This is a genomic window from Paenibacillus alba (genome assembly GCF_013204855.1).
GTDB classification, from domain to species: domain Bacteria; phylum Bacillota; class Bacilli; order Paenibacillales; family NBRC-103111; genus Paenibacillus_E; species Paenibacillus_E alba.
Genome location: NZ_JABMKZ010000052.1, coordinates 1 through 45,003, shown reverse-complemented (window position 1 = coordinate 45,003; position 45,003 = coordinate 1). Strand labels below are relative to the sequence as shown.

Here is a 45,003-nt window from a genome sequence, read left to right as displayed (position 1 = left end):
CACCATAGTTGATCGACCTTCCTCACCCAGCCGTAGTAGAAGTATTGACGGATTTTATCCATTTTCATCCTCTGTGGTGCAGCGCTGGTCTTGCGCTGCATGAACGGCTAACGGGCAGGATTGTTCAATTGTTCCACGAATACCTCCGCTTTCCTAAACAAAAAACCGTCCTTTAGAGGAACGGATTATTTTGTGTTTTTTACCTTCCAACAAGTAATCCCTGACTTATGTCCAATCAATCACTATGTACCGAGCATATGATTATACCGTAATGAAAATTTACTTGAGGGGAATGAGTAAACATGGCCTTAGGTTATGGTGGAGTAGGCGGAGTAGGCGGAGTAGGTTATGGTGGAAGTTGTGCAGGTTACGGTTCAAGCGCAGCAGCTATTTTGGTTCTTTTTATTCTTTTGGTTATCATCACATCTGCTTTTGTATGGTAATTCCTTAAACCAACTTATCGAGAAAAACAAAAACGGTCTTATCGCGAAATAGATGCGAATACAGACCGTTTTTTTCTCGTTGTTGGGGTGACGAGTGAGTTGCGTGTGCTGGCAATATCAATATACGGTCAAGTGGATGGTTTCGCACTAGGTCTATATCCCCATTTCAACTATTCCTTCCAACAAGCGGCTGTGTACATTAACTGCAAGCGATTTCTGAAACACAAGTTTGTTACGTTAACGGGAACGTTTGTTCAATACACAGCAATGGGAGGCTGCCGGCACGATCGGCAGCCTTTCGCTCACCTAACGGGACAGAATAGCATGGTGAATGATGAAATAGGTGGGGCTCGAGACTTCGTTTTTATAACAGTTTATTACCAATCTTTAATGGTATGATAATGGGGGGATTTCCCATTATTGAAGGGAGTGATGTGGTATGAAGAATATCTTTGCTGTGGTGATTGTAATGGAGGAAGGTCAATTATAGTCACAGAGGAATGAGTTCCTCTGTGATATCAAACTCGGGAGGAATTTCTGTGGTTATTGAATTAATGCCAGTATCAATTGAAAATTGGTATAGTTGTACCAAGTTAAAAGTTAAGCAAGAACAAATTAGTGTTTTTCCAGCCCCTGTAGTTTATTGGATTGCAGAATCTAAATACGTTGATGGTTTTGAGTTGCGTGCAATATATTCGGAGAGGTTACTAGTCGGATTTATTGTCTTTTGTAAAAACCCAGATGAAGACGGTAATCATTGGATACCTGCGCTAATGATTGATGAGAATCATCAAGGAAATGGGTATGGCAAAACAGCAATGAAAATGCTGATTGAGCTTATGGGACAAAATGGTTGTAAAAGATTAATGATCGGACACAGACCCAATAACTTGATTGCTGGGAGCCTATATGAATCCTTAGGGTTTCAAAAGGCTAGCGAAGAAATAATTGATGGAGAACTCATACGTTTACTACGACTTAATTAAAAGATACCCTTAGTAAAAAAATGGCTGTCAGTGAATTACTGACAGCCATCTTTCGGAAGTCCTTCAAAGAGAATTTCTAGAGGAAGTAGGATGTCTTATAGAAGTAATTAGGGAGTACATTGGTAAAAATCATCATGGGAATAATTTGATTGACCCAAAAACTCATGTGGTAGACCACGTTTTTATTTGTGAAATAATGGATGAGAATAACTTGGGAAATGGAATAGCTCCAGATGAGGACTACATTGGAATTGAGTGGATTCCAATAACAAGTCTTAATGAATATAGGTTTTTCCCAAAAGGATTGATCAATCACATAATTGGAATTGCAAATGGTGAAATACCACAGGGAGTGTATACAGGAGATATAAATTAAATCTTCAACTAATTATTCCGTTAACGAGGAACAATAAGGAAAGAAGTTCTATTGAGTTGCTTGGGGGACAGAACTAATGGGTATTTTTGATTTCAACATGGATTTTGAGCAGAGAGACAGATTGCTAGATATTTCTGGAGAGTGGATTGCAAAAAGAGGTTCTGGAAGTATTAGGCGCTTTGAATTTATTGATTTTAATACTTTAAAAGAACTAATTGAGAACAAATACATTAATCCACTAGAGAGTCATAACACTTCTCCTACAATAGCAAAAATATATAATGAAGGAAGATTTTGTTGCATTCTGTGTTAAGAGCGATGAGCTTGTAACAGAAGAACACTTATACGCGTGGTGGGATTAAATCTAATAACGTAGAAGAGAACTGAATGGTTTTTATAAGCTATCGGAGAACTATAGCTCAACAAGTTACTGAGGGTGTTGACCGAAAGAGGATTCCATTACTTATAAGGTGGGATGTTAGTGAAAGCTAAGGTTTTGTTCTCAATACTTGGGATTATTATTATTGTTCTTTCGAGTACATATATTTACAATCACTCATCACCAGAAAAGGCAATTATGAGCCATTTAAATAGTGCTAATTTTAATTACTATATTGTTAAAGATGATTACTTTGACACTTCTTACGGTCAAAGGTATTACGTTAAAGAGAAGGATGGGAATTTTCGCAATAACTTTCCACATATTCTCTACTTGAAATTCACTGTTTTTGGGTGGCAAATTGTATCTGGTGGTAATGCTCCTTAATATACTCTGTTTTAGTGGAAGTCTGGGGCTCCCAACAGTTACATATCGGGATTAGCGCAATGATTTTCGGCAGCTTCGTTTGGTTAACGGGGGTAGTTTAAGTAAATGTTAATATTTACTAGCGAACTAATGTTCGGTATAATGAACTTGATTCCATTACAAAAAGGAGATGTTGGATATGTATAAACACATTAAAGATTTTGCCGCAACTTGGCAGAATGAAACGGAAGCAACAATGCGGATACTGGAGATGCTGACCGACGAGTCTCTTGGCCAACAGATAACAAGCGATCATAGAACGCTTGGACGTGTTGCATGGCACCTTGTACAGACGTTGCACGAAATGCCATCTCGGACGGGACTGTCTTTCGAAGGACCGGGCGAAGATATGCCGGTGCCAGCTTCGGCAGCAGACATCGCGTCAGTCTATAAGAGGACCTCACAAGCGCTCCTTGATGCTATACAGTCCAGTTGGAAAGATGAGAATCTGCTTATCATGAGCGATATGTATGGTGATCAATGGCCAAACGGCTTAATGCTGGATATTCTCGTAAAGCATGAGATTCATCATCGTGGTCAGATGACAGTCCTGATGCGTCAGGCAGGCCTTCGTGTGCCGGATCTTTACGGCCCGACAAAAGAGCAGTGGGCCGAGTACGGAGCGCTACCTCCAGTAATTTAGAGTAAGATTATACTAACGGGTACGATAGTGGAATACTAACACATTGGAGCAGCCGGCCAGATCGGCTGCTTTTTCATTGTAAGAGCAGGTTAGTGACTGAAGGAGAAGGGGACGGACAGAATTGCTCCATCTTCACGGGAAATTGTTCACTTTTCCATTGGCTTTCCATATCTCACTAAAACATGCCAGAGTAATTTTAATTCTTGCAGAACTTCTTTGTAGGTTCCTCTATCGCTCCAATTACTTGGATTTCGTTTCAAGTCCATAGCTGCGGAGCCAATCATATTTACATCAATAAAATCACTTTGCGCAATTCTTTTGGCTAGTGAAGGCATCGAAGGACTTCTAAAATTCATAGGAACCTCATCAACCAAAAGTGTAAAGCCCATGTGCCAGTTAAGATCGACTGAATATTTTAAACATATCTGTTCTAAGATTCGTCCAGTATGGGTGCCCTTAAATGATGGATCGGCAACAAGCATCTTTACGTCTTCTTTAAGAGAAATATCACCATGAACCTGAGCTTAGATATAGTGGTTAAGATTTCGGTTTGGCTCTTTGTTTGATGGATTTTGGAATGGTTTCTCAAGATTGACGAGCATATGATCGATTAACTTTTGAACCGTTAGATTTCTTTCACCAATGGCAAAATCACTATAGAACGCATCCCTCATGAGAGCAGCCAAAATGAGGTCAAATTCCTCATACGTCCCCTTATAAATTCCCTGCTCAAGTAGTGCTTCAGCAATGCTTTTCATGTTCGGATCTAATCTATCTGGGTGAAAGTGTAGCGCAATACTTGCGTGAGATTTTAGTTTAGTGATAGCATTTTCAAATCGATGAAAAAAAACAAAGTGAATCGAGATAACTTACCTTCCAAGAGTGACCCGCAGAATGCTCTAGTCATCGCAGATTTGTAAGCCGTGGTTATTACTATGGATTCATACTGCTTACATTTAAATAAATCCAATTTGGTTCCAATAGTAACTTACTCCATCCCATGACTTCATTATCAGTTACGTTATTATGAATTAGAGCTTTGCACGACAACCGATAAATCTGATATTAAGTTGAACTTAAACTTTTCAAATTGAGTAATGAGTCTATTCCAGTCAACGTTTATCCTCATACTTTATTTGTATGGAGGTGACAGTGTTGACTCTTTTCTGTTCAGTAGAAAAAAAGAAATCGTTACCCAAATATCTAAAATCCAAACATCAAAAAAAAAAAAAGCCGGGCAAAAGAAAGTCAACCGATTATCATAAGCAGAAAAAAAAGCAAAAAACATGTATCAAGTTGTGTTTTGAATGCCGTGAAGTAAATTGTAAATGCAAAAGAAAAAAAAAGATGGTCAGGAATACAAGTTGTAAAAGAGGTCCAAGAGGTCCAAGAGGTGTACGAGGGCCTCATGGGTTTAAAGGAAGTGCAGGCGAACAAGGGCCGATCGGGGCAATTGGTGCTACAGGGGGAACTGGCACTACTGGCGTAACAGGGGCTACTGGCGTAACGGGTGCAATTGGCGTAACAGGAGCTATGGGTGAAACTGGGGCAACTGGAGTAACTGGGGCTACTGGCGTAACGGGGGCAATTGGTGCAACTGGAATAACAGGAGTAACAGGGGCTACAGGGGGAACTGGCACTACTGGAGTAACTGGAATAACAGGAGTAACAGGGGCTACTGGTGTAACGGGGGCAATTGGTGCTACAGGGGGAACGGGCGCTACAGGGACTACTGGCGAAACTGGAGCTATGGGTGAAACTGGAGCAACTGGTGCAACTGGAATAACAGGAGTAACAGGAGTAACAGGGGCTACTGGTGTAACGGGGGCAATTGGTGCTACAGGTGTAACGGGCGCTACAGGGGCTACTGGAGTAACAGGGGCAGATGGCGCTACGGGGGCAATTGGTGCTACAGGTGTAACGGGCGCTACGGGTGCTACTGGCGTAACAGGAGCTATGGGTGAAACTGGAGCAACGGGTGAAACTGGAATAACAGGAGTAACAGGGGCTACTGGAGTAACTGGAGCTACAGGGGGAACTGGGGCAATAGGGGCTACTGGAGCAACGGGAGCTACGGGTGAAACTGGCGTAACGGGGGCAATTGGTGCTACAGGAGCAACGGGCGCTACGGGTGCTACTGGCGTAACAGGAGCTATGGGTGAAACTGGAGCAACTGGTGCAACTGGAATAACAGGAGTAACAGGAGTAACAGGGGCTACTGGTGTAACGGGGGCAATTGGTGCTACAGGTGTAACGGGGGCAATTGGTGCTACAGGTGTAACGGGCGCTACGGGCGTAACAGGAGCTATGGGTGAAACTGGAGCAACTGGTGCAACTGGAATAACAGGAGTAACAGGAGTAACAGGAGTAACAGGAGTAACAGGAGTAACAGGGGCTACTGGTGTAACGGGGGCAATTGGTGCTACTGGTGTAACGGGCGCTACAGGGACTACTGGCGAAACTGGAGCTATGGGTGAAACTGGGGCAATTGGAGTAACTGGAATAACAGGAGTAACAGGAGTAACAGGGGCTACTGGTGTAACGGGGGCAATTGGTGCTACAGGTGTAACGAGCGCTACAGGGACTACTGGCGAAACTGGAGCTATGGGTGAAACTGGAGCAACTGGTGCAACTGGAATAACAGGAGTAACAGGGGCAGATGGCGCTACGGGGGCAATTGGTGCTACAGGTGTAACGGGCGCTACGGGTGCTACTGGCGTAACAGGAGCTATGGGTGAAACTGGAGTAACAGGAGTAACAGGGGCTACAGGTGTAACGGGCGCTACGGGCGCTACTGGCGTAACAGGAGCTATGGGTGAAACTGGAGCAACGGGTGAAACTGGAATAACAGGAGTAACAGGGGCTACTGGAGTAACTGGAGCTACAGGGGGAACTGGGGCAATAGGGGCTACTGGAGCAACGGGCGCTACGGGTGCTACTGGCGTAACAGGAGCTATGGGTGAAACTGGAGCAACTGGTGCAACTGGAATAACAGGAGCAACAGGAGTAACTGGGACTACTGGCGTAACGGGGGCAATTGGTGCTACAGGTGTAACGGGCGCTACGGGTGCTACGGGCGTAACAGGAGCTATGGGTGAAACTGGAGCTACTGGTGCAACTGGAATAACAGGAGTAACAGGGGCTACTGGAGCAACAGGAGTAACAGGAGTAACAGGGACTACTGGCGTAACGGGGGCAATTGGTGCTACAGGGGTAACAGGAGCTACGGGTGAAACTGGGGCAATTGGAGTAACTGGAGTAACTGGAGCTACTGGCGTAACGGGGGCAATTGGTGCTACAGGGGTAACGGGCGCTACGGGCGTAACAGGAGCTATGGGTGAAACTGGGGCAATTGGAGTAACTGGAGTAACTGGCGTAACGGGGGCAATTGGTGCTACAGGGGTAACAGGAGCTACGGGTGAAACTGGGGCAACAGGAGCTACTGGAGCAACTGGAGTAACAGGGGCAGATGGCGCTACGGGGGCTACGGGCGTAACAGGAGCTATGGGTGAAACTGGAGCAACTGGAGCAACTGGTGCAAGTGGAATAACAGGAGTAACAGGGGCTACTGGAGTAACTGGAGCTACAGGGGGAACTGGGGCAATTGGTGCTACAGGGGTAACGGGCGCTACGGGTGCTACTGGAGTAACAGGAGCTACGGGTGAAACTGGGGCAATTGGAGTAACTGGAGCTACTGGCGTAACAGGGGCAATTGGTGCTACAGGTGTAACGGGCGCTACGGGCGCTACGGGCGTAACAGGAGCTATGGGTGAAACTGGAGTAACAGGAGTAACAGGGGCTACAGGTGTAACGGGCGCTACGGGGACTACTGGCGTAACAGGAGCTACGGGTGAAACTGGGGCAATTGGAGTAACTGGAGCTACTGGCGTAACGGGGGCAATTGGTGCTACAGGTGTAATGGGCGTTACGGGCGTAACAGGAGCTACAGGGGGAACTGGGGCAATAGGGGCTACTGGAGCAACAGGAGTAACTGGGACTACTGGCGTAACGGGGGCAATTGGTGCTACAGGGGTAACGGGCGCTACGGGTGCTACGGGCGTAACAGGAGCTATGGGTGAAACTGGAATAACAGGAGTAACAGGGGCTACTGGAGTAACAGGAGCTACAGGGGGAACTGGGGCAATAGGGACTACTGGCGTATCGGGGGCAATTGGTGCTACAGGGGTAACGGGCGCTACGGGTGCTACGGGCGTAACAGGAGTAACAGGAGTAACTGGAGTAACTGGAGTAACTGGAGTAACTGGTGCAAATGGTACAACAGGCGCTACGGGAGTAACAGGAGCAACAGGAGTAACAGGAGTAACAGGAGTAACTGGTGCAAATGGTACAACTGGAGCTACTGGCGCTACGGGAGTAACAGGAGCAACAGGAGTAACAGGAGTAACAGGAGTAACTGGTGCAAATGGTACAACAGGAGCAACGGGAGCAACGGGAGCAACTGGCGCTACGGGAGTAACAGGAGCAACAGGAGTAACTGGTGCAAATGGTACAACAGGAGCTACTGGAGCAACGGGGTTAGGTGTAACAGGAGCAACCGGCCCCACTGGCCCACCTCCTACGTTTGTAGATGCATACTTTAACGGTAATATTCAACCTCAGACAATTGCTTCGGGATCAAATATTTTAAATATTACTCCAAACCAATTTACTGCACTTACTTATAACGCAGTAACAAGTGTTTTCACAATACAAACTGCGGGTTTGTACAACATTAGTGTTGTTGTAAATCTTGCAGCTGCCACACTACCAGAATCAACAATTGGGTTATCACTAAATAATTCTACTGCATATCTCGCTCCTGCTGTAACCTCAGCAACAAGTGGTCAATTGGTTTTAGTTCAAGTTGAGGCCTTTGCTGTTGGAGATACAATTCAGTTTAGAAATATATCTGGGTTTCCTATTACTATTGCTAATTCACCAGTAATAGCAAACAGCGCAGGTCATGTCACTATTTCAAGATTCTCAGCATTCTTCTAAACTGTACTCTATAGAGTCGTTTCGTAAAGTTAACAAACATCATTAAATGTTTTATTCTAAACAATCTCAAACAGAGGTTGTTTTTTTGTATGGAAGCGCCGGTGTCTGGTGACTGGGGGAATACCGGTTATCTGTTGTAGCGCTTCACTATAAAAATGGTGCTTCTCTCCGTAACGTCCTCCTGTTGGAGAACGTGGAAAATAAGAGGGTAAACGGCAAGGTTGTTCAAACCGTGAGAGCCAACCTCGGCCCTGTAACTGAAGAACAAATCCCCTATCTTAAGGCTGCCTATGCTAAAGTGAAGCCACGATTGGTATATGATGATTGAAACGGGGTGAGTGTAGTAAGAAATTCAGAATCTCGTATCTCTGAAGACATGATTTACGCAAAAACGTCTGCCTTTGTTAATTTGTGTAGAGCATTGAAAGAAACTCACTTCACTTGTATTAGAAAAATGTCATTGGATAACTTGATGCTCAGCGTACTATTCAGAAAAGGAAGAACACTTCACATGGAATTGCAAAGTCTCAAAAAATTGCTGGCTTTAAAAGAGACTATATCTAAAGTTGGCTATTTAAAGCAGCGGCTAAAATTGAATCCTGTTTGGGAATGCTTCAAAAACAAATGTAAAGCCACAGGCTCAGTTGGGCATTTCCTGTTTGTACGATACGATCAACAAAATGATCGTTGACTGTAGCATTAATCGTTGGAAGTTTAGTGAGCGGGAGCAGGCACTCCTACATATTGAAAATATGGCCAAAGTGATTGGCATCCATCCTTGTGTGATTATTTTCGATCGAGGTTACCCGTCTGCTGAATTTTTTATCGATCTGATGGATCGGCGACAAAAATTTCTGGTCAGATTGTAAGCTACCACCTTCAAGCGAGAACAAAAACAAATGGAAAGTGATGATTGCCTAGTTGAGATTGTATTTGACAAGACTAGAATTCATCCACATAGAGACACTTCTACCGCAGATAAACTGATGAAAGCAGGTAGCATACATCTTAGGTTGTGCGTGTATTGCTGCAAAGTGGTGAATACGAATATCTGGCAACGAACATCATTCCTGAAGAATTCTCAACAAAAGAAATTGGTGAGCTCTACAGCATGCGTTTGGATCTAGAAACCGCCTATGATGACCTTAAAAACAAACTTGGCATTGAGAATTTCATAGGTACAAAGCCGATCTTGTTAGAACAGGATATTTATGCCACGATCTATCTCTGCAACATTATGAATGACATCATGCTCGAAGCACAAATGGAACTGGAACAAGAAAAAGGACATGACGGTAAACACGTTATGGCCATAAACAAAAATATTGCTATAGGCATTATGAAAAAGGATCTCATTCATTTCATTCTAGAGAAGAGTGACCAGGAGCGAAAGGCACGAATGGTTGCAATTGTTGATGAAATCAAACGCAATCTACTTCCCGTCCGTAAAGACCGGCACTATCCAAGAACGAAAGGACTACTCGCAGGAAAATACGCCAACTCAAGAAAGAAGAGCTATTAGTCAGCCGACATGAAATGATGACGGCTACAATAATTAACTGGATTTACTATGTTCAAATATCAGAATTCCAAAACTATCACTAACTACATAAAAGCAAATATCTTTAATAAACAGCGATTGCCCCCTTTGCAAATCGTGTAGGCGACAAGAAAGTCCCTATAATTAAAACGGATAAAAAGAAAATCCCTTATATTATCAATTTCGAAACGATATTGAGCTATTAACGAATCTCCATTTAGGTATTCTCGTGAGTAATCTTCATTAAATCGAACATTTCATCATGACCGAAAACCTGTAATAGATTGTCAAGTTGAGCTTTTGAAGTAATCTAGGATAACCCCGTTGTCAGGGATTATCCATAGAAAAACACACAAACATATAAGATTATGCCATTTGCTTGCACGATCTTTGTTTGTATCATTTTAAATGTATCCAAATACTTTTGTGTGGGGGGGATGATTCTTATGTTGTAAACGCTTACAGTTATATCTGAAACGCACTCATGACTCCGGCAACGTCCTCAAACGGCATGACAGACTCGATTTTTAGACGTTTTCGTGACTCAGCAATTACAAAAGGAGGAAGTTATCTATGGCGGGAATCAGGAAAAGTAAAATCAGCCTATTTGCAGCGGGTATTGCGGCAAGTTTATTGTGCGCGTTGGTCTCCCCATTATTTGGAACAGCGGGAAAAGCGCACGCCGCCACAGCCGGGATTATCTCCGGAGAGACCTACACCATTACAGCGAAACAAAGCGGCTTAGCCATCGGCGTATCGGGGACATCCGATACCCAAGAAGGCACGCCGGTTATTCAAGGGTCGGATGCCAGCATGGACGAAGCGAAGTGGGAAATTACGAATCTGGACGGCAACTACTATAAAGTCATCAACAAGAATAGCGGCAAAGCGTTAAGTGTTATGGATGCTTCCACCTCCAACAATGCCAGCGTTGTTCAAACTACGTATGCCCCCGGGGGTGTTGCAAATGATGAATGGCTGATAACGGACGCAGAATCGGGATATTATCAACTGATTAACCGAAACAGCGGCAAAGCGCTCAATATTCCAGACGAAAGTCAAATGGCCGGGACTCCGTTGACTCAATTGAGTAAAACAAACATAGATAATCAGAAATTTCTGATCAAACAAGTATCTCCACCGGCTTACAAATTTGTTGTCGTCCACTCAGGCATGGCGCTTGATGTGGAGGGAAACAGTTCGAGCGATCTCGCTCGGGTTATTCAAAAACCGTATAATGGCTCGTCTAGTCAGCTTTGGAACGTAGTTAAATTAGACGGAGGATATGTCAAGATTATTAACCAAAACAGCGGCAAAGCGCTTGCGGTTTGGGGCTATTCTACTTCCGATGGAGCCAAAATTATCCAAAGGTCTTACACGGCAGGGATTGCGGCTGATGATGAATGGAAATTGGATGACCTCGGCGGAGGTCATTATCAGCTGCTGAACAGCAATAGCGGCAAGGAGATCAGTATACCCGGTGCATCCCAAACGAGTGCAACCCAATTTATTCAGTCAACCGTAGATAACGGAGATAACTCGAAGTTTGAAGTTGTTTTGGTTCCGAATGGAGAAACAGGGATCACACTGCCTAATTTCTTCACGACAAATATGGTGCTGCAGCGCAACAAAAACCATGTCATTTGGGGAAAAGGAGTTGCTGGGGTACAACTTAACGTTAGCTTAAGCAATGGAAGTTCCATGTCACAACAGAACGCAGTAGTTGATGCCAACGGGAATTGGGATGCCTCATTATCCCCACTGCCTGCAGGAGGGCCATACAAGCTTACAATTGCAGGCGGCGGCAATACGAAGACGATTGAAGGCGTGTATGTGGGCGACGTATTCGTACTTGCAGGACAGTCCAACATGGCTTGGAGATATTCCAATTCGGCGAGTAACCCGACATACTACCCCTCCCTTCCCACGAACCCAATGATTAAACACTTCACTCTAGCTAGCATCGCTGCGAGCGAAGCTCGTTTCAATGTTCCGTTTAGAGACAGCAGCAACTCGTGGTTGAGCTTATCTGAAAATAATAACAAGGAGCTGTCTCTGATCGGCCTATTTTTTGCAGACCAACTGTTGCAAGAAAATCCGAATGTCCCCATCGGCCTTATATCGACTGCCTGGGGCGGCACTGATATTACGAAATGGATTCGCAGCACATCGGAAAACGACTCGCCGAATTACACGGCAAATGATGGAGTCATTTATAATAATCATATAGCCCCGATAACTAAGTATAAAATAGCCGGGGTATTATGGTTTCAAGGGGAGAATGACTACCAGCGAGGAACCATGTATACGGAAGCCTTTCCTACCTTAATCAATGATTGGCGGAAGCAATGGGCGGAAGCCGATCTGCCCTTTTTCTATGCGCAGTTGGCGCGTTACACGGTCTCCGATTTCACGGCTGTGCGTGAAGCTCAACGACTTGCGTTGAAGAATGTAACCAATCCATCACAAATCGGTATGGTCGTTACATTAGACACCGACCATCAAACATCTACGAACATTCATCCGCCCGGCAAAGATACGGTCGGCAAGCGTATGTCTTTGATGGCAAAGAATATGATTCTGGGTCAGTCCTCGGTCGTGTTCACAGGTCCGTTATTCAAGAACGCAACCATAAACGGTAACAAAATGATTGTTGAGTTTGAAGCGAACTCACTCGGCGGCGGCCTCATGATCAAAGACGTATACGGACAGACGAGCGGCGGCACCCTGAAAGAGTTTGAGATTGCGGGTGCGAATGGGATCTTCACATCGGCTGCGGCGACGATCAATCAGTCAAACAACACCATCGAGGTAACATCCGCTTCTGTTCCATCCCCGGTGTACGTGCGTTATGCGTACAGTAAGGCACCTCAAAATCCTAATTTGTTCAATCAGGCGGGTCTTCCGGCCAGTCCGTTTACAACGAAGCATTAACGAAGCCGCTAACCGCTTGCAGGCAGCACTGTACTGCCTATATTTGCATGACCTTGATTCGATGGTCCTACTGTAATTCCGCTATGACCCTAGTATCCCTGCTATTTGACAATATAGCGTCCTACAGTTCTCTTAACAGGATTTGTCGCTTTGAAGAAGCTCATCTCTCAGGGCGGCGAAGCTGTTTTTGTTATGAGCATAAAGTAAGATCAAAGGATTTCACTGTTTTTACACGGTTTTACCCATTTATGCTGGTACACTTATCCATTAAAGTGAAGGTACACGGAAGTTAAGCGAGGTGAACAAACAAATGATCATTTAAGCTGATTCTTCATTATTTGGGAGGAGAGATGAAAAAGAAGCCATAAAAGTGGAAGCGCTTACGTAAAAGATGGGAAAGTTCAAAGGAGGAACATGTATGCTCAAAAATAGAAAGATGCTATTTGCCGCTTTATTGGTAGGAACATTGCTTGTAAGCGGCGCTATTCCACAGAAGTCTAATGCGATTTCCGGATCCACGTTCCTGCCTGAACAAAAAGCTGGAAATTGGGATCAGTTAAAATATACATGGGCAACAGAAGCGAGCGGAAACGATGTTACTGGCACAGTCGTCGGCAATGGCCGTATCGGAGCAAGAGTAGCTGGTGGAGTCGCATCGGACACGTTGCAGCTTAACGATAAAACCTTCTGGTCCGGCGAGCCTGTTAACGATTCTAACCCTAACCGACGTACGGCTCTGGAGCAGACTCGCAGTTTGCTGGCGGAAGCGGATACGGCGACTAGCGTCACTTATAGGGAAGCGAAGTTGAAGGCGGCAGAAACCGCGGCAAAAGGCATGTGGGGGAAATTTGAAGGCGGTGCCGTATACCTTCCACTTGGCAAGATGGTGCTCGACGTGCCGGGCACGGCAGGATTTACGGGCTATTCCCGTGTGCTTGATCTGGATCGGGCTACGGTCACCACGAAATATAAGGTCGGCACGACGACGTATACCCGAGAAGTATTTGCCAATTATCCGGATAACGTCGTTATGATGCGGATTTCAAATGACGAGAACAAACCGATGAGCATGACAGCCAAGTTGACGTATCCAACCGAGATGACGGGTCATGCTGCCGTTCAGTCTTCCGGGAATGAGATTACCATGACGGGAACGGCGCCCTATAATTTTGGATATGATTCCCTCTGGGCGCCAGGAAGAGGCATAACATTCGACGCTCGGCTGAGGGCGAAAACCACCGGTGGAAGCATTACTCCGGTTAACGGTAATTTGAACATCCAGGGCGCCAATGAAATTATTCTTACTTACTCCAGCGCAACTAGTTACAAGGATCCATTCACGCTTCCGAATCCGAGTCAAGGCGGGAATGACCCCGCACCAATTGTAAGCGCTACGATGAATGCGGCGTTCGCGAAATCGTACAATGATCTCCTGAACGCACATTTGAACGACTACAGGGAACTATTCCGTAGACTTTGGGTGGAGGTAAACGGAAACACGGGTGTCGGGTTAGAAAATATCAAAACCTATCAATACTCCCGCTATGAATTGATCTCGTCATCCCGCGGGAACGATGTACCCCGTAATGGTTATGGCATGTGGAACCCTGAGTGGAAGCCCGTGACGTTTTCCAACCATTTTCTAAATGAAAATGTGGAAAAGTTTTATGCCAATATTGAAACCTCTAACTTGCCTGAAGTAGGCGACCCGCTATGGAAGTGGATAAAAAACATGTCGATCAAAGGCACGCAAACCGCACAGGTGGATTTCGGCTTTAACGGCTGGTTGTCCTCACACTACTCCGATATATGGACGACAGCAACGCTCGGCAACGGAGATAACGAATATGCGTTATGGCCAGTCAGCGGCATATGGCTGATGAATGCGGTTTACGAGCATTATCTGTTTACGCAAGATAAAACGTTCCTTCAGAACACCGCTTATCCGCTGATGAAGGGAGCGGCGGAATTCGCGCTTGATCTGCTCGTGACCAATAAGGATGGTTATCTCGTCACTTCGCCGTCCACTTCGCCGGAAAATAAATACAAGCTGTCGGATCTGACTCAGATTGCGGTGAGTCAAGGCAGCACGATGGATATGTCGCTCATCCGCCAACTCTTCCATGATGTGCTTGAAGCCGCAAGCGTCTTGCAACCAAACAGTGCGGCAGACTTGGATTTGATTAACCGGATTAATGTGGCAATCCCTCATCTTCTTCCATTCGCTATTGGAAGTCAGGGAGAGTTGAAAGAATGGAGTAACGATTACCCTGGCAAGGATCCTTCGCATCGTCACGCTTCGCATCTGGTTGGCCTAATGTTGCGCGATGTGCTTACGAAACGGGGAACCCCGGACTTATTCGCAGCAGCCAATAAATCTTTGGAATTGCGCGGGACTGGAGGTTACCTTCCGGATAATTCGTATATGTGGGCCCGTCTTGGAAAACCAGACAAAGCTGTTGCGGCCCATAAATTATTCGCCATAGATCCGAACAGAAATAAGTATCAGACGATTAGCGCTTATGTTCCCGAGTTGTTCGTTCAGAGCCATGCCGGTGAAATTGAACTACTTCCTTCTTTACCAACTGGATGGACAAGCGGGAAAATCGTAGGGGTCAAGGCGAGAGGTGGATACGAGCTCAGCATCGAATGGGCGAACGGGCAACTGGTCTCTGCGCAAATCGATTCTCCTTTCGGAACGAAGCCGATTGTGCGTTATCAGAATCAATTGCTCAATGTGGACACGGACCCGAGAATCAAATACGTGAGTAATAGCTCGGAAGTCATTGTAGATAATACAGCCGCCGAACTCACGGGTTCATGGATCTCATCCACGAGTTTACCGAATTTTCATGGTTCTAACTATGTGTATGCAGGATCTGGAACTGGAACGAAAAAGGTAAAATGGACGCCAAACTTGCCAAGTACCGGTACCTATAAAGTGTACTACAAGTTACCGAATGGCTCCACCAATCGGGCTACCAATGCTCCGTTCAACGTGCACGATACCACAGGTAACCATATAACTTACGTTAATGAACAGGTTGCACCGAGTCCAGGGTGGGTTTCTTTGGGGAATTTCACATTCACCTCGGGAACGAATGGCTATGTAGAGTTGACGAATAATGCGAACAATAGCTACGTTAATGCAGATGCAGTTAAATTCGAGTTTGTAAGTCCGTAACCTTCTCGACAATTCGAAAATAAAAATTGTTATGAGATTTCATGAGTGCAAGTTCGGTGAGGGTTCCTTCAGACTTGCACTTCTTTTTGGGAGAAGTGGTGATGAGATGGCGGAAGCCCCCGCGACGCGAGAATGTTGGAAGCTGACAGATGGGGAGATCACGAACCTTCGAATCATTCATGGAAATCAATATCATCATATTATGGGAGGTTATTTTAATGAGGATTGGCAATAAACTTTTTGTCTGTCTGAGTCTTGGCCTTACGTTGCTAGTTGGTACAGTAATTCCCGCCTTCGCCGACACGTACACGAACCAAAAGAACTATGTTGATTTACGGTTCGGCATGTTTATCCACTACAATATGGGTACTTACACAGATCAGGAATGGGCACTTCCAGGACAAAACCCGCTTATCTTCAACCCCACGTCAGTGAATACGGATCAGTGGGCTGATGCCGCTCAATCCGCAGGCATGAAATATGCGGTGTTAACGACCAAACACCATGACGGGTTTGCCTTGTGGCCAACGAAATACGGTACTTACAACGTGATGAGCAGCTCATATCCGCATGATATCGTCAAACAATATGTCGATTCTATGCGTTCCAAAGGGATTTTGCCAGGTTTATACTACTCGATTTGGGACCGTCAGCAAGGGATTGATAAAAATATTATTAGCAGAGCGGATCTCGATTTTATGAAGGGGCAATTAACAGAACTGCTTACCAATTACGGGGAAATTCCTGTATTGTTCTTTGACGGTTGGGCATGGCAAGTGGGCAACCAGGTAGCTTACCAAGAAATTCGCGAACTCGTGAAGCGCCTTCAGCCTAATATTATGATTACCACCGTTAAAGCTGAGAGTGAGCAATTTGATACGGATATCGTAAGTTTTGAAGAACCATTAGGACCAACGCATTGGGCTCCTGCCAATAATACGTATGCAGCCAGCCAAGCTACCACCCTACTTCCCGGCGGCTGGTTCTGGCATTCGTCTATGACCACCTCTGAGCCGAGAAGCGTGTCGGACGTCGTCTATGACCATTTAAATGTTTTGGAGTCTAGATACTCAAATTTCATTTTAAACGTATCCCCGAACCGGCAAGGAGCGCTGGATCCCAATGTCGTGAATCGGTTGGCGCAGATTGGCGCGGCTTGGACGCCGAATGCCTCACGTGCCCCTTTGCCCCCACAGCCAATCATGATGGAGCATCCGATTACAGCAAACTCAGCCAAAAGCAGCAGCGGTGTAGCGAATAATGCCATTGATGGATTTGCCAGTCTTAATGGAACGGTATGGCAATCCGCCGCCTCCATACCGCAAAGCATTACATTAGATTTAGGCTATACGTATAACAATATTAATATGTTGAACTATTTACCTTCTATTAAATTAACTGGCGGACAAATTACATCTTATTCCCTCTCTGCCAGCCAAGACGGAACGAACTTTAGCACGGTTGCCAGCGGAACGTGGAACGGTGATTACAAGATGAAACAGGTTACGTTCCCGTCCCAAACAGCTCGCTATTTCAAATTGCAAGCTAATACGGGGACAGGCGGTTATGCCGCTGCAAAAGAATTGGAAGTCGGCTCTTCTACCAGCAATGTTCCTACCCCGACAGGAATCGATACGTTTGATCCGAATGCGGTGTATCGAATCGTTAATAAAGGAAGCGGTAAGGCGCTCGGAGTTGGAAGCGCTTTAACCGATGGAGCAGCCGTAGCTCAGCGAACAAGCGTCGATGCGGCAGACCAGCAATGGATCATAGAGGATTTAGGTTTGGGCAATTTTAAGTTTGTCAATAAACTTAGCGGTAAAACGATAAATGTATCGGGCGGAAGTACTACAAATGGTGCTTCTATCATACAATCGGCCGATACGGAAACGAGTGCAGCCCCCCCAGGCAAAAGCCAGCAATGGACGATATCCGGCGTAGGTAATGGTTATTTCAAGATCGCAAATGTAAATAGTGGGAAGGTTTTAGAAAATTTGAACGGTTCTTCTAGCGACGGCAACCCCGCTGATCAACGTGATTATAACGGAAACGACAGCCAACTTTGGCAAGTTCAAAAGATTGCGGATAACTACATTCCTGCGTCTTACTACAAAATTGTGAACTTGAAGAGCAACAAAGTGCTAGATATCACAGGAGGGTCGCCGAGTTCAGGTGCAGATACTAATCTAGCGCCGTATACGGGAGCGAACAGTCAATTATGGAAAGTTGAAAGCGTAGGCAACGGGCAATACAAAATATTGAACAAGAATAGCGATGACGCACTTAGTGCGAAAGGAGGATCAATTGCAGACGGGGCTTTAATTAACCAATGGCCTTATCATGAATGGACGAACCAACAATGGAACATTCAATTTATCGGAAAGGGCTTGTATCGTCTTTCCAATGTAAGAAGCGGCAAAGCGCTGGAAGTAAAAGACGGCAGTGTGCTCGACGGTAGTGCACTTGTTCAAAACCCTTATACCAGTTCGCCTGAAGAACAATGGGCCATTGTGAAAGTACAGTAAGTATGCTAGTTATCCTTCTGGGAAAATTCACAAGAAGGATGAAAATATGATCAAAATTTTTGTGATCATGCCAAGCGTCAATGTGTTGGCAAATCAAAGAGTGGCCACATCTATATGTGTCAGATTCACCAGAACATCTAAGGAGGAGAAAAGATGAGAAAAAGTTTGATCAGTTTGCTTGTTAGTTCTCTACTCGTAACAAGCTTGATTTCAGTTGGAACATCGAATCAAGCTCATGCAAATGTAGGGGGTACAGCACTGCCTGTTCAAAAAACAGGCAATTGGGATGATTTGAAATTTAATTGGACAACGCCTGCCAGTGGGACAGATTTTAATGGAGCCCCCGTTGGAAATGGTTACTTCGGCGCTAAAGTGTCAGGTGGCGTAGCTACCGAAATTCTTCAACTTAACGATAAAACGTTTCATTCCGGTGAACCTTTCAATGATTATAATCCAAGTCGTAAAACAGCTCTGGATGCTACAAGAAGCTTGCTTGCTGGGGCTGATACGGCAACAACAGTCACATATCGCGAGAGTAAATTGAAGTTAGCTGATACGGCAGCAGCGGGTATGTGGGGAGCAACGAAATTGGCTAATTTCTTGCCGATTGGCAATATCATTCTGGATGTCCCGAATACGACGGGATATACGAACTATAATCGTGAGCTTCATCTGGACAAGTCGGTTGTTACAACCAAGTATAAAGTGGGAAACACAACGTATACGCGTGAAGTATTTGCCAGTAACCCGGACCGCGTTATGGTCATACGAATGACCAATGACGGCGGCCAGCCGATGAGTATGACGGCTAAGATGGCTCTACCGCCGGAAATGAACACACACGGTACAGTATCTTCATCTGGCAGCGAGATCCAGATGAAAGGAACTGCCCCTTACGATAATGACGCAAGTCAGTGGGGGAACGGGAGAGGGATGACGTTTGACGCTCGTCTTCGTGCTAGAACGACGGGAGGAACCATCACAGCAACGGGAGGTAATTTGAACATTTCTGGCGCTACGGTCATCGAACTCCTATATGCTGACGCGACAAGTTACAAGGATCCGTTTACGAATCCGAATCCAAGTCAAGGCGGCATTAATCCTACCCCAATCGTAACGGGAATTATAAACGCCGCTTTTGCCAAAACCTATACACAACTCCTGGATGCACATCAGACCGATTATCGGAGTTTGTTTCGCAGGTTATGGGCGGAAGTAAATGGTAATTCAGATGCTTCGAGACCCTACACGCTTACCTACCAGTACGCTCGTTATATTATGATTGCTGCTTCCAGGGCGAATACATTCGACCGTCCCCAAAATGGGAATGGCATGTGGGAATTCAATTGGAAGCCTGCCTTTAACGGTGGGCATTTCCTAAATGAAAACGTAGAAAAAACGTATGGGTTAATTGAGACGGGGAATCTGACTGAGAATGGCGATCCGCTCTGGAAGTATATTAAAAATTTAGCCGTCAACGGAGCGAAAACTGCACAAATCGATTACGGCTTTGACGGGTGGATGGTGCCGCACGCAACAGATGTTTGGGCGAAAACCTCCTTTTCAGACGGGGGGAATCAATACGCGCTTTGGCCTACGGGCGGCATATGGCTCATGTTTAATGCTTACGATAAATATCGGTTTACGCAGGATAAGGTATTTCTTCGTGACACCGCATTCCCTCTTATGAAGGGCTCCGCGGAATTTGCATTGGATTATCTCGTTACCAATAAGGACGGCTATCTCGTGACATCGCCTTCTACTTCTCCTGAGGCGTTGTATAAGCTTTCGGATGGAACAAAGGCTGCAGTCAGTCAAGGTTCAACAGTCGATATGACCGTAATTCGAGAGTTGTTTGAAAATGTTCTCGAAGCAGGCAGTATATTGGAAGCCGATTCTCCAGCAGATGTTGATTTGCTGAATCGTGTTAGAACGGCCTTACCCAAGCTGCTTCCTTATAAGATTGGAAACAGTGGTGAAATCAAGGAATGGAACAATGACTACGCGATCTCTGACCCCAGCCACCGCCATGCCTCCCATTTAATTGGCGTTGGTTTTCTTGACCAGATTACGAAGAGGGGGACACCCGCTCTATTTAATGCAGCTAAAGTTTCGCTGACTATGCGCGGAGCGGGTGCGACTCTTCCAGATCCCGCGTACATGTGGGCGCGTCTTAATGATGGGAATAAAGCTGTTTCCCTTGCATCCGTTTACCCGACAGGTAGTTCGAACCAATGGCAAGTGAGAGGCGCTTATTATCCAGAATTGTTTGTGCAAAGTCAATCCGGAGAAATTGAACTGCTCCCTTCGCTCCCAACAGCATGGACAAGCGGGAAAATCGTAGGCGTCAAGGCGAGAGGCGGATACGAGCTCAGCATCGAGTGGGCGAACGGGCAATTGGTATCGGCGCAGATCGATTCTCCTTTCGGAACGAAGCCGATTGTGCGTTATCAGGATCAATTGCTCAATGTGGACACGGATCCAAGAATCAAATACGTGAGTAATAGCTCGGAAATCATTGTAGATAATACAGCCGCCGAACTCACAGGTTCATGGATCTCATCCACGAGTTTACCGAATTTTCAGGGGTCTAACTATGTGTATGCAGGATCTGGAACTGGAACGAAAAAGGTGAAATGGACGCCAAACTTGCCAAGTGCCGGTACCTATAAGGTGTCCTACAAGTTACCGGATGGCTCTACCTATCGGGCCACCAATGCTCCGTTCAACGTGCACGATACCACAGGTAACCATATAACTTACGTTAATGAACAGGTTGCACCGAGTCCAGGGTGGGTCTCTTTGGGGAATTTCACATTCACCGCGGGAACGAATGGCTATGTAGAGTTGACGAATAATGCGAACAATACCTACGTCAATGCAGATGCAGTTAAGTTTGAGTTTGTAAGTCCGTAACCTTCTCGACAATTCGAAAATAAAAATTGTTATTAGATTTCATGAGTGCAAGTTCTGCGAGGGTATCCTCCTGACTTGCACTTCTTTTTGGGAGAAGTGGTGATGAGATGGCGGAAGACCCCGCGACGCGGGAATGGTGAAAGCTGACAGATGGGGGAGATCACGAACCTTCGATTCATGGAAATTAATATCATCATATTATGGGAGGTTATTTCAATGAGGATTCGCCATAAACTTTTTGTCTGTCTGAGTCTTGGCTTTACGTTGTTTGTTGGTACAGTAATTCCCGCCTTCGCCGACACGTACACGAATCAAAAGAATTACGCTGATTTGCGGTTCGGCATGTTTATTCATTACAATATGGCTACTTATACGAATGAGGAGTGGGCGACTCCTGGACAAAACCAGCTCACCTTCAATCCGACGACGGTAAATACGGATCAGTGGGCTGACGCTGCCGTATCCGCCAAAATGAAATTTGCGGTGCTGACGACCAAGCACCATGACGGTTTTGCCTTGTGGCCAACAAAGTACGGCAATTATAATGTGATGAACAGTGCGTATCCGCATGATATTGTTAAGCAATTCGTGGATTCGATGCGTTCCAGAGGGATTACGCCAGGGTTGTACTACTCCATTTGGGACCGCCAGCAAGGTATTGATACAGGTACGGTCAGCAGAGCGGATATCGATTTCATCAAAGGGCAACTAACGGAACTGCTCACCAATTATGGGGAAATTCCCGTGCTGATTTTCGACGGATGGGGTTGGAAAATGGGCCACAATGAGGCTCCCTATCAGAAAATTCGTGAACATGTGAAGCGCCTGCAGCCGAATATTTTAATATCCGATCATAATACCGTGGGGCAACCATGGAACGCGGAAGTTGTTAATTTCGAAGAGCCAGTCGGATCATGGTCTCCGGCTAATAACACCTATGTAGCCAATCAAGGCAAGCCTTTAGCTCCCGGCGGTTGGTTCTGGCATCCGACCATGACCAATGCTCAACTGCTCAGTGTGAGTGACGTTGTATACAGCCACTTAGGCGATTTGGAGCCGAAATATACCAATTTCATGCTTAACGTATCTCCGAATCGGCAAGGCGAACTGGATCCCAACGTCTTGAATCGACTAACCGAGATTGGAGAGGCTTGGTCGCCGAACCTGTCCAGGGCTGCCTTGCCAGTGCAGCCAACGGTCCTAGAGCATCCCATTACAGCCAATTCAGCCGCTGCGAGCAGCGGGAATGCCCGTAATGCTATTGATGGATTAATGAATCAAACCGAAACAACGGTGTGGCAATCTAGCAGCACGTTACCACAAAGCGTTACATTGGATTTAGGCTACACGTATAACAATATCAATATGCTTAAATACTTGCCCGTCAAGAGACTGGCAGACGGGAAAATCACTTCGTATTCGCTCTATTCTAGTCAAGACGGAACCAATTTCAGCTTAATCACCTCCGGCACCTGGAATGCAGACACCATGATGAAAGAGGTCACATTCCCATCGCTAACGGCTCGTTACATCAAACTGCAAGCCAATTCTGCCTCTGGCGGCTACGCTGCTGCAAACGATTTCATAGTCGGTTCTTACACGAGTGAGGTTCCAACGCCGACAGGAATCGATACGTTTGATCCTAATGCGGTGTACCGAATTGTCAATAAAGGAAGCGGTAAGGCGCTTGGAGTTGGAAGCGCTTTAAGTGAGGGGGCTGCCGTAGCACAGCGCACAAGCCTCGATGCCGCTGACCAGCAATGGATCATTGATGATTTAGGGTTGGGCAATTTAAAGCTTGTCAATAAACTTAGCGGTAAAGCGATAAATGTATCGGGTGGAAGTACTTCAAATGGCGCTTCTATCATACAATCGGCCGATACGGAAACAAGCGCAGCCCCACCGGGCAAAAGTCAGCAATGGACGATTTCCGGCGTAGGCAACGGTTATTTCAAGATCGCAAATGTAAATAGTGGGAAGGTTTTAGAAAATTTGAACGGTTCTTCTAGCGACGGCAACCCCGCTGATCAACGTGCTTATAACGGAAACGACAGGCAACTTTGGCAAATGCAAAAGATTGCCGATAGCTACGACTCTGCCTCATACTACAAAATTGTGAACTTGAAGAGCAACAAAGTGCTAGATATCATAGGAGGGTCGCCGAGTCCAGGTGCAGATACCATGCAAGCGCCGTATACGGGAGCGAACAGTCAATTATGGAAAGTTGAAAGCGTAGGCAACGGGCAATACAAAATATTAAACAAGAATAGCGGTTGCGCACTTGTTGCCAAAGGAGGATCAATTGCAGACGGGGCTTTAATTAACCAATGGACCTATACAGCAACCACGAACCAATTATGGAACATTGAATTTATCGGAAAAGGCTTGTATCATCTGTCCAATGTAAGAAGCGGCAAAGCGCTGGAAGTAAAAGACGGCAGTGTGCTCGACGGTAGTGCACTTGTTCAAAACCCTTATACCAGTTCGCCTGAAGAACAATGGGCCATTGTGAAAGTACAGTAAGTATTCCAGTCGATACCACAGGTAACCATATAACTTACGTTAATGAACAGGTTGCACCAAGTCCAGGGTGGGTCTCTTTGGGGAATTTCACATTCGCCTCGGGAACGAATGGCTATGTAGAGTTGACGAATAGTGCGAACAATAGCTACGTCAATGCAGATGCAGTTAAGTTCGAGTTTGTAAGTCCGTAACAGAGTACACAAAAGTCCCGCTGTCTGTTAACAGACACGGGACTTTTGTTCGTAATTACGCTGTAAAGATCAAAGGATTTCACTGTTTCTGCATGGTTTATCCCATTCATGCCAATCCATTATTCCATTATACTGGGCACATAGAGGGAAAGAGAGGTAGAGTCTATGAGACTGAAAGAGAAAACGAGAGAGAATTTGGCTGGTTATTTATTTATTCTCCCGAATTTGCTTGGCTTTAGTATGTTTATTTTGTTTCCTTTACTCTTCAGTTTAGTCTTAATTTTTACGAATTGGGATTATTTGCAGGGGTTGAAAGGTTTGGTCTTTATCGGGTTAGACAATGTGAAGAGGCTAATTCATGATGAGACAGTGTTTCTGTCCTTGAAGCATAACGTAATTTTTTCCGTCATTTCGGTGCCAGCGGCAATGGGGATAGGACTGCTGTTAGCTTCATTATTGAACAAACATGTTTACTTGAAGGAATCGATCCGAACGCTCATTTTTCTTCCCTACATGAGCAGTTTGGTTGCAATCGCAGTTGTTTGGCGGGTTATGTATAATTCCTCGGAAGGTCCAATTAATGCGGTGCTTAGAGCCATCGGCATATCGAATCCGCCTGGCTGGCTCGCAAGCCCGAGCTGGGCATTGATCTCAATTATCATAATGACGGTCTGGACCTATATCGGATATGCGATGATTTTGTACATGGCAGGGCTTCAAGGTATTTCCAAGGAGATCTATGAAGCGGCCTCCATCGACGGAGCTTCTGCGACAAAGCAGTTTACTAGCATAACGCTTCAAATGCTGAAACCTACTTCCTTTTTGATAGCTGTAACCTTAATTAATGCCTCCCTGCAGGTATTCCCATCTGTTCAGGTGATGACGAACGGCGGGCCGCTTCAATCAACGACCGTCTTGGGGCTTTACATTTACTCACAGGCGTTTGAATTAAACCAAATGAGCTATTCCGCGACCGTTTCCTGGCTATTGTTTTTGGTCATTTTCCTAGTCACGATCGTTCAATGGAGAACGCAAAAAAAATGGCAGGATCAGTACTAGGAGGACATTCAGATGCTCAATTTATCTCAAAGGAATATCATTCGCAAAGTTATATTCACATTATTGTCGCTAAGTATCGGTATCTTGATGGTTTCACCATTTCTGTGGATGCTGTCCGCATCGTTTAAGAACGGCGCGGATATTTTTGAATTTCCGATTCGCTTAATTCCAAAGACGTTTGATTGGTCGAATTTCAAGAAGGTTTGGACAGGGCCTGTGCCTTTCTATATTTTCTATCTGAATTCAATGAAAATCACTTTCTTACAAGTGTTGGGTACGCTTGTGACAAGCTCATTAGCCGGGTTTGCTTTTGCCAAGCTGAGATTTAAGTATAAAGAGACGATTTTCCTAGTTTATTTAGCTACAATGATTATTCCGCCTCAAGTCTTGTTTGTTCCGAAATTTATTATGTTTGATCAGTTGCATCTCATCAATACGCATACGGCTATTATTTTGCCTGGTATGTTTAGTGTTTTGGGGACATTTTTGATGCGGCAGTTTTTTAGCACGCTGCCAAATGAATTATTCGAGGCCAGCAAAATTGATGGTGCTGGATACTGGAAAATGTTTTGGCAAATTTCGCTGCCTTTAGTTAAACCTGCTCTGGTGACTTTATTGATTTTAGCGTTTACGTGGCATTGGAACGAATATGAAAATCCGCTTATTCTACTCAGGGATCGTGACCTGTTTACGATACCGTTAGGTTTAACGAGCTACACGGATGAAAATGGTACAAATTATCCGCTTATCATGGCAGCTTCGGTATCTGCACTTGCACCGCTTGTATTGATCGTCGTTATTTGTCAGCGCTGGTTTGTTGAAGGTATTGCCAGCACAGGATTGAAAGGCTGACTTATTGACGAATCAGATTCGCATCGTTGTAGAAGCGACGAATGGAGATCCTTCAGCGGCGATTTGCGAAGTCCGTTGTTACGCTTAATCCATGAAAGCTAGAGAAGGAGGGACTTACCTCTCCTTCTCTTTATCTATGAACCTTAGCAAGGTTCTTTCTTTGTTTACATGCTTTGATGAGATATACTGGGTATAATTTAATATTTATTCTTCATGCAACAGGAGGCTGCAAGTGAACATGAATTGGAATCCTTTGAACTCCATCAGGGGCAAATTGATATTGAACTTTCTCCTGTTTGTAGTCGTGCCTACGCTTGTTATTTTCTTTTCGTATTCCTATCATTCCAAGTCCGTAATTGAACAGGGAATTTATGCAACCAATCAGGAATTGGTGGAGAAGTCAGCCGATGCGATGAATGATATGGCGATAAGAATGGTCAAAGCCACCGCATTTGTCGAATCCGATTTTAACCAGTTCAATAGCGCTGATCTTCCGCAATGGAGCAGTAATTATGATGCGTATTCCTTCATGAAACAAATGCAGTCCAAACTGACAATTACGCGTGATTTACTGCTGGATAGTGATGCTTTTCTCCAAGTTGTTGACGATCGGAAGGTTACCATCTCAACGCTTTCTAACTATAATAGTCAGAATGCTTATGTACTATTGACTGGCGAGAAGTGGTACGTAGAAGCAAGGAAAGCCAAGGGCTACCCGTTTTGGTCGCTTTCTAGTCATTTGAATTCGGAGCTTGGATATACGTATCCTGGGAAAATCGACTCTTTTGTCATTTTATCACGCGTTCTCTACGCGAATGACGGCTCCAATCTGGTAGCTGCGGTGGGCGTACCGAATGAGTCGTTTTTCGGTAAGCAAGTGATGCAGGAGGGCGGTGTTCCTCGACTATTGATCAGAACAAGCGACGGACGAATCAAGGACACGGAAGGAAACGCATTCGAACTTCAGGTTGGAGAGGCATTTCCGGAGAATAAGGATGCAGCTACTTCTTCTAGGAGTATTATGATTCACGGAAATCGTTATTTCGTGAATCGGGCAGACGTTCCGCAAGTCGAATTGTCCCTCATGTATCTCATGCCTTACGATCTAGTTATGAAGCAGCTCGACAAGACCCAGAATCGTTCATTAATCGGCATCCTGCTCGTATTTCTCATTGGCATGGTCGTATTCGTAGTCATAATGATCCGGATGACTAAGCCGATATATTCGCTTCTTCGATCGATGCAACAAGTCGGGAAGGGAGATTTCCAAACAACCGTCGTGTTGAAAGGGCAAGATGAGATCGCGCTTTTGGGACGCAATTTTAATCAAATGGTGATGAGACTGCAGCAATTAATCGTGAATTTGGAGGAAGAGCAGAGAAATAAGGAGGAAGCGCGATTTCAAGCGCTACAAGCGCAAATCAACCCTCATTTTCTATTCAATACACTCAATTCCATCAAGTTGATGGCAATGCTTTCGGGTACAAATCCGAATGTGAGCGACATGATTACGGCGCTTGGCAAGTTACTTGAATTCTCCATGAAACAAACAGAGCAATATGTGACGCTACGCCAAGAGCTTGAATACTTAGAGCTATACATGTCGTTGCAAAAAATTCGGTATCTCGACAATATTCAGATTCAAATGAATGTCCCTGAAGAGTTTATGGAGATGCAGGTATTGAAATTCAGCTTGCAGCCTTTGGTAGAAAACAGCCTGATTCATGGTGGACGGTTTCCATTAACTGTGTGGATCAATGCGGCGTATACCGAGGATCGGGTAGGGATGATCGTTTCTGTACTAGATAATGGAAATGGCGTTAAGGAGAGCGAATTACCGCGAATTATGGAACAAATGACTAATGACAGTAATGCGAAATACAGCGGAATCGGTGTATCGAATGTGGATAAGCGAATTAAACTGCATTTCGGAGCTGCTTATGGTATTTCATTGGGCATCCTAGAGCATGGAGGACTTCAGGTCAATATCAGATTACCAATTCGAAAGGTGGATTGCGAATGACGCGCGTGTTAATCGTAGATGATGAAATATTAGTGCGGCTATCGCTCAAAACGTTGATTCCATGGCATGAAAACGGGTTTGAATTGGTCGGGGAAGCGGAAGACGGGAAACAAGCCCTTGCCATGCTGGAGTCGTGTCCGTGTGATATTGTGCTAACCGATATCCGCATGCCTGAAATGGACGGCATTGCATTGATGAGTACGATTAGGGTCAAATGGCCTGAGACAAGAATCATCGTCTTGTCCAATCACAATGATTTCGAATATGTTCAGCGAGCTCTCCGGATGGGCGCGAACGATTATATTCTGAAACTGGCATGGGTGCCTACGGAATTATTGGACAAGTGTAAGGATATACGTAATGACATGGAAGAAGAGCGTATTAAGCATGCGGAGGAACGCCAACTGGCTTTTAAAATGGCACAGTTAGAGAAAGGGACCAAAGAAAAGCTGCTAAGAAATTTACTGCTTAAGCAAGGGACAAGTCTCGAGACTGACAATGTGTTGCGCGAATTTCAATTTCTTAACAAAGAGCAAATGTACAGGGTTATCTGTGTTTCTATCGATAATTATCAGCATATCGCAGAAGAAAGCAGGTTTAAGAGTGAACAGTTGTTCGGGTTTACCATCGCTAATATTTTAAGTGAAATTCTTAAAAAATATGGGGGCGGAGAATTAATCGAAGTCAAGAATGGAAGATTTGCTATCTTGATGGAGAGGTTATCCGAAGACATGTTAGTCGACATGCGTTCTGCGGCTGCAACGTTTGCCCGAGTATCCTTGAGTTTCGGAATTGTCAAGGATGATATTAAACTGTACGATCTTCACGCTGCTTTCGTTAAAGCAGAGAACGCACTGAGTGCCCGGTTTTATGATAAGGAAGTCCATTATATGTACGACTTCGAAAGAAGCGACACAGATAGCAGCGTGGAGAGCTTTCAGGAAGAATATTGGAATGAGCTGATCGACGGGGGCAACTCTGATCGCTTGCATGCAGCCATTCTGCTATGGTGCGAAAAACAGAAACAAACCGACGTCTCTCCGGAGGTAATTCGAGAGAAGTGGCTGCAATTGTTGTTCCTTTTTGAAAAAAAATTGGCGGCTATAGGAAAGGATATCTATTCTGTTCCTTCCTATAATGGGCAATATCCGTTTGATGTCATCCGGAATGCGGAAACCTTACATGAAATTATAGAGTGGTTGCAGGGGTGGACGGTTCTGACCATTGATTACATACGCCAATCTACGAAGATCAGGTATCGCTCGGAGATTATCGAGGTTATGGATATGATTCAGAAGGAATACCAAACTTCTTTGAAGGTTGCGGATATTGCGAAACGTGTAGGCTTTGCGGAGAGCTATTTAAGCGTGTTGTTCAAAAAGGAAACCGGAGAGAAAATCATCGAATATTTGACGAAAGTTAGAATGAAAAAAGCCCGCGAGCTGTTAAAAGATCCATCTTATAAAATTTATGAAATCTCGGAGATGATCGGTTATGGTGATACGAATCATTTCAGCAAATATTTCAAAAAAATAGAAGGTGTCTTTCCGTTAGAATATCGGAAGTCAGCCCTAAACTCCAAAGAAAAACACGGTAACATATAAGATTATGCCATTCGGCTATTCCCGAACTGCCTGTATAATTTGGAATGTATACAAATAATTTTGTGGGGGGCATAACAATGAAAAAAGTAATGATGATGGGTGCTGCTTGTGTTGTAACCGTTTCAATGTTGGTAAGTGCTTGCGGTAAGACTGAAGATTCAACGAGCACTCCGGCGCCATCGGCAAGTAGCTCGCCTGCAGCGCAACAAGTGAAGCTGAAATTTTGGGGCGGTGTTCCGATTGAGAGCGGCCCGCAAGCAGTTGTCGATAAATGGAATGCGGCGCATAAAGATATTCAAGTGGAATATGTGCGATACACTAACGACGATCCTGGGAATACGAAATTGGATACCGCGCTTCTCTCGAATACAGATGCACCTGATTTTTTCGTCAACTATAACGATGCCCTTATGGATAAAAGAATTAATGCGGGAATGATCGAACCTTTAAATGACTTAATTCCCAAAGTTGGATTCGATGTGGATGGTGTAATTGGGAACGACAATATCATGAAAAAAGACGGTAAAATTTATTACTTGCCTGGTACCAAATCGGTGAACGGCATGATGATTAATAAATCCTCTTTGGATGCTGTCGGTGAAAAAGTTCCGTTCGATTGGACCTGGGACGAGTATGTCGCTCTTGCGAAGAAGCTGACGAAGCAGGGGCAATTCGGTGGTTTCCTAGAACCAAATTGGGAGCCGATTGCTCTCGACGTTATCACTTCTGCGCAACCTGTCAACGCTTATTACGCACCTGATGGCACATCCAATCTCAATAACCCAGCAATGAGGAAAGGGCTAGAAATCCAGAAGCAGTTACTGGATGCCAAGGCACTCATACCATATGCAGAGGGTGTAGCTAATAAAGTTAATGGACAAGACCAACTGTTAACAGGTAAGGCGGCCATGGTTTATACGGGAACATACTTAATTCGTTATATTAAAGATGATAAAGCGTATCCGAACCGTAATTTCCAGATTGCTTTCGCTCCTACTCCGCAATGGGAAAAAGGTAAGAACGTGAACCGCGGTGGATTGGGCGATAATATTTCGATAAACGCGAAGAGCCAGAACAAGGAAGCATCCATGAAATTCTTGGCCTGGTATTTGAATGAAGGTAATACCGACATGATTCCAGGAGGGCGTATTCCTTCTAATAAGAAAGCGGATATGAATAAGATTGCCGACCTGTTGTTTGGGGATAAAGGACAATATTTCGATAAAGACTCATTTATGAAGGTACTGCAAGGAAATTACACGTTTAAACTCACGACAATTACGACCGCTTCAGCTGAAATCAGAAAAATAGTAACAGAAGAGTCCGAGAAGTATTTCATGGGCAGTCAATCCATTGATAAAGCAGTGGAAGCTTTGAAATTAAGATCTGATCAAGCAATTAAAGCAGCTAAATAATCATCAAAAGTTGGCAAAACAGAGAGGGGACTTTTAATATAAGAGTCCCTTTTTTGTATCGACTAGAGGGAGCAAAAAGTATGCAGAATCAATACTGAAAGATTGGATGCAAGTCAATCTACCGCATCGTAATTACGCTGTAAAGATCAAAGGATTTCACTGTTTCTGCATGATTTATCCCATTCATGCCAGCCAATTATTCCATTATACTGGGCACATAGAGGTAGAGTCTATGAGACTGAAAAAGAAAACGAGAGAGAATTTGGCTGGTTATTTATTTATCCTCCCGAATTTGCTTGGCTTTAGTATTTTTATTTTGTTTTCTTTACTCTTCAGCTTAGTCTTAATTTTTACGAATTGGGATTATTTGGAGGGGGTGAAAGGTTTGGTCTTTATCGGGTTAAACAATGTGAAGAGGCTGATTCATGATGAGACAGTGTTAATTAATGCGGTGCTTCAAGTGTGCCACGCTAATGACGCTGGTGATGACGGGCAGAAGCCAAGAGATGATCTTACCGAAGTCGACTCATCGGTCTCTTATTACTTCTTGTGGTGAAAATATGTATACATTTACGTTCATTTTCTGCATGGTAATAAATCCGGATTTTCAGTATTTTAAAATGAAAAGCGTTTATATATTCATTATGTAACAGGAGTTGAATTTCTGTGACTAGAATTGAAGATCAGGCTGTAGTTCTTTTCCAGGGAGACAGTATTACGGATTGCGAACGTAATAGAGAGAATGATAATGACTTAGGGAGAGGCTACGCCTTGATGGCTGCGGCAGTATTTTCTAGCAAATATCCGAAGAAGCAGGTCAAGTTCATTAACCGGGGAATCAGCGGGCATCGGGTGAAGCATTTGCAGGAGCGCTGGCAGCAGGATTGCCTGGGTTTGAAGCCGACGTGGGTTTCGATTTATGTCGGAATCAACGACTCGTGCCGCAATGAGCCGACCTCTGTGGAAGCTTATGCCGAAGGGTATAGGGACCTCATCGTACAAACGAAAGAAACACTGAATGCCAAACTGATTCTGGTTGAACCGTTTGTACTCCCTGTACCAGAGGACCGAAAACCGTGGAGAGAGGACCTGGATCCGAAAATCAATGCGGTAAGAGAACTTGCACGGGAATTTAACACGCTGTACGTACCGCTGGACGGCTTGTTCGCACAAGCGAGCACACTGGCTCCACCGCGCTATTGGGCACCCGACGGCGTGCATCCGTCTCCAGCCGGTCACGCACTGATTGCAGAGGCTTGGCTAGACGCTGTGCAAGCTTAATGATCTGGGCTATTAAGGGACGAGAAGCTGCGTTCACATATATCGGGGTGAAAATGAAAAAAGATCCAAGAAGGAAGATTAATGGTATTTCTAAAATGTTGACACTGGAGGAATCAAAACGATGGGCTATACAATGATTATGGACTGCTGGGACGAGGCATGTTTCATACAAGGTGAGTGGTTTCGATCCGCAATCAGAGGGAATCGGGAATTAGATACAATTTACTCGGAGTCCTCCGGAAACGCTCTCACTTTTATTCCAGCAATCGAGAAAGCGGGCATCTATAAAATTTCCGTATATAGGATCAAGTTGTGCGGAGAACAATGTTATGAAATCGGTCATAGCGGTGTAATTGATTTGGCAAAATCTGATCCATCGAATGGCGAAGAGGGTTGGGTGGAAGTAGGAACCTATGCGTTTCTTGCCGACGGCAGCGAGTATATCAAATTTGTTGTTCGGCAAGGTCTTGTACGCGGTACATCAATTATGCTGGAATTTATGACTGATGAGGGAACAGTCATGAATACAGGGACTATGGCTATGGAGTCATCGACTCATGACGGAGTCACGGTGCGCCAGTATTTCGATAATCCTGGTGAGATTTTGGATGACAAGTCCTCGACATACACCGAATCAGGCTGCTGGCAGGCTTCCCTTCTAGAAAATTATAAAGAAGGGCGCGGTACCCGTGTGTCCTCCAAGCCGGGAGATTGGAGCAAATGGTCTGCAACGACCCCAATTTTATCGGCCCAGGAAGAAAGCAATTTTGTCGTTTACGTGTGGATGCCTTACGGAAATTGCAGCGGGGCAAATGTGAAATATACGGTTAGCACATTGAACGGTCTTTGGATGAAAGAAGTCAATCAGGAAAAGCATGACATAGGAGGCTGGACGAAACTGTTCACGGTTCGTGCGACGGGTGATACGGCAATTGAGGTATCCATGCACGTATTGTCGGAAACCGACACATATGCCACGTCGATTAAGCTAGTACGTACCGAAGTCGCCCCGGACGCCCCGGTAAATATGCTGGGGGAAGCAGATACGGAAACGGTTGCTGTACTTGTCAATCAATCTGGATACGACGTGGGCAGGGCGAAGAGAGCGACAGTAGTCAATACGCCAGACGAAACGCCTTTCTTTATTAAAAACGCCCAGACTCACGAAACGGTTTTTGAAGGAAGGATCGTAGGCTGTATCGCCGATTTTTCAAAATTAAATCCGGATAAAAAAACTGAGTATTATCTGGAAGTAAATGGAGTACTCTCTTATACCTTTACTGTGGGGAATAACTGGATGCAGCGCGTTTCTGTTCCTCCTGCTCTCGCGTTCATGAACCACGCCAGAAACGATGCCTGGCTGCCTGGACTTACCAGTATGGCCTGGCGCGACAGCCATCAGTTTTCCTTCGAGCTTGGCTCCATGGCTATGCTCTATATGTCAAACCCATCCTTGCATGAAGCTTTGCCACGAACGATTTGTAATCTTGAACTTACGATGTTCGATAGTTTGAAAACGCAGCAAGAGCCAGATCTTATTTGGCTTATGAAATTCGGAGCGGAACGATATTATGACTTTAAAGTGAATCAAGGCTATAATCTGCACCCTCTTATTAAGGAGCAGTTGTCGTTCTTCATCTATATGTACCCCTTCATCAAGTCATATGTATCGGAGGACGATTACCGAAGATTTAGGGATTTCACGATCGGGGAGTGGACCTCATCCGATCAAACCAATTCGCTTAAATGGTACGATATTCCCGGTGAAGCCTATAATCTCCTGGAAGTTCAATCGGTATTCAGCGGAATCAAGGGCTCGTTTCCGCCAGGACATTCGATCATCCCCAATCTGATGATGTATGAGGTAGTCAAGCGGGATGGACTGGGCGGAGAAGAAAAGTATGTGGAAGCGGCCTATAAAAATTGTGAGTTTATACTTAACCATATCGATATAACGAATCCTTATTATTCCAAAGGCCAGCGTATGAGTGAGCATGTTATCATGGAAAGTCTGGCTTATTTCCTGGAATTGTTCCCTCAACTGGCTCCGGAAAAACTAAAATCGGAAATCAATCGATGGGCGGATAAAATGATCGCACGTTCCGCCAATATGTGGGATATGCGAATGGCATCGTCTGTTGCTGCAGGAGATGAGCAGGACATTTGGACAGGTGCTGCGTACGCTAAGGCAAATGACGCCAAAATAACAGCCCTAATGAATGAGCCTGGAAATGAAGCGGGAATTCAAGCAGCAATGTTTGCGGCTGCCAGGGTCATTGACGATCCTGAAAAGGCCGCGCGGTTGAAGGAAATCGGTATTTCAGGAATCGACCATATGTTTGGCAGGAATCCGTATGGCAGAATGTTCTTTTACGATGCGATAAGGGATATCGAAGGGGCGCATTCAGGTTGGTTTTCCATGCACGCGGTAGCGGGAAATGGAAAACTAGGTGCCGTTCCGGGACGAATTGACGCTTCACCGAAGGAACAGGCCTATCCCTTTAATCCAAAAGCGGATCCAGGATATGTCGAAGGCTGGGTGGCCTTCAATACCGCTTGGAACAGCTCCATTGCTTATAGTGCAGGGGATGATATTGAGATCACAATCGACAAGCAACAAGCTCAAATCGGAGACGTCATTCATATCCGCTTAAAAGCGCCAATCAACATCGATAGTGAGAAGGTGGAGACGGCGACGATTCAATTGGTAGATGTGACTACAGGCAAATGCGACTGTCTCGTTCTAACGGAGGAAAGCGTGGACAGCTTGTACTTTTCTGGTGATTACGTGGTGCCGGAAGCAGCCGGGAAGTTGGAGTTTTCATACGGCTACGGGTTATTCAAGCGAAAAGCTGATCTTGTGATAGTAGCTTTTAGAGAAAAGGAGTCGACATGACATATATGGAAAGACTGCCACAATCGCCATACAAATCGGAATTGAACGGATCGCAAGTCGACAACTGGCTCCCTTACAAATCTTTATGCTTTATTGGCGACAGTATCACACAAACCGGTCTGTATGCTCGTACACTATTGGAATATGCAGTGAGCCGGTACCCGGAGCGCCAACGTTTTTTTGTCAACGGAGGGGCGGCAGGTGATACGGCAGCGATGGTGCTGACCCGGATGGAACGGGATATTCTAATTCGGCAACCAGATGCCGCCTGCATCATGCTTGGGATGAATGATATCGGACGACATTTTTACCCTGAGGGTCCAGTGACAGAGGAACTCCTCTCGTCCCGCAAACGGAGATTAGAAGAATTCGGCATTAACTTAAATGAAATCCTTGGCATCTTGAAGCAAAAGGAAATCGTTCCAATCTTGGTGACACCGACACCTTACGACCAGGATGCCGATTTGCCTGCCACCAATTTCCCTGGTTGTAACGATGCGCTAGGACAGTGCGTGCAAATTGTAGCAAAGCTGTCCGACTCCTACAATGCCGGATTAATTAACTTGTGGGAGCCGATGAACGAAATTAATGCCTCCATTCGGCTGCGGGATCAAACCGCAAGCCTGATCGGTCAGGATCGGGTCCACCCTGACGCAAGAGGACACATGGTCATGGCTTACTTGCTACTTAAACAAACAGGTGCGGCGAATCGCCTGCCCCAGATTCAGTTGAATGGATCGCAGCCGAAAGAAGCATACGACTGCATCATCGACCATGTATGCAAAGATGCGGACGGTACGATACGACTCTCGTATACGTCCGACCGGATCCCTCTCTTTCTTGACGAGGCCTACCGCAATGCGGATGAGCTGGTCCCATTGACCGAGGATTTCAATCTGGAGAAAATCACGATTGCGGGACTTTCCTCTGGAAATTACGAATGTTTGATCGACGAACAAAGTGTCGGTAATTATTCGTCTATGGAGCTATCGGAAGGAATCAATATCGCTGCGATAGACGGCACCTCTATTCAAGCGAAGGCCACCGAACTGTATAAACTGTCCGGCATTAAGTATGGTTTGGAGAGCAAGCTTCGCAGCGTCGTGTTTATTGAACAGGAGATGTATGGTAATGGGATTGATTTGCACCAGCCTGCGGTAGCTGAGCAATATGTGCGGAATTTGCTTTCAAAGCAAACGGCTGATCCAAGTTGGATAAAGACGCAATATACCCATTACCTCGAAAGTAAACCGCATGAAGCCGACATCTTAGCTCAGATTCAAATGGTGACAGAAGAGATGTATCGTATAGCGAGCCCGTTTACACGTAATCTCACCTTTCGTCCCGTTAATGACTGAAAATAATAAGCGTTAGTGGAAAAGAATCGCCGGTAAATTCAAAAGCAATCTGAATTGAAAAAGTAACCGATTACGCTGACTGACCCCTTGCCTTAAATGGCAAGGGGTTGTTCACAAGAGTGGAAACTTAAAAAATACTTTTATTCAAGCAGATGAGACAGTCAGGAGTGATTAATTGAATAATTCTCGGGATCCAAGTCACACTGGCAGAAACATTCGATCACCGCTATCGCAATTTACAACCAGTAATTAAGAGGTTGACCAGAGAAATGAAAGTGGTGACCTTTTAATACGAAGAAGCAGCATTCCAATCATTTAGAGAATTACCAGATTTGTTAAGGATACATTTAAGCATTTTAATGAAGATGAGGGTTCAATCATAGTTAGTGGTCTTTAATTTTTATTTAATGAAGCACATTTCCAATCATACTAACATGTTCTATATCCTCGTAAGACCCTCTGACGTTTGAATCTTAGTGCGTTTAGGGTCGGTGGAGACTTCTATTATCTCCCCATCATAGAGCCTTACAATTACCCTTTGATTTAAGGTAATCGAATCTCAAATTCTCTTGAAGATTCTAGATTTCCTTGGTAACTTAATTTTCCTTGTTCAATCATCTGATACACTCGGAAAACTAAATACATATCACCTATACATTGGTCACTTTTCCCCATTACTTCCCCAACTACACGGGAAGGTTTTTGATATTCATTCGATGTATTTTCTAAGATAGATTCATCATAATAATCTTCAGATACCGCTAATACTCTTCCGTCTAGTAATATCCTTAATAGGTCTTTCGTTTGGGACCACTTTTTCCAATCATTTATTAAACCTTCAATTTTTGTATGAGACATGCTTTTTTTCATTTGCAGAGCATCTAGAATCAGTTCTGGAGGCATTGCACCTAAATTTCTTATCACATATGGAATTTCTTTGTTCTGTAAGTCACGAACTTTGTATTCTATATTTTGGCTGTATTCTGTAACATCCACCTCTTCAAACTGAATATTTTTATTCTGAAGTAAAAATGCTACAAATCTCAAACCGATTTCATCGGATGTGTTACCACCATGCCATAAGATTACTTTACTATTACTTGGAATTTCTAATGCGACTTGTGAATTACTTTTGAGGATTGTTTCAATCCAATCTAAGTAATCTGGATCTGAAGCTGGACCTGTTTTTATAAACAATTCTTTCAGCCATTGTTTTCTTTTTTGCATTCCTTCATTAGATTCTAATTTATAAATAGGTCCTATTGAAAAATCCTCATTAATACAAATGATTTGTTCGTTTTGGTGTTTGTTACTTTTTTGAAAAACGTTTTTCAGATTTCCATGTGCAGAATCCCCAAAGCTAATGTGTATAACATTCATATTTTGATATCTCCTTATTGACTTAATATGTCTATTTTTTTGCATGGAAAGAGTGAATATGTTAAGTGCCTCTCTTTCTAACTTTATTATATACGATATTGTGTTGTAAGATTGTTAATCCATGATTCGGGATATATTCCAAGAAAGACCGCAGAGGCATAATGCCAAAGTGGTTGGGTAAAAGTTCGGGTTCATAATACATCATCTGAAACCCTGAGGGTCCGAGTTACTCAAGGCACAATTACGGGAACGGAAAAAATGTTCTTCGAGGTAGCTCCTGATGCTCAAAAGGCTATAAATGGAACACAACCTTGGGCAACGGGCACTCACTGGGTTGCCCGCAGCACTAAAAACGGTGGGAATATGTCAGGGTTTCTGTCTGTTAAACTGGAAACCACGTAGGAAGAACCAAAGAAGATGTAATTGTTCCACTCCCTCGGTATGATTTGATTTCCTCACGCAAGCTCGTCTATTCGCAGGATTTCATCCTTTAGATTTCGAAGATGAATGAAAGATTAGCGAGATATATTAGGATGTGTCGTTAAAAGGCATGCGGGAACAGAGGTGGAGTTGAGCCACCCAATTCATTCCAAATGCTGCACGCAGTCTCCACGGTGCCCTTAGCGATTTTCACTCCCATGTCGGGGCGGGTCTGAGCCCTTACATTCCTTCGTCACATCTATCTAAGGGGTGGAGGCCGGTCTTTCTAACGGAACGGGTCTGAGCCCTTTTGCGTAACGTATCCCGATACTCCGTGCTTTCTATGTCATCCTGCGAATACGCCAACTTGCGTGAAATAAGGGGACGGCCTCGTTTACTGAGCTTCAGTTGTCCCTTCCATTTACCCGAGCTTGCTTCAGTCACATTGAGGCCTGCGTGACGGAGTAGAGCATTCCCGTGCGCATAACCTCTAAGATCTCCAGACTCTCCTAAAATACCAGCTAGAGCAATTGCACTTTTCCAGTAATGGCAAGGATTTTGCCTGAGTAGGGGATACGTTCAACAACGTCTTTAGCTTCTTTTTCAATCCTCTGCAGTTGTTTAGTGGCTAAGTCATGCTCCTCTAGGAGCTGTTCTAGATGGAGTTTGTAAGCATGTGATGCCTGCTTGGAACCAACAGTTTGCTTTGCAAGATCAATGAGTAGATGGGCTCTATGCACACGAGAATGCCGCTTCATTGATTTCTGCCATCCTTTAATGACATCGTCAGGACTTAGTTTACATAGCTCAGCAGGAAGCGGAAAAAGCCGAAGGGTTAACAATGCACCCTTACAAGTTAAGATCTTAAAGACTTGCCTCAGTTCAGGGAAGACAATGTCGACCCAGCGATGGATCTGGTTAACGGCACTTACAAGTCGTTTAACGACTGTTTCTCGGTTAGCCATGAGTACTCGCAGTTCCTCGTACTCAGAGGAGTGGAAACGGACAGGGGAGTAGTAGCCATTTTTCACCATGTCGGCGATAACTAATGCATCTTTTTTGTCGCTTTTAGAGCGTGTATTGTCGCGGTTTTCTTTATTCTTTTTAACAAGGTGAGGATTAACAAGTACAGCTTCAATCGCTTTATTTTTAAGCCAACCAGCACCAGCAAGGCTGAACCAGTAGTGACCAGTTGGTTCCATACCAACAATTACTTGGGTTAACTTAAAAGAGGCTAACAAATCGCGAATCCAAAGGTAGAGTGACTTAAAGCCATCTTCGTCATTACTAAACACTAAAGGATTAGCGAGAGCGACACCGCGAAAATTAACCGCTCTGGCAACATGAGTCTCTTGAGCAATGTCTACACCAACAACAATATGATTAACGGTAATGTTTTCAATGAGTTGATTTTGCTTATCTTGTGATTTAAACTTCATAGTAGAGCGTCCTCCTGGATGATGGAATTAAAGGGCTTTTGACCCGTAGCGTACTTCCATCGTACAGAGGCGCTCGTTTTTTTACAAAGCCGAAATTTATCCATCTACAGGAATCTAACGAGTAAGGATAGTTCAATCAATAGAGAATAGAGGCAGTCGTCCACAAAGTTAAATTATAGCCATTTTTAATTACTGGGAATGATATAATTTGTTACGCAATGAAAAATTGTCCGTATTTAGGGAGTGTTATTATGCTAAGCTTTAGGAACACAACGATGGAAATTTCAAACAGTGGGATTGACACAGTTGTTCTATCGATAGGAGCAACGGAACAGTTTGGACCGTACTTACCAATGCATTTAGATACGCTAATCGCAGAACAGTTCGCTGATACATATGGAAAAGAATTAAATGCTTATGTCTTACCTACAATCCCGTTTAATACCTCAGAAGAACATGCCAATTTCAAAGGAACAGTTACTGTAAGCCCGAATATATTAACATCCTTGTTGGAAGAAATTATTACTAACTTGATCCGGCAAGGTTTTAAGAAGTTTGTGGTCTGCACTGGACATGGTGGCTCATATTGGGAATTGGCTTTCGTCAAACACATAAACTACAAGTACCCTCAGATTATCTTAGTCACCGCAAATCATAATAATCAAACTGCATGGGAAGAAGCCGTTAATAAGGCAGGGTTACATGGCTTAAACGAAATACACGGTGGGTTATTATCTGTGTGTACAGCTATGTGGCTTTGTCCTGAACTGGTTAAAACAGGGTCAATGGGTTCAGACATTCCTTCAGAAAACCGTCTATATGCGGATTACTTAGGATGGGATCGACTAACTCAGGATGGTTGTTGGGGCAAGTTCCAAGTAGGAATTTATTCACACGAAGAACTGGCTGAAAAAGGAAAGCTATTTTGGAACACATTTATTAATAAAAGAGCTGAAGGTTTGAAAAAAATTCTAGATGAGGGGTACCGTCGAAAAACTCTAGTATGATTAAGCTATCGGCAAACGTTAATTGAATAATCATAAACAAAGGCTACCGGGTAAATTTGCTCGGGAGCCTTTGTTTATCTCTCAGGCAGAAGTTAGCTTCTTATGGAATAAATTGGAATGGCGTGGGTTTTACGTCATTTGGTTGGCGGGACCCCCGATGGCAAACAATTAAATACACCATGGGATCTAATTCGCAAAAGAATCAAAACATTTGGATATTAGCTACTCAGGAACTTTAGCTTGCTAAGTCCGGTTTTATAGTACTAATCAATGGCAAGTCTATCGCGCTAATGGAAGAACGATAGTTGAGGAGTAGAAAACTTTTTCCATTTATTGGCGTACATACTGAGTACCCAATAATCATAAGGGGATGCCGCAGGCTTTAAGCGGATGATTGATAAAATTGTGAAACATACAAGCATGGCAAGGGAATGCCGACCATTGAGCGGGATACGTTCATCTTCATGACCTACTCTTCATCGTTGTTATATTTGATTCTGACATGATGAAGATGACAAGGAACTGAAAGAAAGGAATGGAGGTGCAGCAAACGATGCGAAAAAAATTGGTTTTAGTTTTATCAATTAGTTGTTATCTGTGTATGAGTGGCGAATGGAGGGCGAACCGTGTTTATGCGGAATCCACCATCTTAGAGCTTCCTCATCCAGGTGGGGATACAATCACTTTTCTGGAAGATACTTCTGTGTATGATGAAACATGGAAAGAGGTAGGACTGCTGGGCCCGCAGACGGTGAAAATTCTGGAGACGCGGGAGGTTCGATGGGGACATGGCGAAGGCTACAGAAGACCCATTTACTTAATCTCCACATGGCTTGGTGATCGATGGATCGCTCCTAACCGGGCTTTGCTGGGGAATCCTCAGCCGTTCGTGACGAAACTAGATCTCGGTCGGATTGAACCGCTCTATAACGATCCTCTGCTGTCAGAGCCAACAGGCGGGCAATTGGCTCCCCAAATCGTAACAACGAAAGCGAAATGGGATGAACATTATTTGATCGAAACGAAGTCCGGGGACAAATGGATTCGTCCTTCTTATCTTTTTTTAGAAGGGGTAAGAGAGGTTCAGGAGGAAGTGGAATTGTTGAATCTCACGCCACTGATGCGACATCCTTACAGTTTGGAAACAGGATCCAGTCTATCATCACAAACAGTAGAGGTCAAAGAAGTATGGCGCAATTGGCATCGAATCGATTCCTGGTTAGGACCTGTCTGGTTTAAGCTGTACGAGGCGAATGCGGTGGATGTGCGCCACATTTTGGAAGTCAACTTTGGTTATAGGCACATTGATGATAAAGATCCTAAGCTGACACATATGACTGTAGACGTAAAGCTTGGATCGAAGTGGCGTGAAGTGAAGGAAGCTATGACCGTCGATTTCAAGTTCAATTTATATAATGAAAAGGGAGAGCGAGTCGCTGCTTCCAGAACAGGTCGCGCTGAGCTAAACGGCGCTGAGTCGAAATCGGTGGATTTATTGGTGGATGGCAGCTTGGATCAAGGGTATGTTTACGCAACGGTGCAGATTACTAGGATGAATGATAAAAAGGACCCTGAACTTGATGCTTCTGCACCGATGGACATCGCCGATCCTGCACAGCCGAAATTCCGGATTGGAAAAGTAAGCGTAAGACAGGACGGAGAATTTAGCATCATCAAAGGGCAGTACGAGCTTGATGCAAAGGGAGCGAATCAAGTGAAAGGACGAATCACCTTCACGGATCAGAATGGTCAAGTGATTGGGACAGTGCCTCTTGATCTGATTACTGATGCTGCTAATTCTGGTAAAGGGACACCTTTTGCATTCGAATGTGTCATCTCCGGCGGTTTGAAGCACTACGTAAACGTTAAGCTCGAAGTCGATTCGATTGCTTCGCTGAAATAATAATTTGATAATGATTGATTGTCCATTACACACAAAATAGTTGAGATTATGGACACGATAGTTCAATAAACAACCAAAACGCCGCTGCATCAATCGACAACCGCATTACGAAAGGGAAGAATAGTTATAACTAAAGTCTTCCCAAAATAAGGGACTATATTTGATATAATCATCTAAGCAGCTGGTATAACGGCTGTCGTTTTCTCGATGGATGGGTATCTATGCCCCACAACATGATAACGAGTATATCAAGGGTAATACACGCTACCTCATCGACAAAGAAGAAAATGGAGGAATAAATGAATATTGAACTTGAAAAGCTGATTTATGCTTTAAGCCAACGGTTCAAGACGAATATCATCTCCACCGACTTCCAAACTATGCCATTACAGGGCGGAACTGTGGGAAATGTGTGCCTGGTAACGGGGATCGCCGAAACCGTGGATGGCGAAAAATTGCCTTACCGTATAGTTCTAAAAATCCAGAACAAATGGGAGCGTTACGGCGATCCAGGTTCATGGCGTCGGGAATATGATCTCTATTCATCTGATTTGGGAGCGACTTTCTCGCAAGCCCTTCGCTGGCCGACATGTTATTACGCTGAGTTTAATGCCGAAGTTACTGAATACCATCTGTGGCTGGAATATATCGATGGCGTAACCGGTTTAGACTTGACCGGTGACATGTATGAAAAGGCCGCGCTGGAGTTAGGTCGCTTTCAAGGCAAGCTGTATGCGGAGCACCCCGCCGTGTTGCAGAGCCTGACTAACCTGAGTCATGCGGATCTCATGAAGAATACGTATTTGCATTACCGGTCATGGCTGGTCGTCTACGATTATATACGATCGGAGGACTGCGAATTGCCTCTGCACTTGCGGCAAATGCTCATCGACATCGATGAGCAAGCAGATGAGATATTCGCCCGTATTGAAAAATTACCTCTCGTGCTATGTCACCGGGACTTCTGGGTAACCAATCTTATCTATGCTGACGGGAATTTCGCGCTTATCGATTGGGATACCAGCGGATGGGGCTACCTGGGTGAGGATCTCGCAAGCCTGATCGCGGATGAACCGGATATTAATCACATGGTGGAACACTACCAGCGATGCATCCCTGCGTATTACAAAGGCTTTTCGGAGTATGCGGCTGTATCCCGAATCGCCGATCATTGTGTCTACGAGATAATCCTTCTCGTATTCGGGTACAGACTTGTGGAGGGGTATCTCCACACAGAGGCTGATGACGAGAAGACGAAGCATGTCCATACTCTCCAAAAAATCAATGAAATGAAGACCATATCCTTGTTGTTCACGTCTGGTAACATAGCCTAAACTAACGGGGAATTTTTGTTCAATTACCACAATGAAAAGGCAGCCGAATTTTATCGACTGCCTTTTCCACGCTAACGGTCAGTAGAGTTACAAGAAAGGAAAAATATTAAATACCATCGAATACAATAAATATCTTTTAAAAATACTTAGAGTCAAGGAGTTTCTGTTATGGCAGAAGTAATCAAAATTAGAGGTAGTGTGTTTATCGGCGGTATGTTATATCTACCACCAATTCAAGATTCTACAGGGATGATTTATGAATATCAGGGGGATGCAAGGGAATTTACTCCTTATGCAGTAAACACAGGGCGTTGTCGTGTAGAGCAGGAGGTCGTTATTGACTTCGTTAAGCAACGAACGACATCTTTCTCCGATACGGGTGCTACTGTCCTCAAAATGACAGCCCCAGACGGCTTAGTCGAATACAAACAAGGAAAAGCGTCTATAGACGGTATTCGAATTGAAGATGAATTATGGGACGGGGATACGGTATCTTTAACTATGCGAGCAAGCGCAAGCAATCCACTTCGTCCTGATGCGCCGACGGTTGACTACTCTCTGCAGATTAAAGCGCATAAGGATGGCACTGTGCAGGTTAAAGGAAGCCATGATGGGTTTCCATGTTACGAGTTTTATAAACAAGTGGATTTTGGGGATTTTCAACTCTTGCACGCCCATGACTTTCGAAAGACGGGCGATACGCCAGCGGCAATGGCGGGAGATATGGAGTATCATTTTGAAGCATGAGAATTATCAAGAATTTCGCCTTTAAGTTGATCGTATCGATGACACTACCTGGAAAATTTAGTTCAATTAATAAGGGCTGCCGCGAGGTGGCCCTTTGCTCAACTCCCTCAGAGAATAGGAATTTTCTCACGAATGCTCGCTCATTCGCAGGATTTCAAAATACATGTTAAATAGGAGTTACGGTGTTTGGGTTCTGTGTGGCAGGAAGTTCCGTTAGAGCG

The 45,003-nt window shown here is 44.6% G+C and carries 31 protein-coding genes and 2 pseudogenes; 30 read left to right on the top strand and 3 right to left on the bottom strand.

Annotation, left to right across the window (positions count from 1 at the left end):
• Window positions 1-302 precede the first annotated feature (302 nt).
• From HQN90_RS34965 to HQN90_RS34935, 7 genes are all read left to right on the top strand, one after another.
• On the top strand, window positions 303-443 hold the full coding sequence (locus tag HQN90_RS34965; protein WP_173227463.1) for a YjcZ family sporulation protein: 141 nt from the start codon (window positions 303-305) through the stop codon (window positions 441-443).
• A 105-nt stretch (window positions 444-548) separates the two neighbouring features.
• On the top strand, window positions 549-842 hold the full coding sequence (locus tag HQN90_RS34960) for a hypothetical protein (protein ID WP_173227462.1): 294 nt from the start codon (window positions 549-551) through the stop codon (window positions 840-842).
• A 140-nt stretch (window positions 843-982) separates the two neighbouring features.
• Complete coding sequence (locus HQN90_RS34955) at window positions 983-1,429, top strand: GNAT family N-acetyltransferase (RefSeq protein ID WP_338042426.1); 447 nt, start codon at window positions 983-985, stop codon at window positions 1,427-1,429.
• Between the two features lie 34 nt (window positions 1,430-1,463).
• The gene (locus HQN90_RS34950) at window positions 1,464-1,805 is read left to right on the top strand and encodes an NUDIX domain-containing protein (protein WP_173227464.1); all 342 of its coding nucleotides are present in this window, start codon (window positions 1,464-1,466) and stop codon (window positions 1,803-1,805) included.
• A gap of 76 nt (window positions 1,806-1,881) precedes the next feature.
• A complete protein-coding gene (locus HQN90_RS34945) occupies window positions 1,882-2,118 on the top strand; it encodes a hypothetical protein (RefSeq protein ID WP_173227460.1) in 237 nt (78 codons plus the stop codon).
• Window positions 2,119-2,286: 168 nt separating this feature from the next.
• On the top strand, window positions 2,287-2,571 hold the full coding sequence (locus HQN90_RS34940) for a hypothetical protein (protein WP_173227459.1): 285 nt from the start codon (window positions 2,287-2,289) through the stop codon (window positions 2,569-2,571).
• Window positions 2,572-2,749: 178 nt separating this feature from the next.
• Window positions 2,750-3,253, top strand: coding sequence for a DinB family protein (locus tag HQN90_RS34935; protein ID WP_173227458.1), 504 nt, complete (start codon window positions 2,750-2,752; stop codon window positions 3,251-3,253).
• Window positions 3,254-3,399: 146 nt separating this feature from the next.
• Here the strand turns inward: HQN90_RS34935 and HQN90_RS34930 are convergent.
• A pseudogene (locus tag HQN90_RS34930) lies at window positions 3,400-4,089 on the bottom strand (DUF3626 domain-containing protein); the annotation flags it as partial.
• A 511-nt stretch (window positions 4,090-4,600) separates the two neighbouring features.
• Here HQN90_RS34930 and HQN90_RS39440 point away from each other — a divergent pair.
• The 19 genes from HQN90_RS39440 (at window position 4,601) to HQN90_RS34840 (ending at window position 36,552) form a co-directional block, all read left to right on the top strand.
• A complete protein-coding gene (locus HQN90_RS39440) occupies window positions 4,601-8,251 on the top strand; it encodes a collagen-like protein (RefSeq protein WP_173227457.1) in 3,651 nt (1,216 codons plus the stop codon).
• A 511-nt stretch (window positions 8,252-8,762) separates the two neighbouring features.
• On the top strand, window positions 8,763-8,942 hold the full coding sequence (locus HQN90_RS34920) for a hypothetical protein (protein WP_173227435.1): 180 nt from the start codon (window positions 8,763-8,765) through the stop codon (window positions 8,940-8,942).
• Complete coding sequence (locus HQN90_RS40070; protein ID WP_420851104.1) at window positions 8,932-9,120, top strand: hypothetical protein; 189 nt, start codon at window positions 8,932-8,934, stop codon at window positions 9,118-9,120. The genes HQN90_RS34920 and HQN90_RS40070 overlap by 11 nt, the downstream gene beginning before the upstream one ends.
• A gap of 155 nt (window positions 9,121-9,275) precedes the next feature.
• Window positions 9,276-9,773, top strand: a complete 498-nt coding sequence (locus tag HQN90_RS34910; protein ID WP_173227455.1) for a hypothetical protein — start codon at window positions 9,276-9,278, stop codon at window positions 9,771-9,773.
• Window positions 9,774-10,364: 591 nt separating this feature from the next.
• Window positions 10,365-12,725, top strand: a complete 2,361-nt coding sequence (locus HQN90_RS34905; RefSeq protein WP_173227454.1) for an RICIN domain-containing protein — start codon at window positions 10,365-10,367, stop codon at window positions 12,723-12,725.
• Between the two features lie 418 nt (window positions 12,726-13,143).
• Window positions 13,144-15,909, top strand: a complete 2,766-nt coding sequence (locus HQN90_RS34900; RefSeq protein WP_173227453.1) for a glycosyl hydrolase family 95 catalytic domain-containing protein — start codon at window positions 13,144-13,146, stop codon at window positions 15,907-15,909.
• A gap of 218 nt (window positions 15,910-16,127) precedes the next feature.
• Window positions 16,128-18,434: an RICIN domain-containing protein gene (locus tag HQN90_RS34895; protein ID WP_173227452.1), complete on the top strand. Its 2,307-nt coding sequence runs from the start codon at window positions 16,128-16,130 to the stop codon at window positions 18,432-18,434.
• A gap of 153 nt (window positions 18,435-18,587) precedes the next feature.
• Window positions 18,588-21,350, top strand: coding sequence for a glycosyl hydrolase family 95 catalytic domain-containing protein (locus tag HQN90_RS34890; protein WP_173227451.1), 2,763 nt, complete (start codon window positions 18,588-18,590; stop codon window positions 21,348-21,350).
• A gap of 216 nt (window positions 21,351-21,566) precedes the next feature.
• Window positions 21,567-23,873, top strand: coding sequence for an RICIN domain-containing protein (locus tag HQN90_RS34885; protein WP_173227450.1), 2,307 nt, complete (start codon window positions 21,567-21,569; stop codon window positions 23,871-23,873).
• Window positions 23,849-24,064, top strand: a complete 216-nt coding sequence (locus tag HQN90_RS40150; RefSeq protein ID WP_476739330.1) for a golvesin C-terminal-like domain-containing protein — start codon at window positions 23,849-23,851, stop codon at window positions 24,062-24,064. The genes HQN90_RS34885 and HQN90_RS40150 overlap by 25 nt, the downstream gene beginning before the upstream one ends.
• A gap of 165 nt (window positions 24,065-24,229) precedes the next feature.
• Complete coding sequence (locus HQN90_RS34880; protein WP_173227449.1) at window positions 24,230-25,123, top strand: carbohydrate ABC transporter permease; 894 nt, start codon at window positions 24,230-24,232, stop codon at window positions 25,121-25,123.
• Between the two features lie 12 nt (window positions 25,124-25,135).
• Window positions 25,136-25,975, top strand: coding sequence for a carbohydrate ABC transporter permease (locus tag HQN90_RS34875; RefSeq protein WP_173227448.1), 840 nt, complete (start codon window positions 25,136-25,138; stop codon window positions 25,973-25,975).
• 238 nt (window positions 25,976-26,213) lie between these two features.
• Window positions 26,214-27,998, top strand: a complete 1,785-nt coding sequence (locus HQN90_RS34870; RefSeq protein WP_173227447.1) for a sensor histidine kinase — start codon at window positions 26,214-26,216, stop codon at window positions 27,996-27,998.
• Window positions 27,995-29,602, top strand: coding sequence for a response regulator (locus tag HQN90_RS34865; RefSeq protein ID WP_173227446.1), 1,608 nt, complete (start codon window positions 27,995-27,997; stop codon window positions 29,600-29,602). The genes HQN90_RS34870 and HQN90_RS34865 overlap by 4 nt, the downstream gene beginning before the upstream one ends.
• Before the next feature lie 77 nt (window positions 29,603-29,679).
• A complete protein-coding gene (locus HQN90_RS34860) occupies window positions 29,680-31,017 on the top strand; it encodes an ABC transporter substrate-binding protein (RefSeq protein ID WP_173227445.1) in 1,338 nt (445 codons plus the stop codon).
• A 232-nt stretch (window positions 31,018-31,249) separates the two neighbouring features.
• Window positions 31,250-31,573 carry a sugar ABC transporter permease gene (locus tag HQN90_RS34855; protein ID WP_173227444.1) on the top strand — a complete coding sequence of 108 codons (324 nt, stop codon included), beginning with the start codon at window positions 31,250-31,252 and terminating at the stop codon, window positions 31,571-31,573.
• 110 nt (window positions 31,574-31,683) lie between these two features.
• Window positions 31,684-32,298, top strand: a complete 615-nt coding sequence (locus HQN90_RS34850; protein WP_173227443.1) for a GDSL-type esterase/lipase family protein — start codon at window positions 31,684-31,686, stop codon at window positions 32,296-32,298.
• Between the two features lie 121 nt (window positions 32,299-32,419).
• Entirely contained in the window at window positions 32,420-35,194 is a 2,775-nt protein-coding gene (locus HQN90_RS34845; RefSeq protein WP_173227442.1) for a cellulase N-terminal Ig-like domain-containing protein, read from the top strand.
• Entirely contained in the window at window positions 35,191-36,552 is a 1,362-nt protein-coding gene (locus HQN90_RS34840; protein ID WP_173227441.1) for an SGNH/GDSL hydrolase family protein, read from the top strand. Before HQN90_RS34845 ends, HQN90_RS34840 begins: the two co-directional genes overlap by 4 nt.
• Before the next feature lie 543 nt (window positions 36,553-37,095).
• Here the strand turns inward: HQN90_RS34840 and HQN90_RS34835 are convergent.
• Together HQN90_RS34835 and HQN90_RS34830 are read right to left on the bottom strand one after the other, a co-directional pair.
• On the bottom strand, window positions 37,096-37,932 hold the full coding sequence (locus HQN90_RS34835; RefSeq protein ID WP_173227440.1) for a DUF1835 domain-containing protein: 837 nt from the start codon (window positions 37,930-37,932) through the stop codon (window positions 37,096-37,098).
• 783 nt (window positions 37,933-38,715) lie between these two features.
• Window positions 38,716-39,791 (bottom strand): annotated as a pseudogene (locus HQN90_RS34830) (IS110 family RNA-guided transposase); the annotation flags it as partial.
• 275 nt (window positions 39,792-40,066) lie between these two features.
• On the opposite strand from HQN90_RS34830, the gene HQN90_RS34825 reads away from it, so the two are divergent.
• The 4 genes from HQN90_RS34825 (at window position 40,067) to HQN90_RS34810 (ending at window position 44,782) form a co-directional block, all read left to right on the top strand.
• A complete protein-coding gene (locus tag HQN90_RS34825) occupies window positions 40,067-40,798 on the top strand; it encodes a creatininase family protein (RefSeq protein ID WP_246362979.1) in 732 nt (243 codons plus the stop codon).
• A gap of 553 nt (window positions 40,799-41,351) precedes the next feature.
• Entirely contained in the window at window positions 41,352-42,701 is a 1,350-nt protein-coding gene (locus HQN90_RS34820; protein ID WP_173227438.1) for a hypothetical protein, read from the top strand.
• A gap of 299 nt (window positions 42,702-43,000) precedes the next feature.
• Window positions 43,001-44,035 (top strand): aminoglycoside phosphotransferase family protein, encoded by a 1,035-nt coding sequence (locus tag HQN90_RS34815; protein ID WP_173227437.1) that lies wholly within the window; start codon window positions 43,001-43,003, stop codon window positions 44,033-44,035.
• A 168-nt stretch (window positions 44,036-44,203) separates the two neighbouring features.
• Window positions 44,204-44,782: a DUF3238 domain-containing protein gene (locus tag HQN90_RS34810; protein ID WP_173227436.1), complete on the top strand. Its 579-nt coding sequence runs from the start codon at window positions 44,204-44,206 to the stop codon at window positions 44,780-44,782.
• Window positions 44,783-45,003 lie beyond the last annotated feature (221 nt).

Bases quoted from the DNA above. Each gene is read 5' to 3' on its own strand.
- HQN90_RS34965 (WP_173227463.1), top strand. From the start codon at position 303: ATGGCCTTAGGTTATGGTGGAGTAGGCGGAGTAGGCGGAGTAGGTTAT.
- HQN90_RS34945 (WP_173227460.1), top strand. From the start codon at position 1,882: ATGGGTATTTTTGATTTCAACATGGATTTTGAGCAGAGAGACAGATTG.
- HQN90_RS34935 (WP_173227458.1), top strand. From the start codon at position 2,750: ATGTATAAACACATTAAAGATTTTGCCGCAACTTGGCAGAATGAAACG.
- HQN90_RS39440 (WP_173227457.1), top strand. From the start codon at position 4,601: ATGGTCAGGAATACAAGTTGTAAAAGAGGTCCAAGAGGTCCAAGAGGT.
- HQN90_RS34920 (WP_173227435.1), top strand. From the start codon at position 8,763: ATGGAATTGCAAAGTCTCAAAAAATTGCTGGCTTTAAAAGAGACTATA.
- HQN90_RS40070 (WP_420851104.1), top strand. From the start codon at position 8,932: ATGATCGTTGACTGTAGCATTAATCGTTGGAAGTTTAGTGAGCGGGAG.
- HQN90_RS34905 (WP_173227454.1), top strand. From the start codon at position 10,365: ATGGCGGGAATCAGGAAAAGTAAAATCAGCCTATTTGCAGCGGGTATT.
- HQN90_RS34900 (WP_173227453.1), top strand. From the start codon at position 13,144: ATGCTCAAAAATAGAAAGATGCTATTTGCCGCTTTATTGGTAGGAACA.
- HQN90_RS34895 (WP_173227452.1), top strand. From the start codon at position 16,128: ATGAGGATTGGCAATAAACTTTTTGTCTGTCTGAGTCTTGGCCTTACG.
- HQN90_RS34890 (WP_173227451.1), top strand. From the start codon at position 18,588: ATGAGAAAAAGTTTGATCAGTTTGCTTGTTAGTTCTCTACTCGTAACA.
- HQN90_RS34885 (WP_173227450.1), top strand. From the start codon at position 21,567: ATGAGGATTCGCCATAAACTTTTTGTCTGTCTGAGTCTTGGCTTTACG.
- HQN90_RS40150 (WP_476739330.1), top strand. From the start codon at position 23,849: ATGGGCCATTGTGAAAGTACAGTAAGTATTCCAGTCGATACCACAGGT.
- HQN90_RS34880 (WP_173227449.1), top strand. From the start codon at position 24,230: ATGAGACTGAAAGAGAAAACGAGAGAGAATTTGGCTGGTTATTTATTT.
- HQN90_RS34875 (WP_173227448.1), top strand. From the start codon at position 25,136: ATGCTCAATTTATCTCAAAGGAATATCATTCGCAAAGTTATATTCACA.
- HQN90_RS34870 (WP_173227447.1), top strand. From the start codon at position 26,214: ATGAATTGGAATCCTTTGAACTCCATCAGGGGCAAATTGATATTGAAC.
- HQN90_RS34865 (WP_173227446.1), top strand. From the start codon at position 27,995: ATGACGCGCGTGTTAATCGTAGATGATGAAATATTAGTGCGGCTATCG.
- HQN90_RS34860 (WP_173227445.1), top strand. From the start codon at position 29,680: ATGAAAAAAGTAATGATGATGGGTGCTGCTTGTGTTGTAACCGTTTCA.
- HQN90_RS34855 (WP_173227444.1), top strand. From the start codon at position 31,250: ATGAGACTGAAAAAGAAAACGAGAGAGAATTTGGCTGGTTATTTATTT.
- HQN90_RS34845 (WP_173227442.1), top strand. From the start codon at position 32,420: ATGGGCTATACAATGATTATGGACTGCTGGGACGAGGCATGTTTCATA.
- HQN90_RS34840 (WP_173227441.1), top strand. From the start codon at position 35,191: ATGACATATATGGAAAGACTGCCACAATCGCCATACAAATCGGAATTG.
- HQN90_RS34835 (WP_173227440.1), bottom strand. From the start codon at position 37,932: ATGAATGTTATACACATTAGCTTTGGGGATTCTGCACATGGAAATCTG.
- HQN90_RS34825 (WP_246362979.1), top strand. From the start codon at position 40,067: ATGGAAATTTCAAACAGTGGGATTGACACAGTTGTTCTATCGATAGGA.
- HQN90_RS34820 (WP_173227438.1), top strand. From the start codon at position 41,352: ATGCGAAAAAAATTGGTTTTAGTTTTATCAATTAGTTGTTATCTGTGT.
- HQN90_RS34815 (WP_173227437.1), top strand. From the start codon at position 43,001: ATGAATATTGAACTTGAAAAGCTGATTTATGCTTTAAGCCAACGGTTC.
- HQN90_RS34810 (WP_173227436.1), top strand. From the start codon at position 44,204: ATGGCAGAAGTAATCAAAATTAGAGGTAGTGTGTTTATCGGCGGTATG.